Origin of the sequence: Faecalibacterium sp. Marseille-P9312 (assembly GCF_902497445.1) — a bacterium.
GTDB classification, from domain to species: Bacteria; Bacillota; Clostridia; order Oscillospirales; family Ruminococcaceae; genus Faecalibacterium; species Faecalibacterium longum.
The window spans coordinates 56,461-100,654 of sequence record NZ_CABVEW010000011.1 but is presented as its reverse complement, the minus strand read 5'-3'; the positions used below and the strand labels follow the sequence as shown (position 1 = coordinate 100,654).

Here is a 44,194-nt window from a genome sequence, read left to right as displayed (position 1 = left end):
CCTGCTGAAAAATGCCGGGAAGTATGGCCTGACCTTCTCCAAGCACATCGAGGGAAAGTATCGCGGCTTCCGGGGCGTATGCGTCCACCCCGCCTTTGCTGCGGCATAAAACACACGAAAAGTGAAATTCTCCCGCCCTACGCGCCCCAAATCAGTAGTTTTGACTTGTTATCGCTGTTTTCTCCGGGCGCGTATCTGCCCTTTTCGGGCGGATGTGGGGCGGCAACACGCCCTTCGGGGCGGGAGAGAAGGCAAGATGCGCCCCAAAAGGGCGCATACAATTCAGCCATGCGCCCTATAAAATCAACACAGGAAGGTACTTTTGTGCGGTTTGGGGCGCGTGGGGCGCGTAAATTCAAGTTCTCGCACTTTTTTGGGCTGCTGCTTCGGGTCAGGAGCGGCAGGCCCTTACATATTTACCGGCCCACAGGGTGCAGCTCAACCGGAACTGCGCCGGGTCTGGAGAAGTGCAAAGGAGACATGCCTATGACGAATGTCCGCAAAAATTCCACCAAACTGACCTGTGAGGACTTGAAAATCGCGCCCGAATCCCCTACAATGAAATTGTCCGAAACCCCTGCCGTAGAACCTTCTGACCAGACCAGCAAAACCGTCCGACATGCCCCGCTCGTTTACCGGGTGGAAGAGATCGCCCAACTGTTGGCGATCTCCAACCGTGCTGCGTACAATCTGTGCAACACCACGAAAGACTTCAAGGTGATCCGCCTCGGTACCAGCATCCGGGTAAGCAAGCAGAGCTTTGACGATTGGTTTGCTGCGGTCTGAGGGAGGGAACATCTATGGCATCTATTATGAAACGTGGCAACACGTATTCCGTCCGATACAACTACAAAGATCATGCTGGCAAGCCCTGCAAGGGCTGGGAAACCTTCAAGACCAAGGCCGAAGCGCAGGAGCGCAAGATCACGGTGGAGAAGGAACTGCTGGATGGTACCTTCCTCGTGCCCGACACCATGACGGTCGAGGAGATGCTGTACAAGTGGATCCCCATTCAGTCCAGCAAACACAAGTGGTCTCCCAAGACCTACACCCAATCTGTGGCGATGGTGCAGAACCTCATCGTGCCGTATATCGGAAAGCGGAAGGTGCAAGACCTCCGCACCTATGACATTGAGCAGTTCTACGCCACCCTGAGCCAGACCCCCTGCGGCCAGTACGTTCACGGCGAGAAGCAGGAGCTGACGGAAAATCAGAAGAAACGGCTGTTATCCAGCACGTCCATTCACGAAGTCCACACGCTCCTGAAAACTGCCTTTTCGTATGCCGTTGACTGGGATCTGATCCACAAATCGCCTACTCCCCGTGAAGCCCCCAAAATTAACACCGAAGAACGCACCATCTGGGATGAGCGCACCATGTTGGCGGCACTGCAGACCATCGAAAACCCCGCCCTGCATCTGGCGGTGCACATGAGCATGATCCTCTCCTTGCGAGAGGGTGAGATCCTCGGCTTGCAGCCGGGAGACCTCGACTTTGATGCAGCAGACGGACGGGGAACCATTTCAGTGAACAAAGCCCTGCAGCGTGCCGACAAGGTCGCCTTGTCCAAGATTGATCCTACCCAGATCTACCACACCTTCCCGGACAGACGGGAGGGGAGCAAGTCCTCGCTGATCCTCAAGCGGACTAAGACCAAAAAGTCCAACCGCATCCTGTACATGACCAAGCCCTTGAAAGAGGAGCTTCTGGCATGGCTGGAAAAGATGAAGCAGGACGAGCAGAGCGCCCCGGAAAAGTACAGCAACTGCGGTCAGCTGTTCCGCTTACCAGACGGCTTACCCATTGCCCCGGACGTTCTGACCAAGTGGTATCGTATGTGGCGGGCAGAGCACCCGGAGTTTGAGAAGATCGTGTTCCACGGTCTGCGCCACTCCAGTGCCACCTACCAGCTGCTGCAATCTGGCGGTGACTTCAAATCGGTGCAGGGTAATACCGGTCACGCAACCGCCACCGTCCTGATGGACACCTACGCCCACACGCAGGACAAACCCCGGTTGGAGTTAACCGAGAAGATCGAAGCCGACTTCTACACGCAGGACGTAGTAGATGCAAAGCCGCAGGAACCCCCGGAAAACAAAACGCCGGTGGCAACAAAAATCACGGGTAAAATGATCCTTGAAGCCATCCGGCAGATGGATGCAGAGGAACGCCGCGAGCTGACGCGGGTGCTCTTCGCGTAAAAGATTCTTTTTTATGCAGCGAAATACACGCTGTGCAAGCGATGCAAAGAGTTCATGGCTTTTTTGTAAAGTGTGCAGGAGATGTGCAAAAGTGTGCAGAACCTGCCAGGAAAACAAAAAAGCCATGAAATCTTTCGATTTCACGGCATTTTCTGGTGCGATGGAAGGGACTCGAACCCCCGGCCTACTGATTCGTAGTCAGTCACTCTATCCAGCTGAGCTACCAACGCATACGTTCCGTTCGGAACATGATGTATTTTATCATTCATCCGGGGTTTTGTCAACACTTTTTCGGAAATATTTTTGAGATTTCCGAGAAAGAACGTCTTTTCATCCACTTTTCTTTCATTTTCTATCCATCAGCCCTGCTCTGCGAGGGTCTGGGCGATGCGGACGCCGGTGGGCGTGGCGGCAAGACCGCCCTGACCGGTCTCCCGGAGGTCGGGGGAGAGGAGGCTGCCCACGCGGCCCATGGCGTCGATGACCTCATCACAGGGGATGGCGTAGTCCACCCCGGCAAGGGCCATATTCGCACAGGAGACGGCGTTCACGGCGCCGACGACATTCCGCTTGACGCAGGGAACTTCCACGAGGCCGGCCACGGGGTCACAGACGAGGCCCAGCAGGTTGCCCAGAGCCATTGCGGCGGCAGCGGCGCACTGCTCGGGTGCGCCGCCCTTGAGGTGGCAGAGAGCGGCGGCGGCCATCGCGCTGGCAGCGCCCACCTCGGCCTGACAGCCGCCCTCCGCGCCCGCGAGAGTGGCGCGGGCCGCGATGACCTGACCGAACCCGGCGGCGACATAGAGGGCGTCGCAGATGGACTCTTCGTCGGCCTCGCCGCTGCGGGCCAGCGGCAGCAGAACAGCGGGCAGGACGCCGCAGCTGCCCGCCGTGGGGGCAGCGACGATGCGCTTCATGCAGGCGTTGCACTCGGCGGTCTTGAGAGCTTCGGCAGTCACTGCGGCGAGGTAATCGCCGCCAAGGCTCTTTCCTTCTTGATGGGCCTGCTCCACCTTGGCCGCGTCGCCGCCCGAAAGGCCGCTTCGGCTGCGCTGGGCCGGGTCATAGTCCCGGCTGGTGGCCTGCATCACCTGCCAGAGGTGGTGCATCATCTCCCGGCTGTGGGCCTCGGTGAGGCGGCTCTCGGCTAAATCGCTGCGGAGGATGGCCTCCGAAAGGGAAATATTCTGGCTGCGGGCAGCGGCCAGCATCTCTTCACAGGATAAAAACGACACTTCTCAGCCCTCCTCGCATTCTTCCGGCTCGTCGATGTTCAGGCAGGTGACTTTGCGGATGCCCGGCATCACGGCCATCTGCTGTTCCAGCACGTGGGGGATATGGGAGTCGCATTCCAGCACCATAACGGCGTAGCCGCCCGTCGCGGCGCGGAACACCTGCATGGATGCGATGTTGATGCGGCGCTGGGCCAGCGACATCGTGACCTCGGCGATGCAGCCGGGGGTGTCCTCGTTATGGATGATAAGGGTGTTGCTGTCCCCGCCAAAGTCGGCAGGCACACCGTCGATCTCCGTCACGCGGATGCGTCCGCCGCCCACAGAGGCCGCCTTCAGGACGAGGGTCCGGCCCGCCTTACTCTTTAAGGTAAGCACCGCCGTATTCGGGTGGGCGGCACGGAGCTCCACCGGATGGATGGTGAACTTCATGCCGGCCTCCTCGGCCAGCGCGAAGCTGTCGGGCAGGCGGGGGTCGTCCGGGCGGAGACCCAGCAGGCCCGCCACCAGCGCACGGTCGGTGCCGTGGCCCCGGCCTGTGGTGGCAAAGCTGCCGTAGAGCCCAATGTCCGCCTCGGCGGGGACGTCGCCCAGCAGCTTCTGAGCCGTATATCCAATGCGGGCCGCACCCGCCGTATGGCTGGAGGAGGGGCCGATCATCACCGGCCCGAGAACGTCGAACAGACGCATGAGGTGTACACTTCCTTTCGTTTTGCAGCGCCCGGGACCCCATTCGCTGACAAAAGAACAGATTTTCTTTCTTTTTATTATACCGCTTTTGAGCTTATTGTGCTATAATAACTTCATAATGTTTTGAATCTTGCCCTTTCAGGGGGCAGCACGGAGGGTAGAACCTATGAAACTGGTAAGCGTGGAAACTCCCGAAAAGAGTGTCTGCAAAATGACTTTCAGCGCTTCGGCTGAGGAGCTGGAAGCTGCGTCCAACGCCGTGTACGAGCGCACCCGCGCAACGTACACCATCAAGGGCTTTGCCAAGGGCGAGGCTGACCGCGCCCAGATCGAGGCCGACCGCGGCGAGCACACCTTCTGGTACGACGCCATCAACGATTTGATGGACAAGGACGTCCCGGCCCTGTACAACGCAGCGATGGCAGAACACGGCTTCCACGCTGTGGACGAGCCGGTCTACGACCTGGTCAGCGTGAAGAAGGACGAGGGCTTTGTGGCCACTGCCACCACCGCCCTGCAGCCTGAGCTGAACCTGACCCAGACCACCGGCTTCAAGACCGAGTGCGTCACCCCGGAAGTCACCGACAAGGAGATCGACGCTGTGCTGGAGCGCCGCCGCGCCATGGCCGCTGAGCTGGTGCCTCACAAGGGTCCGGCCGTCAAGGGCAACATCGTCCACATCGACTACGAGGGCCTGCTGGAAGGCAAGCCCTTCAACGGCGGCACCGCCCAGAACCAGACCCTGCAGCTGGGCAGCGGCCGGATGATCCCCGGCTTCGAGGAAGGCATCCTCGGTCACAAGGGCGGCGAGGAGTTCGACATCTTCGTCACCTTCCCGGCCCGCTACCACGCCAAGGACCTGGCCGGCAAGCCCGTGGTCTTCAAAATCAAGCTGCACGACGTCTGTGTCCGCCAGCTGCCCGCTCTGAACAGCGATTTTGCCAAGAAGGCTGCCAATGTGGACACCATGGACGAGTTCCGCGCCCAGATCCGTCAGCAGCTCCACGACAACAAACACGCCGCCGCGCTCAACCGCGCCAAGGACGCCATCCTCACCCAGCTGGCCGCAGCCGCTGAGGGCGAGCTGCCCAGCGTTCTCGTCGAGAGCGCCTATCAGCAGGAGATGGAGCAGATCCAGCAGCAGCTGCAGATGCAGCGCCTGAGCCTCGACCGCTACCTGAGCCAGATCCATCAGACCCGCGAGAGCTTCACTGCCGCTGTCCACACTGCTGCGGAGAAGAACACCCGCGCCCGGATGGCCCTGCTGCAGATCGCTCAGAACGAGAACCTCGTCCCCACTGAGGAGGACATCGACAAGACCCTGTCCGAGCGCGCTGAGCGCACCAAGAAGACCCTCGAGGAAGTCAAGGCTGCATCCAACGTGGAGGCCATCCGCCGCAACGAGGGCATCCGCCGCGCTGCCGACTATGTCATCGAGCACTCCACCATCGAAGAAAAATAATTTATCCTGCTTTTGCGCCTGCACCACTGTGCAGGCGTTTTTTATTGTTCATTTTTTCTCTCTTGACTTTTTTTCTCTGCTGCGGTATTTTTAGGGTGAGAAATTCTATCCGGGCTGCAGCTGCGGCCCGGACGGATAAAGTAAAATCTTCTGCGGGACATTCCGCTTATCTATTTTATTGCGACAGGAGGTTTTCCTTATGAAAAAGTTTCTTCTCGCTCTTCTGACAGCTGTCACGGCGGCTGCGCTCTTCTGCGGCGCGGCGGCATCTGTGGCCACTTACAGCGCCAGCTATGACGCACCGGCCGGCATCAACGCCATCGTGGTGCAGGACAACAGCGCTGCGGTCATTCTGCAGGCCGCCGACATCGACCACGTCCGCGCCAATTACACCTACACCTCGAGCTACGCCTTTGAAAGCTCCAAGCTCTACGACTTCACGGTGGCGGGCAGCACCCTCACCGTGACCAAGACCCGGGAGCCCAACGCTTCCCTCATCATCCAGAGTGAGGACACCCGCAGCTGCACCCTGACGCTGCAGGTACCCCGCCAGACGCTGGCAAACATCACCGTCAGCACCACCAACGACAGCATCACGCTGGACGGCGTTTCGGCACAGACCGCCAGCCTCACCACCGACAATGGCCGCATCGAGGTGTCGAACTTCAACGGCTCCACCCTGAGCGGCACCACCCGCAACGGCAAGATCACCATGAGCGGCGTCACCTCCCAGAATGTGGCCGCCACCATCCAGAACAGCGGCACCCTCAAGCTGGAAAACATCTCTGCCAACATCTGCAACGCCAAGGTGCAGAACGGCAGCATCACCGGCTCTGTGATCGGCAGCGGCAGCTCTTACGGCTTTGATCTGGCCGCAGGCGGCGGCAAGATCCGCGTCTCCGACGCCAGCGACAAGAACTTCCTCTTCTTCGGCAAGGACACCCTGCAGCAGAATGCAGATGCCCCCAACAAGCTGAACCTCGCCACCAAGAACGGCGACGTTGAGGTCGAGTTCGTCCGTTAAAAGAACATTCAAAATGCCTGTGCAGCATCTGCCGCACAGGCATTTCTTTTTGTCCGGATACGGTCAGCTGAGCCAGTTGAATCCCATGACCACCACGCCGAGGATAAAACGTTCATGCTTCTCCTTCCAGAATGGCGTCCAGATTCTCATTTATAATGTCCATCGTCTCGAAGAACGCCTTTCGCTGTGCTTCATTGGTGTGTTCCAGCAGACGTGCGCCAAATTCCTCCTGCAAGGCCCGGCCCTGCTCGATGATGGGGCAGGCTTTTTCGGTGCAGCGCAGCAGGGTGCGGCGGCGGTCGCCGGGGTCAGCCTCGCGGACGAGGTAGCCCTCCTGCACCAGACGGTCTACGTTCACCGAGACGAGGTTTGCTTTCAGTTTGCGCACCTCTACCACGTCGCTGGCGGTCTGGTAGCCGGGGTTGTTGGCGAGGAACATCAGGATGTCAAAAGCCGTCTGGGGCAGATGGAGCTTCTGGCACAGGGGCTTGCAGAGGGCGGCGTAAGCCGCCGAGGTCTTTCGCCCAAATTCGATGCCCGGGGTATTCATGGGACGCCTCCTTGTGATTCAAAATTGTATCATTCAAATTTGAAGTAATAATAGCACAAAAACGCAGCGATTGTCAAGAGAAAAGGAGCGGCCCGCATCTTGCAGGCCGCTCCCTGTTTCCGTTTTCTTTACAGCATCATGATGAGCCGCGTGCCGAAGGCCGCCAGCCATGCTACGATGCACTGATTTGCCACCATGATAAGCGCCCACTTGCCGCCCAGCTCCCGCTTGACCGAGGCCACCGCCGCGATGCAGGGCGTATAGAGCAGGCAGAACACCAGCAGGGGTGCAGCCGCCGCCGGGGACAGCGCGGCGGCAAAGGCCGCAGAGGAGCCATAGAGGATGGTGAGGGTCGAAACGACGCTCTCCTTGGCCATAAAGCCGGTGATCAGGGCCGTAGACACCCGCCAGTCGGCAAAGCCCAGTGGCGCAAACAGCGGCGCGATACCGCTGGCCAGCCATGCAAGGATGCTCTGCTGCGGGTCAGCGGTGAGGCTGAGCCGCAGGTCGAAGCTCTGCAGGAACCAGATGATGATGGTCGCCACAAAGATGACCGTAAAGGCGCGCTGGAGGAAATCGCGGGCCTTTTCCCAGAGCAGCTGGACCACATTCTTGAGGCCGGGCAGGCGGTAGTTGGGCAGCTCCATCACAAAGGGGACGGCCTCGCCCTTAAAGACACTGCTCTTCAGCAGGATGGCCATCAGAATGCCCACCGCAATGCCGAGGAAATAGAGGCTGACCATCACCAGAGCCGCGTGCTCCGGGAAGAAGGCCGCCGCAAACAGGCTGTAGATGGGCAGCTTGGCCGAGCAGCTCATAAAGGGGGTGAGCAGGATGGTCATTTTGCGGTCGCGCTCCGAGGGCAGGGTGCGGCTGGCCATGACGCCGGGGACGGTGCAGCCGAAGCCGATGAGCATTGGCACGATGCTGCGCCCCGAGAGGCCGATGCGGCGGAGAAGCTTATCCATCACGAATGCCACGCGGGCCATGTATCCGGTATCCTCCAGCAGAGAGAGGAAGAAAAACAGGGTCACGATGATGGGCAGGAAGCTCAACACGCTGCCCACACCGGTGAAGATGCCGTCGATGACCAGCGAGTGGACGGCTGCGTTGACGTTCCACGCCGTGAGGGTGGAGTCCACCGCGGCGGTCAGGGCATCAATGCCCATTTCCAGCAGGTTCTGGAGCGCCAGACCGATGACGCCGAAGGTGAGGTAGAACACCAGCGCCATGATGCCCACAAAGGCCGGGATGGCGGTATAGCGGCCCGTGAGGAACCGGTCGATCCGGGCCGAGCGGAGCTGTTCCTTGCTCTGGCGGGGCTTCACGACGGTCTGATCCACCAGCTGGTGGATGAAGTGGAACCGCATATCCGCGATGGCGGCGGCGCGGTCCAGACCCCGCTCCTGCTCCATCTGGACGATGATGTGCTCGATCATCTCTTTTTCGTTCTGGTCGAGCTTCAGGGCCGCCTCGATGCGCTGGTCGCCCTCCACGAGCTTTGTGGCCGCAAAGCGCACCGGGATGCCTGCGGCCTTGGCATGATCCTCGATCAGGTGGATGATGCCGTGGATGCAGCGGTGGACTGCGCCGCCGTGATCCTCCTCGCCGCAGAAATCCATCCGGCCCGGCCGCTCCTGATACTTTGCGACATGGAGCGCATGATCCACCAGCTCGTCCACGCCCTCGTTCTTTGCCGCAGAGATGGGCACGACCGGGATGCCCAGCATGGCCTCCATCTTATTGATGCGGACAGTGCCGCCGTTGCCGCGCATCTCGTCCATCATGTTCAGCGCCAGCACCATCGGCGTATCCAGCTCCATGAGCTGCATGGTGAGGTACAGATTCCTCTCGATGTTGGTGGCGTCCACGATATTGATGATGCCCGTGGGCTTCTCGCCGATGATGAACTGCCGGGTCACGATCTCCTCGCTGGTATAGGGCGACATGGAGTAGATGCCGGGCAGGTCTGTGACCTCCGTATTCGGGTTGTTCCGGATCGCACCGCTCTTGCGGTCCACCGTCACACCCGGGAAATTGCCGACGTGCTGGTTGGAGCCGGTGAGCTGGTTGAAGAGGGTCGTCTTGCCGCAGTTCTGGTTGCCCGCCAGCGCAAAGGTAAGGGTCGTGCCGTCGGGCAGAGGGTTCTCGCCCTTTTTGGTGTGGTATCGTCCGCCTTCGCCGAGGCCCGGGTGCTCCACCGGCTTTTCACTTTCTGCCGCCGCCTTTTTTACCGCCGGGGCTTTGGCCAGAGTGACCCCGATGCGGGCGGCATCGTCCAGCCGGAGGGTCAGCTCGTAGCCGTGGATGCTCAGCTCCATCGGGTCGCCCATCGGGGCAAATTTGACCAGCGTGACCTCCTCACCGGGGATCAGCCCCATATCCAGAAAATGCTGCCGCAGAGCGCCTTCGCCGCCCACGGTCCCGACCACGGCAGTCTCGCCGATGTTCAAATCTTTCAACGTCATATGGAATGTTCCTCTCGAGCGCGTTTGTTAGTTTGCATTAACAACAGTAATATAGGCTAACTTTCCGGCGTTGTCAAGAGAAACAGGGCTGTTCTGAACTGTTCTCTGAAAAAAATCATGCCGCCATCCTCGAATATCCGAAAAAGTGCAAAAAATAAGAGCCTGTACCCGGGAAGTACCCGCCGTACAGGCTCTTATCGTTTTTTTATTCAGTTCGCGGTGTGGTAGCCGTCAGGGTTCTTCTTCTGCCAGTTCCAGCTGTCGGCGCACATCTCCTCGATGCCGTACTCAGCCACCCAGCCAAGCTCATTCCTGGCCTTGGTGGGGTCAGCATAGCACTCGGCGATGTCGCCGGGGCGGCGGGCATCGATGACGTAGGGGATGGGCTTGCCGCAGGCCTTCTCGAAGGCGTGGATGACATCCAGCACGCTGTAACCCTTGCCGGTGCCGAGGTTGCAGATGAAGAGGCCGCAGTTCGTTTCCAGCTTCTTGATGGCGCAGACATGGCCGCGGGCCAGGTCCACGACATGGATGTAGTCGCGGACGCCGGTGCCGTCGGGGGTGGGGTAGTCATTGCCGAAGACATGGACCTTTTCCAGCTTGCCCACAGCCACCTTGGCGATGTAGGGCATGAGGTTGTTGGGGATGCCGTTGGGGTCCTCGCCGATGAGGCCGGACTTGTGGGCGCCGATGGGGTTGAAGTAGCGCAGCAGAGCCACGTTCAGGGTGGGGTCAGCCTTGCAGACATCGGTGAGGATGCGCTCGGTCATGGCCTTGGTGGTGCCGTAGGGGTTGGTGGTGGCACCCACGGGGAAGTCCTCGGTGATCGGCACACTGGCGGGGTCGCCGTAGACGGTGGCGGAAGAGCTGAACACGAAGTTGTGGCAGTTGTGCCTGCGCATCACATCCAGGATGACCAGCGTGCAGTTGAGGTTATTGTAGTAGTATTCGATGGGCTTGGACACGCTCTCGCCGACGGCCTTATAGGCTGCGAACTGGATGACCGCCGTGATGTCGGGACACTCGGCGAAGATCTTCTCCACATCCTCGTGTTTGGTCATATCGGCCTGATAGAAGCGGAAGTCCTTGCCGGTGATCTGCTTGACGCGGTCGAGGACCACAGGGGATGCATTATAGTAATTGTCCGCCACGACGACGTCGTAGCCGGCATTCAGAAGCTCGATGCAGGTGTGGCTGCCGATGTAGCCTGCGCCGCCGGAAACCAAAATAGCCATGTCCAGTACCTCTCTTGTTCCAAATGTTGCTTCGCACAGAGCCCTTGTGCTCTGCCTGCCTAAAGGATACCGCTTTTTGCACAGAGAATCAAGTACCGGCTTTTTTATGAAAATGTATTTTTGTTGCATCTTTTCAGCCAGTCTGATGAACTGCAAAGATTTTTAGTCCGCAAGGCATGGAGAGGACACGCAAAAAACAGCAAAGGGCAGCTCCTGCAAGAGAGCTGCCCTTTGCTGTGGCTGATATTTGCTTACAAACGGCCGCACTGACGGCCGGTGAAGAAGCGGAGCGTAGTGTTGGCGCGGAAGACTTTGCCCGCCCGCAGCACCGTCGTCGGGAACTCCGGGTGAGAGGGGCTGCAGGGGAAGTGCTGGGTCTCAAGGGCAAAGCCGCCGTACTTTTCCAGCGGGACGCCGCCCTTGCCGGGGGAGGGGCAGTTCTGCAGGAAGTTGCCGGTGTAGAGCTGGATGCCCGGCTGGGTGGTGTACATCTTCATGCTGATGCCGGTCTTGTCGCTGGACGCCCAGGCGCAGAGGCTCTGGCTGGCACCCCGGGGCCGGTCGAGGACATAGCAGTGGTCGAAGCCGCCGCCCGCCATGGTGGTCTGGTAGAAGCCGGTGTCGAGGTCGCGTCCCAGAGGCTTTCCGGTGCGGAAGTCCATCGGCGTACCGTCCACGGGCAGGATCTTGCCCGTGGGGCAGGTCTCGTTGTTGCCCTCGAGGTAGTTGGAAGCGTAAATGCGGAGCTTCTGGCCCAGCACATTGCCGCCGCCGTCGAGGTTGAAGTAGGTGTGGTTGGTCAGGTTGATGATGGTGTCCTCGTCGGTGGACACACGGTAGTCCATCCGCAGGGTGTTGTCCGGCGTGAGGATATACCGCACACTGACCTTCAGATTTCCGGGGAAACCGTCTTCGCCCGCCGGGCTTTCGGTCTCCATCAAAAGGGTGTCGCCGAACATCTTCACATCGTAAATTTTGCGGGGGAAGGTGCCGTGCAGGTGATTTTTGCCATTGTTGGCTTCCAGCTTGTAGGTCTTGCCGCTGAGAGAAAATTCCGCATTTTCAATGCGGTTGGCGTACCGGCCCACGAACGCACCGCAGCAGGTGCTGCCGGATGAGTTGAAATCCGCCTCATAGTCGGCGAGGGTGTCGTGTCCGACGACCACATCCACCGGACCCGTTTTTGTAGGGACGAAGAGATTTTTGATCACACAGCCATAGTTCAGCACGCTGATCTCAAGTCCACCGGGATTGGAGATGATATATTCATCCACCTTATCGCCGTTTTTGGTCACACCAAAGGGCTTGGAGCGGAACTGTGCCATAAGGCTCGCCTCCTTCTTCATTATTTTCGGTCAGGGCAGCGCAGCCCCAACCTCGTCCATAATTATGATTATAGCACAGTTTTCCAGACTTGTGTGAGAATGCTTTTAGATTTATCTTCCAAAATTTCGAGAGATTTTTTGGACATATTGCCTCCCTCTCCGTCACCTTCGGTGACACTGCCCGGGTTGCGGCTCCCAGCGTCTGCTTCGCTGCCGCTCGCATCCTGCTGGCCGCGGCCCCAACAGCTCCTCCCTGTTTCCGCCGCTGGCGGCGGTCGTCGCCGTTGCTCCCAAAGGGAGAGCCATTGGCATGACGGTCAGGTCTGAGCTGCCCGCTTGGGGACCACTGTGGCGCAAAAGAGCGGGCCCTGCTATCCCCGATAGGCGGTGCTTGCCCGGCGCGCCCCGGACGCTGCTGCTATCAGGGAACAAAAGAAACCGCCGCACGGTGACCGTGCAGCGGTTTCGGGGCAGATACTTATTCTATGGGGGCTCAGAAAGCCCAGACCACGGTAGGCGGCTTATTTTTCGTAGATGACGATTATGTAGCAGTAGGTATCACCGCCGTCCTGCACACGGTGGACGGCCACCCTTACGCTCTTCCAATTCGGGTCATAGTTGGAGTAAACACTCACGCCGTTCATGCAGTTATGGATCACATAGGCAGCCTGGGTGGTGGCATTGCCCGCCGACTCGGGCATTTTTGCCGCATAAAACCGCACGTTGACGCTGGTGCTGTAATCATTCAGCGCATTTTTCAGCATGGCAACACCGTCAGCGCTGGAGTCGTAGAAATACTCGCTCGCAACTCTGTTGGCCAGATAACCGGTAGAGTTGAACCATTTTGCCTTGTTTGCCCGGAAGTCTGCATCGATCTTCTCAAAGACAGCCGGGGAGACATCGTAGGTCACCTTCATGTCAGGTTTTCCCATCTGGCCCCGGAGATAATCTCCGTAGGCCTTTTCCATGGCACGCTCGGTCACCTTGCCGCCGCAGCCGGTAAGCAGGGTCAGTGCCATCATGGCCGCAAGAGCCAGAGACAGGATACGGTTGAGTCGTTTCATAGTATGATTCCTCCCTATAATATAGCGGTGTTCAAACGAAACATCGACACCTTTTTCCTATTGTACCCCCCCCCCCCCTGCCTTGTCAATAGGTTATCGCTGAATGTTCCCGCCACTGACATGATTCTACCCAGAACGGCGCCGGGCTGGGCCTTCCGGGCGCCCCCCGGCAGGCCCAGCCCAAAAAAGAAACCGCCGCACGGTGACCGTGCAGCGGTTTCGGGGCAGATACTTATTCTATATAGATAGGAGATAGCCTCAGGTCTCCGGCTGGGCCGCGGCGGCGTTCGACTGCGCGATATACTCGGCGGCATCGTCGGGGATGTCGTCCATCCCGTCGTCACCCACATCGACCACCAGCGGCGGCTTCTTGAAGAGGATGTCGTAGAGGATGGGGACGATGTACAGGGTCATCAGGGTGGCATAGCTCAGGCCGCAGATGATGACGATGGCCATGCCGCTCATGAGCTGGCTCGCCATATCGTTGCTGAACACCATCTGCAGCATGGCCAGAACGGTGGTCAGGGTGGTCATGAGGATAGGACGCATACGGGTCTTGCCGGTGGCGACAAGGGCCGCACGGCGCTCCAGACCGCCCAGACGCAGCTGGTTGGCGTAGTCCACGAAAACGATGCCGTTGTTGACGACGGTACCCATCAGGACGATGAAGCCCATCAGGGAGATCATGGTCAGCTGCTGGCCGGTGACCAGCATACCCAGCAGGCCGCCGGTGAAGGCCAGCGGCACCGTGAACAGGACGATGAAGGGGGACAGCAGGCTCTGGAACTGAGCCACCATGACCAGATAGACGAAGGGCAGGGCCAGAGCCATCCACTGCACCATCTCGTCGACCATCAGGTTGACGGTGGAGGACTCGCCGCCCAGCGAGAAGGAGCAGCCCTCGGGCATCTCATCGGTGAGGGCGAAGGCGTCCAGCGTCTTCTGCAGCACGCGGGACTGGACCGTGGTGTTGTAGCCGTCCAGCGTGTCTGCCGTCACCGTGATGTAGCGGGTCTGGTTCTCGCTGGTGATGGAGTCGGGGGCAGTACCCGTCGTCCAGGAAGCAATATCGCCCAGCGTGCAGGTGCCGGTGGTGGTGGTGCCGGTGGCGTCCATGACGCTGGTGGTGAAGGTCATGTCCATCATGTTTTCCTTGGTCATAGGATCAAGATTATCGCTGATCTGGACTTTCATGGTGGAGCCGTCTACCGTGACGGGCGTCTCCGCCGTCGTGGTGGTGGTGAGCTTGGCGGCGATCTGCTGGTAGACCTGCGCAACCGTCAGGCCATAGGCGCGGACCTTGTCGCGGTCGATGTCCAGATTGATGGTCGCATCGCCCTGACCGAGGCCGGTGGCGGCATTGGCGAAGCCCTCGGTGTCGTTGACCATCTGGACGACCTTATCGCCCAGTGCGGTAATGGTATCGGCGTCGGGGCCGTAGATCTTGACAGAGAGGCCGCTGCTCAGCTGGCTGGTCAGGTCCTGCATGCCGCTGATCTCGACGGTGCCGGTGCAGTTCCCGACGCCGGAAACGGCATCTTTCAGGGCCTGCTCCACGGCGGCGATCCGGGTGGAGGACAGGGACTGGTCCAGCATGACGTTGAACCGATAGCTGCCGTAGCTGTTGGCGGCGCTCAGCAGGTCGGTGATGGCGCTGGGCAGGCCCAGCTGGCCGATGTCGATGCCGGCCACAGTGGTATCGGTGGTGACGCCCACCTCTTCCACGCCGTCCACGGCCATGACGGCCTCGACGACCTGTCCGGCCACACCGTAGGATTCCTCTTTGGTCAGGCCGTCGTCGGTGGAGAGGGCGATGGTGGCCTCATTGCTGGAAATTTCGGGCAGAAGGACGACGCCCATGGAGAAGACCTTCCAGCCGCAGAAGGCCAGCAGGACGACTGCAGCCAGCAGCGGCAGAGCGCGGTGCTGCAGGCACCACTCGAGGCTGTGGGCATACTTATCCTGGATCTTTTCGAACCAGACCAGACGCTTCGGCTCAGCCTTTTTCAGGACGGTGGAAGCAGCGGCAGGCACGACAGTGATGGCCACGATGAGAGAGGCCATCAGGCAGTAGCCGATGCACATGGACATGGGCTGCAGCAGGCTGCGCACCGTGCCGGAGGCGAACACCACCGGCAGGAAGACACAGACCGAAGTAAGGGTAGAGGCTACCACCGACATGCCTACCTGACGAGCACCCTGCACGGCGGCGCGGGCCGCCGGTACGCCCCGGCCCCGCAGACGGTAGATGTTCTCGATGACGACCACCGAGTTGTCCACCAGCATACCGACGCCCAGCGACAGGCCCGCCAGCGTCATGATGTTCATGTCGAGGCCGGTGAAGTACATCAGAACGACGGCGAACAGGACGGACAGCGGGATGCTGACGCCGACCACGAGGGTGGGCTTGATGTCCTTCAGGAAGATGGCCAGCACGATGATGGCCAGCGCAGCGCCCACCAGCATACTGCTGATGATGCTGTTGACGATGATGGTGATGTAGTTGCCCTGATTGGACAGGACGACGACGTGAAGGTCAGAATACTGAGCCTGCAGCTCTTTGAAGGCATTCAGGCAGCCGTCCGAGACGCTGCTGGCGCTGGAATTGGCGTTGCGGAAAATTTTCAGCACCACGGCCCGCTCCCCGTTCAGGCGGGTATAGCTGGCCTCGGCGTTGTCGATGACGGCCACGTCGGCCACATCGGAGAGGCGGACATCGCCGAAGCCATCGACGTGGAGCAGAAGTGCGCCCTCGATGTCCGAAACGCTGTCGTACTCTTCGCCGACCTTCAGCAGCCAGGACTCGCCGCTCTTATCGGCGACGTAGCCGGCAGGCATCGAGAAGTTCTGAGCGTAGATGAGCTGGGCGAGGGTCTTGATGTCCAGCTGCTTGGCCACATCGGCGCTGGCAAGGGCCTTTTCCTTGGTCTCCTCGTAGAGCTGCTTGGCGTCTTCCAGCTGGTTCTCGTAGTCCTTCAGCTTCTCCCGGGCCTCGGTGAACTGCATATAGGCACTGAGCTGCTGGCTGGAATAGTTGCCCAGAGCGACGGAGAACTGGTTCATCAGGCCGGGGACATTGTCCATGGCTTTGATGACCTCGTCCAGAGTCTTATAAATGGTGCTCAAGCTGTTGGAGACTTCCAGCTCGTCGGCAAGGTCGGAGACGGTGCCGTCGCTGGTTCCCAGACGGCCCTGCAGCTCCTGCAGAGCGGCGGTGAGCTTATCGGTGATGTCGCGCAGCTCGCCGACGATCTCGATGAGGGAGTCGATGTCCCGCATACCGGTCTGGTTGAACTGGTCCACGACCCGCTGCAGGCCGTCGCGGACGTCGATGAGGGCCTGCTGGATCTCCGGCTCATTGACCACGCCGATGAGCTGGTTGATGCTGCTCAGCAAAGCCTGCGCCTGGTCGCGCACGACGGTGACGGCGTCGGCCACCTCCGTACCCATCTGGGCCATGACCGTATCGGAGACCGTGTCGCCAAAGTTTTTCAGCTGTTTTTCGTACTCGGCACGGCCTGCGGCGATCTGGGCCTCGGCGTCATCGAGCTGGGCGCGGGCGTCGGCCAGCTGGGTGTCGATGAGCTCCAGCAGGCGGGCGTTCACTTCGTCTATCTTATCCTGATTCAGCTGCACCTGCACCATCTTTTCGATGAGGCCGTTGGCCGACACGCTGGAAACGCCGCCGGTGCGGCCCACATAAGGCACGAGGGTGTTATCCACGAAGTCCGACAGATCGTAGACATCGCTGCCCTCCCGGCTGACAGCCGCCGTCATAAAGGCGTTCATGTTCAGGCTGTACTCGATGATGGAGGGGGTCAGACAGGTGCCGGGCAGGCTGGACGCGGTCTGGTCCACCTTGTTGGAGGTCTTGACCATCGCGCTGTTCATGTCGGTGCCTTCGGCGAATTTCATGAGCAGAAGGCTGTAGTTTTCTGCCGAGGTCGCCGTGATGCTCTCGACGCCGGACACTGTACCCAGCGCGTTCTCCATCACATCGGAGACTTCTGACTCCACACGCTCCGGGCTGGCACCGGGGTAGACGGTGACCACCATGAGGTATGGCGTGCTGATGTCGGGCAGAAGGTTCGTCTGCAGGTTCGTGATGGACACGAAGCCCAGCAGCAGGACCATGATGACCGCAACAAGGATGGTGAACGGCTTTTTGACACTGAATTTTTCCATGATTTCCTATCCATTTCTTTTTTATGCCGCCGCGCGGCAAAAGGTACGCCGCAACCACGGCAGCACCCTCTGAACGCTTCTTATCGTTCCTATTATACACGAGGGAATCTCCCTTGCAATAGTCCTGAAGTTAATATTTAACAAAACTTTCCTTAATCCACCTTCGTTTAGGAAGTCAATGGGAAGATCCCGGCTACTTTCTTGCCATATTTCGTGGAAATACGGGCCGGATTATGCTATACTAGAATGCAGAATGGAATTTTATCGCAATTTCAGGCACAGCGCCTATCCAGACTGCTCAAGGCCCATGTTCCGGGCTTATATACGTTCGATACGACCCCAAAGAGGAATGCTATGAAGAAAGTTATATCCGTCCGTTTCAAGGACAACGGCAAGACCTATTATTTTGACCCCGCAGACACCCCCATCAAGACCGGCGACTATGTTATCGTCGAGACGGCCCGGGGCGTGGAGTGCGGCGAAGTGGTGCAGGGCGTGAAGGAGATCGCCGACTCTGCTGTCCCCAAGGCCCTCAAGCCCATCACCCGGATGGCCGACAGCGTGGACGTGCGCCGGATGCGCCAGAACCGTGAGGACGAGAAGCGCGCCTACCACACCTGCCAGGAGTGCATCGCCCGCCACGGGCTGGAAATGAAGCTGGTGGAGGCCGAATACACCCTCGACCGCTCCAAGATCATGTTCTATTTCACCGCCGATGGCCGTGTGGACTTCCGTGAGCTGGTCAAGGATCTGGCCGGCATCTTCCACACCCGCATCGAGCTGCGCCAGATCGGTGTGCGCGACGAGAGCAAGATGATAGGCGGTCTGGGCATCTGCGGCCAGCCCTTCTGCTGCAGCCGCTTCCTGAAAGACTTTCAGCCCGTCTCCATCAAGATGGCAAAAGAGCAGGGTCTTTCCCTCAACCCGACCAAGATCAGTGGTGCCTGCGGCCGCCTGATGTGCTGCCTGGCCTACGAGGAGAGCGCCTACGAGTACCTGAACAGCATCATGCCCATGGTGGGCAGCACTGTCCGCACGCCGGACGGCCTCGGCACTGTGCTCGAGGTCAACCCCATCTCCGGCTATCTGCGGGTGCGCTGCGGCACCGAGGCTTTCGCGCCCCGGTACTATAAGGTGAGCGTCTGCGAGTATATCTCCGGCGGCAAGCGCGCACCCCGCCGCCCCGACCCGGACGACGATTATTCCGGCGTGCGCGACCCTGCCCCGGTGGTGGCTTCGGCCAACGCCGACGGCACCTCGTCCTGCCCCGGCTGCGGCAGAAAAGATAAAAAATAAGAGGCTGGAAATGGCGGGGTCTTTGAGTGGTTAGTCTGTTAAAACTAACTTTGCTTCGTGATTTTCGCCAAAAATCCTCTTCAAATTTCTCCAAAAGTTAGCCTGTGCTTTTGTGCAACCCACCAAAAAACGAAAAATTGCTTTTGGGCGGGTACGGTTAGTCTTGCCTTTTTGAAACGGCTTTGTTAGAATGCAGTCAAGGATACGATTTCCGAGGGGTCTGCCAGAGCCGTGCAGGGGCAGATTTCTTCATAAATACTGAGCACGGGGAGATAAAGGAGAGTTCTATTATGGCACACAAGGTTTCTGACGCATGTGTTGGCTGCGGCGCTTGCGAGGGCGCTTGCCCCGTTGGTGCAGTCGCTGTTGAGGGCGGCGTTGCAGTTGTGAACGCAGACGCTTGCATCGATTGCGGCGCTTGCGAGGGCGCTTGCCCCACCGGTGCTATCACCGCTGAATAATTTTTAGCAGATAGCGCGCGAATAACGCATCAAAAGCAGCAGACCTGCCAGGCGGGTCTGCTGCTTTTCTTTCTTGCATAATTTTTTCATCTTTCGGGACACAATATTTTGTCGGAGGATTTCGGCTGGGCGTATGGAACATTCTACCGAGATTTTGTATAATAAAACAGAAGTATACTGCTCCGCCGTCCACCGGTTCGGCTCGGACGCGCTTTTGCTGGCCCGCTTCTGCGAGCCGCGGCGCAGCCAGAAGGCGGCAGACCTGTGCTCCGGCTGCGGCATCGTGAGCCTTGAGTGGCACGACAGGGGCCATCGCGGCCTCTGCGCCGCCGTGGAATTGCAGCCCGAGGCCAGTGCGCTCTTACAGGAGGCTGTGGCCGCGCAGGGCATCGGGCACATCACCCCTTATCTCACCGACCTGCGCACCTTCCGGGAAGGGGAGGGCCAGTTCGATGTCTGCGCCTGCAACCCGCCCTATTTTACCGCCGGGCCGCAGAGCACCGACGCAGGCCGTGCCACGGCCCGCCACGAGACGGACTGCACCCTCGAGGATGTCTGCGCCTGTGGTTTCCGCCTGCTGAAGGACGGCGGAAAGCTTTCCCTCTGCCATCGGCCCGAGCGTCTGGCCGAGGTGCTGGCTGTGCTGCGGGCGCACCGCCTCGAGCCGAAGCGTCTGGCCTTTGTGAAGAATAAGCCCGGCGCCGCGCCGTGGCTTTTTCTTGTGGAAGCCCAGAAAAACCGCCGCACCGGCCTGCGCATCGAACCGGATGTGCTCATCACCGCCGGGGCAGCGATGTACGGAGAAGTAAAATAACAACATCAGGGAGGTCAATCATGGCCGGTATTCTTTATATCGTGGCAACCCCCATCGGCAATCTGGACGACATGCCGCCCCGCGTGGCCGCCACCTTCGGCGCGGCAGACTTCGTGGCCGCCGAGGACACCCGCGTGACCATGCGGCTGCTGAACTATCTGGGCCTGAAAAAGCCGATGGTCAGCTACTACGAGCACGCATTGCAGAAGGGCGAGGGTATCCTGCGCCGCATTGAGGCGGGCGAGAACTGCGCCCTCTGCTCTGACGCCGGAATGCCCTGCGTCTCTGACCCGGGCGAGGTCATCGTGCGGGACGCGCTGGCCCGGGGCATCAAAGTCGTGCCTGTCCCGGCGGCGTCCGCCTGCGTGACGGCGCTGGCCGTCTCGGGCCAGGACACCTCCCGCTGGGTGTTCGAGGGCTTCCTGCCCGTGAACCGGAAGCAGAAAAAAGAGCGTCTTGCTGAGCTTCTGGGTGAAAAGCGGACCGTCATCTTCTACGAAGCGCCCCACAAGCTGCGCACGACGCTGGACGACCTCGTGAACGCCTTCGGCCCGGAGCGGAGCATCACTCTCTGCCGTGAGCTGACCAAGCTCCACGAAGAGATCTGGAAGACCACCCTCGGGGAGGCGCAGGCCCACTACGCCGCCAACGAGCCGAGAGGCGAGTATGTTCTGGTCATGGCCGGTGCGCCGGCTTCCACAGAGCCGGAAGCAGAGATGACCCTCGAGCAGGCCGCACAGCGCGCCCTCGAGCTGACCGGACAGGGCTTCGGCCCCACTGCCGCCGCCAAGGCCGCAGCCCAGGGGACGCCCTACTCCAAGAGCGAAGTATATAAGGCACTGCTGACCATCCAGCAGCGCGACCCGGAATAAAATTTGAGGAGGATCCTTTTCCCGTGACGAAACTTCTGATTTTGAGCGACAGCCACAACAGCCGTCTGGCCATCGAAAACATTCTGGCCGCCGAGGCGGACAGCATCGACGCGCTCATCTTTCTGGGCGACGGCCTGCGCGACCTCGAGCAGGCGCTCACCTTTTACCCCTCTCTGCGGGCCTATGCTGTAGCCGGAAACTGCGATTTCGGTGCGCTGGAGCCGCTGGACGGGCTTGCCGCCTTTGACGGGGTGGTCGTCTTCTACACCCACGGCCATATGTACGGGGTGAAATACGACCTCGACACGCTGGCTGACGCAGCCGCAGCCCGGGGCGCGAACGTCGCCCTCTTCGGCCACACCCACATCCCGGTGGCAGAAGAGCGGGGCGGGGTGTTCCTGTTCAACCCCGGCTCCTGCGGTCGGTGCTACACCGGCCCCAACACCTACGGCATCCTGACCCTTGCCGACGGCAAGGTGGTCAGCCACGAGCACAAAGAGGTACCCAAAGCATGAGCATCAACGAGGTGCGCTGGCTGTCCGAGTGCGGCAGCACCAACGCTTACGCAAAAGAGCATTTTGAAGAGTTCGGCCCGGTGGGCGCGGTATACACCACCAATCAGACCGCAGGCCGGGGCCGTCTTGGCCGCAGCTGGGTGAACGCCGAGGGCCGCGCCCTCTATTATACGGCGGTCATCCGGGAGCCGCTGGCCCAGCCTGCCACCCTGCCGCTGCTGGCAAGCCTTGCCGTCCGCGATCAGCTGGCCCAGCGCTACGGCGTGGACTGCCAGATAAAATGGCCCAATGACCTGCTGCTGAACGGCAAGAAGGTCGTGGGCATCCTCTGCGAGAGCGTCAGCTACGGCTACCAGATGCAGGGCCGGGGCATCGTCTGCGGCATCGGCATCAATCTGGCACAGCCCCAGAGCTATTTCGACGCCGCAAACCTGCCCAACGGCACCTCCCTCGAGCTGCAGGGCGCGAAAGTGGACCTTGCCGCCGACCCCCAGTGGCTGGCCGAGGCGCTGACGGACTTCGGCTTTGACCGTCCGCTCTACACCTTCGCGCGGGAGGGCTTCGCTCCCTTCCGGGACGAGTACAAGGCGGCCTGCGTCAATCTGGGCCGCCACGTCACCTTCGATTTGCCGGGCGGCGGCACAGGCAGCGGCACAGCCATCGACGTGGACGCCGACGGCCAGCTCATCGTCCGCACCGACAGCGGCGAGGAAAAGGTCTTCACCGGCGAAGTCTCCGTCCACGGCATCTACGGGGCCGTATAAATTCTCCAGCATTCCAGCGCCTCTGCGGGCCGTCCGGCCCCGGGGGCGCTTTTCTTTTCTCCCTGCAAAGTTTGTGGAAAACTCGGGTTTTCCCACGGTTTTCCACACATGGTTTTTGCCGGGCAGCGTTTGTGGAAAACTCCTGCGCCAAAAATTCCAGAGGGGAGAGGCGCTTTTGTCCCAGGCGCGAAACGCCGCAGAAAATAAATTTTTGGCCTCGACTTTCTTTTCAAAAAAAGGCTCTGTGACCTCTTTTCTCCCCAGATTTTTCCTCTTTTCCCGTTTTAGAATACATCGTGTATAACCCAAAACTCAATTTTCTGTGGAAAACTCGGTGGAAAAAGTGGAAAACACTGTGGGAAACCCCACTTCTTTTTCACAAAATCGGTGGAAAACCCAGTGGAAAAAGTTAAAAAATCATTCCAGATGGGATACTCTTCCGATAACGCGCCAAAATGGAGTCCCGCACTTCCCACGGATTTTCTTGAATGGGCCGGGCAAACATGATACAATGAAAGACAGAAAATGGCCCCGGACATGGGCCGCAAAAATTTCTTTTCACGGAGGCGTCTGCCTATGAACTGGATCTCCCGCCTTGAGCGGAAATACGGCCGCTTTTGCATCCCCAATCTCATCTCCATCATCGTAGGCGGACAGATTTTAGTCTACGCCATCGAGCTGTTCGTCAACCAATTCATCTCAGTCTATCTCGGCCTGAGCCGGAGCCTGCTGCTGATGGGGCAGGTGTGGCGGCTCATCTCCTTCGTCTTTATCCCGTTTTCGGGGGGCGGGCCGCTGAGCGTCATCCTCGGCATCTACTTCACATGGTTCATCGGCACGGCGCTGGAAAAGGAATGGGGCGATTTCCGCTTCAACCTCTACTTCCTGCTGGGGATGATCGGCACCGCGCTGGGCTGTCTCGTCACCGGCATCCCCGCCGACACCTACTGCCTGTCGCTGTCGCTGCTGCTGGCTTTCGCCATGCTCTACCCCGAGGTGCAGGTGCTGCTGTTCTTCGTCATCCCGGTAAGGGTGAAGTATTTCGGTCTCTTCGCCGCTGCCATGTGGCTGTTCAGCTTCCTGACTGCCGGGTGGCTGTATAAGGTGAGCTATCTGCTGAGTATGCTGGGGTTTGTGCTCTTCTTCGGGCCGCAGGCACTGCGCAGCGTCCGGGCGTGGATACGCCGGGAGCAGTGGAAGCGGAAAAACCGGAGGTGAGCCGCACATGATGATAGACCGCCTTGCGGGCAATGCGGCCCTGAAAGACAGCGTCCGCCTGATGCTGGGCAGCTGCCGTCTGACCCACAGCGTGTTATTGGTGGGCGAGACGGGCCTGGGCGCGGGCTACGCGGCCCGGTGCGTGGCGGCAGACTATCTTTACCCGGCAGGCGGCGCACCTGCTGAGGCCCTTCTGCGGGGCGAATGCTGCCGTGCCGTGGGCAAAGCCGGTGACCGCGACAGCGGCCGCATCGAGACCGGCGTGGTGCGGGAGGCCATCTCCGTCACCGGCATGGGCTCGGGCGGGCGGTATCTCGTCAGTCAGGTCAAGGCCATGCGCACCGAAATTTTCAATACCAGCCTCTCCGCCGAGGGCCGCGCCGTCCTGCTCTACCATGTGGAGCGGATGAACGAGGAATCCGCCAACGCCCTGCTGAAGGTGATGGAGGAGCCGCCGGAAGGCGTGCTCTTCCTGCTGACGGCAGATTCGCTGGCCGGTGTGCTGCCCACCATCCGCAGCCGCTGCATCAGCTTCGCCGTGGCCCCGGTCAGCCCCGAGGAATGCGCCCGGTGGTGCATCGGGCAGGGCGTGGACAAAAAGCAGGCCCGGCTCTACAGTGAGCTGTTCGACGGCCACATCGGCACAGTGCTTGCCGCCGCCCGGGACGACGCCCGCCGGGAACAGGTGGAAAAGGCCCTGACGCTGGCCAAGGCCGCTGCGGCTCACGACAGCTATGCCGCCGCCATCCTGCTGGCCGGGTACGAGAAGGACAAGGCCGCAGCAGCGGCCCTGCTGGGCGATTTCCGGGCCGTAGCCGCCGCCGGGCTCCGGGGGTGCGCCAGCACCCCTCTGACGGGTGACGCCGCCCGCCGCGCCCTCTCGCTGGCCGATGCGGCCATTCAACGGCTCGCCGCACAGGTGAACCCCAAAATCACACTTTCCGTTCTTGCAGCGAAGCTTGGATAAAGCAAAAGCTCCCCTTCCGGGGAGCTTTTCCTATTGCGATTTGATTCGATTATCTTCTGCGGGACCAACTCCGCCGCCGCAGGTTCAGCGAACCGCCGCCGGCCACCATCGTCAGGAAGCCCAGCACGATGAGGATGCCGATGAGCGCAGCCATGAGAAGAAGGGTCGTTTTGGCGTCGGTGCGAAAGTCAGACACATATTCTTTGTGGGTCACGAGGTCCACCGTTCCCATCTCGTAGCCGTCGAGGTAGACGGTGGCCGTACCAAGCACAGCACCCTCCTTGACGGTGGCCGAAGTGCTCTCCGGCACCGAGAACTCGAAGGTCACTTCATCGTCGGCGTGGCCGTAGCCGCTGAGGCCGCTGGCGGCGTAGAGCTCCACGGCTTCCTCCGTGCGGCACTTGGTCAGCGGGATGGTGGTCAGCACCGTCTCCGTGTCCACGAGCTGACGGTCAGAAAAGCTCGAGAAGGCCCAATCCAAAATCTCCGCACACTCGCGGTAGATGTTGTTCATATCACTGCCCAGCACCACGAGGCCGTAGGTGTGGCCGTCCTGCTGGGCAAAGGTAACGAAGCACCGGCCTGCGAGGGTGGTGAAGCCGGTCTTCATGCCCCGGACATAGTCGCGGTGATAGGCATACTCCGGGTCCAGCATGAGGTTGGTGGCCTTGATGGTCCGCTCGTTCTGGTGCAGGTTCGTGGCGGGCAGCGTATAGGTGAGGGGGTTCGCGGCCTGCATATAGGTCTCGTTGGCGTAGCAGGCAGCGGCAATTTTTGCAAGGTCCTCTGCCGTGGAGACGTTGCCGTAGTCGTACAGACCGTGGACGCAGGAGAAGGTGGTATCCGTGCAGCCCAGCTCCTTGGCGCGGGCGTTCATCTGGGCCACGAAGGCCGTCAGGTCGCCGCCCGAGACGTCGCTGGCGATGACGCTGGCCGCGTCGTTGGCGCTGGCCACCAGCAGACCGTAGAGCAGATCGATGCGGCGCACCGTCTCGCCGATGCGGAGGTTCATGGTGGAGCCGTTGGCGTTCTGGATGTCCTTGAACTCCTGGGTCAGGCTGGTGGGGATGGTGATCTCAGCGTTCATGTCCTTGCCGCTCTCGAGGAAGAGCAGAGCCGTCATCATCTTGGTGAGGCTGGCGATGTAGCGCTGCTGGTCGGAGTTCTGCCTGAGGATGGGCTTGCCGGTATCCAGATTGAAGAGATAGACCGACTCGGTGTCGCTGGCCGTCTGGATGGGCATCTGATAAGCGGCAAACCCGGGCAGGGCGGCGCAGATCATCAGCACCAGCGTGAGCAGCAGCGCCGTGCTCCGGCGCAGGAAGGTGGGTCGATTCATAGGCTTGTCCTCCTTAACATTCAAACATCAGCCAAACACTTTGTGCCAGAATGCACTCAGCCCGTGCTTCTCGGGTTCGGCCTCGGGCTCTGCCGGGGCGGGGTGCAGTTCGGGGCTGGTAAAGGCCCAGTCGAACAGCTCTGCCGCCTCCCGGAAGATATTCTGGGAGTTCGAGCCCAGAATGACCAGCCCATAAGTATGGCCGTCCTGCCGGGCAAAGGTGACGAAGCACCGCCCGGCCTGGGTGGTGAAGCCGGTCTTCATGCCGTGGGCATCGCTGCGGTAAAAGCCGCTGCCGGGCTGCAAAAGCTTGTTGGTGGTCGTGACCGTCCGGGCCGGATGCACATTGGTGGCGGGCAGTTCATAGGACACCGTGTCCGCTATCTGGCGGTAGGTCGGGTCCGCATAGCAGGCCAGCGCGATCTTCGCCATATCGCGGGCCGTGGAGTAGTTGCCGCCGTCGTAGAGGCCGTGGGGGCAGGTGAAATGAGTGGCCGTACAGCCCAGCTGACTGGCCCGGACGTTCATCTGGGCCGCGAAGGCGGCCAGACTGCCGGAGGTATCGACGGCCAGTACGCTGGCCGCGTCGTTGGCGCTGGGCAGGAGCATGGCGTACATCATATCGATGCGGCGCACCGTCTCGCCGGCCTGCAGGCCGATGGTGTGGCCACGGTTGGCCCGGATGGACTGAAGTTCCGGCGTGAGGCTGGCCGGGATGGTGATGCCGGCGCTGAGGTCGGTGCCGCTTTCCAGCACGAGAAGGGCCGTCATCATCTTGGTCAGGCTGGCAACGCAGCGGGGAAGGTCGGGGTTCTGCTCCACGAGAGCTTCGCCGGTGTCGGCATCGAAGAGGTAGATGGATTCCTGCGGGTAGGCGGCCTGAATGGGCATCGCGTAGACGGCAAAACCGGACAGTGCCGCTGTAGTCATGAATGCAGCGGTCAGGACCAGAGCCAGAAGCCGCCGCGCAAAGGGATGAAACTGCATAAATTGATACTCCTTCGGAAGCCTGGGGGCTTCCTTGCTCCGACAATAAGAGCTATAATAAAGAATACCATAAATGAAGCAAAAGAGAAAGGTGGTTTTTCAACAATGATGCTCTCCTTTGGTGGAAAAATGCCCCGGGATGAGGGCGCTGTCTTTGTGGCGGCGAATGCGACGGTACTGGGCGACGTGACGCTGGGCAGGGGCGTGAACATCTGGTACGGGGCTGTACTGCGGGCCGACGAGGGCGCACTGATACTGGGCGAGAACAGCAATGTGCAGGACAACGCCGTGCTCCACTGCGACCCCGGCGGGCAGGTCGTTCTGGGCAAAAACGTCACGGTAGGCCACAGCGCCCTTGTCCATGGCTGCACGGTGGGGGACAACAGCCTCATCGGGATGCATGCTACCATCCTCAACCACGCCGTCGTGGGCAAAAACTGCATCATCGGGGCCGGGGCGCTGGTGCCTGAGGGGATGGTCATCCCCGACAACTCGGTGGCGGTAGGCGTGCCGGCCCGTGTCATCAAGACCATCCGGGACGACCAGCTGGCCCACAACATCGAGAACGCAAAAGCTTATGTGGAGATGGGCCGTCAGCACGCGGCGCTGTGAGATACTTTGTTGTATATTACACCGAATCGCTTGTACCGCTGGCTTTTCTATGCTATCATCGAGTCAAAACAGGGCGCGTCCCGCCCGCACGGAGGTATGAAGAATGTCTGAGATGTTTTCCCGCCGAGTATTCATGAGGGGTCTGGGCGTTGTGGCCGCTGCCGCTGCCCTGACGGCCTGCTCTTCCACCAATGAAGCTGTCAATCAGGCTTTGATTGAGGGCGCAGTCGGCGGCATCGTGGCTGCGGATTGCAAAATTGGCAGAAGCAGATATTGGGCCGCAAATGCCACTGTTCCCGTCAACGAGATCTCTTTCAGAATCGTCATGACTAATGTCAGCTCGAAGCCCGTGACGCTCAGCGGTGATAACTTTGTCACTACGCTGGATGGTACCCCCATCACCCCGTTCCGCTTCAGCGCACGGGATGTGGGAGATGCAGACATCTGGCGCACCTATGACAGTCTCACCATCAGACCCGGCGAGGAGCGCAGTGTTGCCTTGGAGTATGAAATCAACCAGTCGACCTATGACAGCTGGTACCGTTCCAGCCGCACCGTCGCCGTTAGCTTTACCTGCGGCAATCAGCGCGTGACCTACACCAAAAATTCCCGCTCTGACGAAATCACCGTGAGCGACATCGAGACGCTGTAAGCAAAGCGCTGCATTTCCGCTCCAAAAATTTCACAGGCCGATTAACAAATCTTTCACAGGAAAGACATGATTTTGGCCGGTAATTCGGGTATACTATAGCTCACAAGGGTGCGGGGCCGCAACCGCCCCTTGCACATGATTCCTCCTCACACCAAAGCAATACCCCAAACAGCAAGACCCCCTCTGGCGTCGCCGCAAGCGCCAGACAGGGGTCTTGTTGTATCTGGGAAACAGAACGCCCCCGCTCAGCACTTCCTGAGCAGGGGCGTTTTTGTGTATTTACATCATGCCGCGGAAGACAGCCTGTGCGATCTGGAAGTAGAGGATCAAGCTGCAGGCGTCCACGATGGTGGTGATGAAGGGGGTCGCCATGATGGCCGGGTCGGCGCCCAGCTTCTTGGCGGCCAGGGGCAGCATACCGCCCACCAGCTTTGCGAGGATGACGCTGAAGAACAGCGACACGCTGACGACCACTGCGTAGCCGATGACATTGTCATACTGGCCGGCGTAGAGGTAGGTGTACATCAGGTAGATGCGCAGACCATTGACGAGGCCCAGCACCGCGCCGACGATGGCGGAGACCCGCAGCTCCTTGCCCAGAACTTTGAGGAAGTCGCTGGGCTCCACCTCTCCCAGAGCGAGGCCGCGGACCATCAGAGTGCTGATCTGGTTGCCGCAGTTGCCGGCGGTATCCATCAGCATGGGCATGAAGGAAACCAGCAGGGGCAGGCTGACGAAAGCCTCTTCGTAGTGGGTCGTGACCATGCCGGTGAAGGTAGCAGAGAGCATCAGGATGAGCAGCCAGGGGATACGCTGCTTGGCGTGGGTCCAGACGCTGGTGCCGAAGTAGGTGGTGGCATCGTCGTCGGGCAGAATAGCTGCCATCTTCTGCATATCCTCGGTGCTCTCATCGGTCAGGACGTCGATGGCGTCGTCGATGGTGATGATACCGACGAACATGCCCTCGTTGTCCAGAACAGGCATCGCGGTGAAGTCGTAGCGCTGCATCTCGCGGGCCACATACTCCTGGTCATCCGTGACCTTCACGGTGACGACATTGTCGTCCATGATGTCCACGATGGGGGTAGAGGGGTCAGACAGCAGCAGGCTGCGGGCCGACACGACGCCCAGCAGGCGGTTGCGCTCCACCACATAGCAGGTGTAGACCGTCTCGGCGTTCTCACCCTGCTTGCGGATAGCGGCGAAGGCGTCACCGACGGTCATCTCCTGCCGCAGACGGACGTATTCGGGGGTCATCAGGCTGCCGGCAGAGCTCTCGGGGTAGTTCAGCAGCTTGTTCAGGCTCTCACGGGTCTGGCGGGACGACTTTTCCAGCACCCGCTTGACCACGCCTGCGGGCATATCTTCCAGCAGGTCGGCGGCATCGTCAAGGCTCATATCTTCGATGGCGCTTACCAGCTCGACGTCGGAGAACGCATTCACGAGGTCGTCGCGGGCCTCATCGGACATATAGGCGAATGCTTCCGTTGCAACGTCCTTTTTCAGCAGACGGAACACCACGAGGCGGTTGTTCTCGTCCAGCTCCTCCAGCAGCTCGGCCAGATCGGCGGGCTGCTCTTCCTCGGTCACTTCGCGCAGCTTGACGTACTGCTTTTTGACGAGCAGCTTGAGCAGACGGCTCTTGGTCAGCATCTCGGGGTTGGCCTTGACTTCTTCGTCGTTGGCCTCCTCTTTTTCGGCCTCGCGGACGTCCTGCTTGAGGTCTTCGGTGGCCTGCTCGTTCAGGTCTTCGGCCAGTTTCTGGCGCACCTCAGCGGGAATATCCGTGGGCAGCTCCTGCACCGGAAGAGCCTGTTCCTCTTCGCGCTCCGGGGTCTTCTTTTCTTCTTCCATTTGTGTTCCTCCTCTTTTCTGTCTCAGGAGGACACAGCCGCATCAACGCAAAAAGCGCCGCTCCTGCGCCGCAGACCCCGGGCCGCACTGCCCATCTGCACGCACAAAGCTGCGCCTCTTTTGTACGGCAGCCGGACAGCGGATACTCCGCTGTTCAGCGTACAAAAAAGGCGAACGCAGCACCTTTCGCGGTCGTTCCGGCCGCATCATTCCATCGTCTTCGACTATGATCCGGGTCCATTGTCCTGCGTTCACCTCCACAAATTCGTTTTACTAAGTTTCTTAGCCTACAGGTTTATTATATCTCCACTCAAATGCCCGGTCAACCCTGTAAGGCGTCCATTTCCGGAATATTGACGCAGAAAAAACGCACAGCGCCCTCTCCGGTGCTTGCGGCTTCACCGGAAAGGGCGCTGTGTTTGGATATTGCTTTGGTGTGAGGAGGAATCATGTACAAGGAATCGGTTGCGGCCCCGAATCCTCATGGCTGTAGTATAGCAGATTCCGCACCGGATTTCATGAAAAACCTATGAAGAAAGTGTAAAAGACACAAAAATACGCCCCGGACACTGTTTCCAGTGAGCGGGGCGCTAAAAACGGGATCCGTTTTTGACTGCGGCAAGATCCCTGCAAGCAGGTCTTATGCAGCAGGCGGGGCAAGGTATCTGCGAACAGACCTTATGCTCCTGACACACGCGAAGTATGCTTTCAAGGACCCTCGCGGGCGCTTTGGTATTTCAGGCTCTGCCCGCCCCGACGCGTTCGGACGCGGGCAGAGAGTTGAAATCAGTTTGGAGTACAAAGCTCCAGTCTCTGCGTAGAAATAAGCCTGTTATTTCTTCTCTGGCCGGGGCCACAGTTTCGTACTGCTGCGTTGCGCAGTAATCGCCAGCACGGAGCAGCCGCCCTTTCGGGACTAAGGTGCCGCTGCGGCAAAATTCCAGCCAGAGTCAAAAGAACTTTGGTTTACTTGTACAGCTCGACCAGGCGGGTCAGATGCTCGTAACGGTCGTTTGCGACCTGCTCGTTGCGAGCGAACAGCTGCTTTGCACGATCCGGGAATGCACGAGTCAGGCGGCTGTAACGGGTCTCGTTTGCCAGCAGTGCCTGATACTTCTCGGCATCCACAGCCTTGGAGGTCAGGGTGAAGGGGTTCTTGCCCTGAGCCTTGTTGGCCGGATTGAAGGTGAACAGGTTCCAGTAACCAGCCTCAACTGCCTTCTTCATCTCGTTCTGGCAGTTGGTCATGCCGCCCTTAACACCGTGCAGCTCGCAGGGAGCGTAGCCGATGATGAGGGAGGGGCCGGGATATGCCTCAGCCTCTGCGATAGCCTTGACAGCCTGGTTCATGTTAGCGCCCAGAGCGATCTGAGCAACATAGATGTAACCGTAGGTCATAGCGATCTCAGACAGGCTCTTCTTGCTGATCTCCTTACCAGCAGCAGCGAACTGGCAGACCTCGCCGATGTTGGAGGCCTTGGATGCCTGTCCGCCGGTGTTGGAGTACATCTCAGTATCGAAGACCATGACGTTGACATCCTCGCCGGAAGCCAGGACGTGGTCCAGACCGCCGAAGCCGATGTCGTATGCCCAGCCGTCACCACCGAAGATCCAGACGGACTTCTTGGCGATGAACTCCTTGCTCTTCAGGATCTCAGCGGACTCGGTGCAGCCAGCGGCAGCAGCCTTCTCCAGCTCAGCGATCAGAGCCTTAGCGGGGGCATCATTAGCCTTGGTGTTGTTCTTGGTTGCCATGAACTCGTCAAAGGCAGCCTTCAGCTCAGCAGAAGCCTTGTCAGAACCAGCGACCTCAGCGATGCGCTTGATCAGGTTCTCACGGACGGTCTTCTGGCCCAGATACAGGCCCAAGCCGTGCTCTGCGTTATCCTCGAACAGGGAGTTGCACCATGCAGGACCGTGGCCGCTGTCCTTGTTGACAGTGTACGGAGAGATGGAAGCAGTACCGCCCCAGATAGAGGAGCAGCCGGTGGCGTTGGAGATGTACATCTTCTCGCCGAACAGCTGGGTGATCAGACGTGCGTAAGAGGTCTCAGCACAGCCTGCGCAGGAGCCAGAGAACTCCAGCAGCGGCTGGTTGAACTGAGAGCCGATGACGGTGTCGTCTGCGAACTTAGAGGGCTTCTTGGAGATGTTGGCGACGCAGTAGTCGAAGACTGCCTGCTGATCGGCCTGAGACTCCTGAGGAACCATCTGGATAGCCTTGGTGGGGCAGACGGTGACACACTCGCCGCAGCCCATGCAGTCCAGAGGAGACACAGCCATAACGAACTTGTACTCGTTAGCGGGCTTGTTGTCGCGGCTCTTGGTCTGTGCGGGAGCTGCTGCCAGCTCGTCAGCGGTCAGCTGGAAGGGACGGATGGTTGCGTGAGAGCACACGAATGCGCACTGGTTGCAGCCAACACACTTGGAAGCATCCCACTCGGGGACGTTCACAGCGGTGCCGCGCTTCTCGTAAGCGGAAGCACCCTGCTCCCACTCGCCGTTTGCGTTAGCAACGAAAGCAGAGACAGGCAGGCTGTCGCCGTCCATACGAGCGATGGGCTCCATGACGTCGCGGATCTGCTTGACCAGCTCGGGACGGCCAGCCAGCTCCTTCGGAGCGGGATCGGCCTCGGGGTTGGACCAGGAAGCGGGGACGTCCACCTTGTGGATGGCGTCAACACCGGCATCGATGGCCTTCCAGTTCATCTCAACGACGTCCTGACCCTTCTTGCCGTAGCTCTTCTGAGCTGCCTGCTTCATGAAGTTGACGGCGTCCTCGATGGGCATAACGTCAGCCAGCTTGAAGAAAGCGGACTGCAGGATGGTATTGGTGCGCTTGCCCATACCGATCTCGATAGCCTTATCGATAGCGTTGATGGTGTACAGCTGGATGTTGTTGTCAGCGATGTACTTCTTGGCCTCAGCGTTCAGGTGATGGCCCAGCTCCTCATCGTTCCACTGGCAGTTGATCATGAACACGCCGCCGGGCTTGACATCCTGGACCATCTTCATGCCCATGTGGATGTAAGCGGGGTTGTGGCAGGCCACGAAGTCAGCCTGGTTGATGTAGTAGGGGCTGCGGATGGGCTTGTCGCCGAAACGCAGGTGGCTGATGGTCACGCCGCCGGTCTTCTTGGAGTCATACTGGAAGTATGCCTGAACATACTTATCAGTGTGGTCGCCGATGATCTTGACGGAGTTCTTGTTAGCACCGACGGTACCGTCGCCGCCCAGACCCCAGAACTTGCACTCCTTGGTGCCAGCTGCTGCGGTGATGGGAGCGGGCTTGACCTCAGGCAGAGACAGGCCGGTGACATCATCGGTGATGCCGAGGGTGAAGCGCTCCTTCGGCTGATCCTTCTCCAGCTCCTTGAACAGAGCGAAGATGGAGGACGGGGGAGTGTCCTTGCTGCCCAGACCGTAACGGCCGCCGGTCAGGATGACATCATTCTTGCCAGCCTCACGCAGGGTAGCTGCGACATCCAGGTACAGGGGCTCGCCCAGAGAGCCGGGCTCCTTGGTGCGGTCCAGAACTGCGACCTTCTTAGCGGTAGCAGGCAGGACCTTCAGCAGAGCGGAGGACACCCAGGGACGGTACAGGCGGACCTTGATGATACCGACCTTCTCGCCCTTAGCGTTCAGGTAATCGATGACCTCGTCAGCAACGTCGCAGACAGAGCCCATAGCAATCATGACGCGATCGGCATCGGGTGCGCCGTAGTAGTTGAACAGGTCGTAGTTGGTGCCCAGCTTCTCGTTGATCTTGGCCATGTACTTCTCGACGACTGCGGGCAGTGCGTCGTAGACAGAGTTGCAGGCCTCACGATGCTGGAAGAACACGTCGCCGTTCTCGTGGGAACCGCGCATCTTGGGGTGCTCGGGGTTCAGAGCCTTTGCACGGAACTCCTCGACAGCCTTCATGTTGCACATTTCCTTCAGATCGGCGTAGTCCCACTTCTCGATCTTCTGGTACTCGTGAGAAGTACGGAAGCCGTCGAAGAAGTTCAGGAAGGGAACCTTGCCCTCGATTGCTGCCAGATGGGCAACAGGGGACAGGTCCATGACTTCCTGCACGCTGCTCTCGACCAGCATTGCGAAGCCGGTCTGGCGGCATGCCATAACGTCGCTGTGATCACCGAAGATGTTCAGGGACTGGGTAGCAACGGTACGTGCAGAAACATCGAACACGCAGGGCAGCTGCTCAGCAGCGATCTTGTACATGTTGGGGATCATCAGCAGCAGGCCCTGAGAAGCGGTGAAGGTGGTGGTAACAGCACCTGCACCCAGAGAGCCGTGCACAGCGCCTGCAGCGCCTGCCTCAGACTCCATCTCGACGACCTTGACCTGGTTGCCGAAGATGTTCTTCTGGCCCTGAGCGGACCACTGGTCCACAGAGTCAGCCATCGGAGAAGAGGGGGTAATGGGGTAGATGGCAGCCACGTCCGTGTAGGCATATGCTACATGAGCGGCAGCGGTATTGCCATCCATGGTTTGCTTTGCTCTAGGCATTTTTCTTCCTCCATTCAGAATTTGGTACCTTCTGCGCGGGGCAAACGTCTTTTTACCGGAGCCGGAGAACTCCCTTAAAAAACGTATTGCTCAACTGATAAGCGCCGCACTTCGCCGGAGCCGGAGAACTCCACAAAAGCACACGCTCATCAAGGGCAATAGCCCTGCCCGGGGCCGGAGAACCCCATGAAGGCACTATTGCTCATCTAATATAATAGCAAATTCCGCCGGTAAAGGCAACGCAAACCGACTGTAAAAACACAACAAAAATTCAAGAAATTTTTTAGCGCTTTTTTACAGATGTGTTCTTTGCTGCATCCATGACGGTGTTATGCTCCAAAATCCAGTATCCATGAGGCTTTTTCTTACAAAATTCTAAATTTATAATTGACATTTGTACAGATTCTGCCGTAAACTTTATCTATAGTATCATGCGCCGCACAGCGCAGGGAAGGACAGGCACAAAACGATGGATGCTGCACATTTTGAAAAGACGCTCTCGAGCGAAGTTCTCTTTGAAGGCCGGGTGGTCACGCTGACCAAAGACGTGGCTCTGCTGGAAAACGGCGAGACTTCTATCCGGGAGGTGGTCCACCACCACGGCGGGGCCTGCATCGTACCGTATTTTGAGGACGGCACCCTCTGCATGGTGCGCCAGTTCCGCTACGCCATGCAGCAGGAGCTGTGGGAGCTGCCCGCCGGCAAGCTGGAAAAGGGCGAAGACCCCTTCGAAGCCGCCAAGCGGGAGCTGGGCGAAGAGTGCGGCCTGACCGCCGACCACTACACCCCGCTGGGCGAGTTCTACCCCACGGTGGGCTATGACACCGAGATCATCTATATGTGGGTGGCCACCGGCCTGCACACCACCCAGATGCATCTGGACGACGATGAGTTCCTGACGCCCGACCGCATCCCGCTGGCAAAAGCCTACGAGATGGTCATGAGCGGCGAGATCAAGGACGGCAAGACCATCGCGGGCGTGCTCAAGCTCAAGGCGCTGGTGGACGAGGGCAGACTGTGATACTCTACGAAGATACAGCCCTCGTGGTTCTGGACAAGCCCGCCGGGCTTTCCAGCGAGGACGGCGTACCCGCCGCCCTTCGGAAGCTCTGGGACAGGCCCGACGCCTATGTGGGCGTCATCCACCGGCTGGACACCGGCGTGTCGGGTCTGATGGTCTATGCGAAGACCCCGCAGGCAGCCGCCGCCCTCAGCCGGCAGGTGACGCAGAGCCAACAGGTTTATGCCGAACAGGATGGCCGGGCCGAGCCTGACGCCGGTACGCCGGCCGCGCCGCCTTTCGTGAAACAATACCGCGCCCTCATCGCAGGCGGGCCGGACGAAAAGCTGCCCGCCGAAGGCGTCCTGCGGGACTACTTATTCAAGGACAGCCGGAAAGGCCGTGTTTTTCCGGTGAGCCGTCCGCGCAAGGGCGTGAAGGAGGCTGTGCTGGAATATCGCATTTCTGCCTCCGCCCCGGACGGCAGCGCCAGCCTCGCGGACATCACCCTCCACACCGGGCGCACCCACCAGATACGGGTGCAGTTCGCGTCCCGCCGCCACCCGCTCTGGGGCGACGGCAAATACGGCAGCCGCATCAAGGGAGACATTGCGCTTCAGAGCGCACGGCTCCGCTTCATCCATCCCGACACCGGAAAGGAAATGGACTTCCGCCTCCCGGTCCCCGGGACATGGCCCGCTTGGGGCATCAGACAGGAAAACGACAATGGAACAACAGTATAAAACAGATTCTGAAATATACGCCGTCCTCGAGCGGGAGATCATCGATCTGACCCTCCGGCCCGGCTGTTCGCTGAGTGAAAACCCGCTCTGCACCCGCTTCGGCGCGCCCCGCTCCCTCATCCGGGTGGTGCTGCAGCGGTTGCAGGAGAACGGGCTGGTGAAGATCGTGCCGTACAAAGGCACCACCGTCACCCGGCTGAACCGGGACATCGTGGACGAGCTGATCTATGAGCGCATCGCGGTAGAGGCCCGGGTCCTGCGGGACTTTGCGCCCCACTGCACACCGGAGCACCGCGCCCTCATCCGCCAGCGTGCCGCCGCCTACGACGAGCTGGCCAAGGCCGAAACGCTGGACTTCAACCGTCTTTACGAGGCTGACACCCGGCTCCACGAGACGTGGTTCTCCGCCATGGGCAAGATGTACCTCTGGCGGACCCTGCAGAACGCCCACGCCGACTACAGCCGCTTCCGGATGCTGGACACCCTGACCACCGGCGGGCTCGCTGAGGTGGTGGCCGACCATCACAACCTCATCGACGCCATCGAGCGGTGCGACCTGGCGGCCTTTGAGCCGCTGGTGGAACGCCACCTTTACGGCGGCATCCGCCGTCTGGGCTCCAAGCTCACCGAGGAATACGCCGATTATTTTGAATGATGTTCCATGGGGAACAATAAATATCCCCCGGCGGAGCCGGGGGTTTTTCATAAGAAGTCTTTTACTGAACCACTCGCCTAGCGAGTGGTTTTTCATTATACAAAAAAGGGGCCGCCCCGGGTGGTTCCCCAAGGCGGCCCCTGTAAGGGGTCTGTATTTTTTTAGCGCATCTGGCACTTCAGGCTCTCAGCCTGAGCTGTGCTCAGCTGCCGGCTCACAAGGCCGTTGTGCTCCAGAGCAAACCAGCTGCCACCCTCTGCCAGCAGGTCTTCCACCGACAGGGTGGTCGTTTTGAAGCTGGTAACAAACTCGATCTGCTCCACTCCCTGCTCCTGCAGAGCCTCCAGCGCCTGCCGGGTGCCGTGGAGCCGGGCGGCCAGTGTGTTGGACGTCACCCGCAGGGTGCTGCCCTGCTGCTGGGCGTCAAAAGGCAGGAGGTCGCCCTCCAGCGTCTCCACATGGAGGCCGGGGGTACCCAGGCTCACCTCATTGCTCTCCCCCGCCGGGGCATTCGGGTCCTCCGGGTTGGGCTGAGGACTCTCCGGGTTGGGCTGGGGGCGCTCCGGCTCCCACCACTCCCGTTTTATGGTGGTGCCGTCCTGCTCGTAGATGATGTGGTGGATGTAGCCGGTGGTCACGCCGCGGATGTCCGCCTGGATCTCCTCGCCGTCGACAGGTTGACCACCCGTCTCATTGCCGCCGCTGCCGATGGTAGCACCGGCACCGTAGTAGCCATCGCTCTTGCCGGCGGTCGCCGTCACCTGAGCGGCTCCGCTCACGGTGACATTGCTGCCGCTGGCATTGACACCGCCGCCGATGCCTGCACCATAGATGCCGCCGGTAGCCGTCACCGTGCCGTCGGTGATGGTGATGTTTTCGCCGATGCCACTATCACCGCCGCCGATGCCCGCACCATGGATGCCGCCGGTAGCCGTCACCGTGCCGTCGGTGATGGTGATGTTTTTGCCGTTGCCGTAGCCGCCGTAGCCGCCGTCGCCGCCGCCGATGCCGGCACCACCCCAACCACCGGTAGCGTTCACCCTGCCGCCGGTGATGGTGATGTTTTCGCCGATGCCACCATTACCGCCGCCGATGCCGGCACCACAGTCGCCACCCTTAGCAGTCACCGTGCCGCCTTTGATGGTGATGGTTTTGCCGCTGCCGTAGTTGCCGCTGCCGTAGTTGCCGCCGCCGATGCCGGCACTACCCCAACCACCGGTAGCATTCACCCTGCCGCCGGTGATGGTGATGTTTTCGCCGCTGCCGTAGTTGCCGCCGCCGATGCCAGCACCATATTTGCCTCCGGTGGCCTTCAGGCTGCCGCTGCCGGCTTCTTTATCGTCCTTCAGGGTCAGCGTGCCTGTGGAGGTGGAGGTGTTTTTTTCAAGGCCCGCCCTCTGAACGCCGCTTTTCAGCTCGTTCTTGCCGTCCAGCTCGATCTCCACATTGCCCTTTCCCTGAACGCTCAGGGCGGCTTTTCCTTCTACCCAATAGCTTCCGGTGTCGCTCACATCGATCTTCACGTCTCTCAGGGTGAGGTTCAGCACCGTATTGGCAAAGTTGTTGATCACCGTAATGATGTTGCGGGCAGGGGCGGCAGCAGCAGCCGGGGCTGCCTGCTGGGGCTGGGCCTGCTGGTCTGCGCTCTCCTGCCGGGCGTCGGCAGCAGTCGGGGCTGCCTGCTGGGGCTGTTGCCCGGCGCTTTCCTGCCGGTCGGCGCTCTCCTGCCGGTCAGTGTTCTCCGGCTGGTCGGCATCTTTCGGTTCCTCAGCGTCCTCCGGCTGGTCTGCACCTTCCGGTTCCTCAGCGCTCTCCGGCTGGGCCGGCTGGTAGTTGTCCTCTACCACAGGGCCAAAGCCGGAATCCTCTGCTGCGGGGCCTTCCAGGTCGCTCTCCAGCGAGGTGATGGCCTGGCCATGGGTGGTGATGACGGTCTCATCCCCGACCTGGTCCGTACAGTCCTCTTTGCCCTGTTGTTTGATGGTCTGGCTGCCATCCGCATTTTTGGTGATGGTAATATCGCCGTCGTCGATATAGTAGGTCCCTGCAAAGGCCGGAGCCGCCAGAGACACCGTGATGCTCAACGCTGCCATCAGAGCTGCTGCCCGGCGGAATGCGTCGGTCTTCCTCATGGTAGAGGTCTCCTTTCTTTTTCTACGTTTTCGTTTTCTTGTGCTTTTTGTACTTCTTTGTTGAGAGTGTTTCTCATTTTCATTATACCCCCCCCCCCCCCACGTTGGCAATAGGGAAAGACAGCGAAATTTTGGGTTCAAAATCCTCATTTTTGTGGCAATATGCTACAAAATGCGGCAAACTTCCTCCCTGCCCCGGCGGGTGCTTCCCTCGGGCATAAAACAGCAGCGCCTCTGCACAAATGTGCAGGGGCGCTGCTGTTTTTCTCAGCCCATGATGCCGGAAATGAAGATCTCCAGACCGATGCCGATGAGGATGACGCCGCCGAGGACGGAGGCTTTGCCGGAGAGCTTGGTGCCGAACTTTTTGCCGATGGCAAGGCCGGCCTCACAGATGAAGAAGGTGACGATCGCCACAATGAGGGAGCAGACCAGAGCCATGAACCAGCCGTACTCCGAGATGGTGAAGCCCACCGACAGCGCGTCGATGCTGGTGGCCACGCCCTGCATGAAGAGTGCGCCCGCGCTCAGCTCAGCGGCTTCCTCGGTCTCTTCGCCCTTGATGCCCTCGATGAGCATCTTGCCGCCGATGTAGCCCAGCAGGATGAGGGCGATCCAGGGGATGAACTGTTCAAACGAAGAGAACAGCTCCACGATGGTGTGGACGCAGACCCAGCCCGTCATGGGCATGACAGCCTGAAAGATGCCGAAGGTGCCTGCGATCTGGACGCCCCGGCGGCGGGACATCTGCGGGTCATGCAGACCGTTTGCCATCGAGACGGAAAACGCATCCATGGCAAGGCCCACGCCCAGCAGGGCGCTGTTGAAGAAAAACAAAAAACTCCATTCCATAACGATGCCTCCTGATTTGACCGGAATTGGTGGGCAGACAAAAGACCCGGGATCGGCGCGGATTTCGCCAATTCCGGGTCGGATTTTTACAAACTGACTCCATGTGGAATGGGCGTGGTACTCGCACCAAAGCACATGAGTCTCGCAAATGAAAGCAAGCCAGACAGCCGCCCGGGCCGTCATTGTGTTGACTTGCTGCGCTGCCTGCAAAACAGCGCCTGCTACTCCCCCATGAGGATCTTTCTTGTTGTCCGGCTATCGTACCACACAAACAGCGGATTTGTCCAGTATAACCGTGATTTTTTGCAAAAACCTGCGGGAGAGCACCGCAGAAAGCGTGTACTCCCCCGCAGGGTCAGTCTATGTGTGGAAATGAGGTTTATTCCTCGTCGCCGGTGTCAGCCTCGGGAGCTTCGGCGGCCGATGCCTCATCGGCTGCTTCCATCTCCGCCAGCTGCTCGGCAGTGGGCTCGTCCTCGGTATCGGCCTCGATGCTCTCGGTCTGTGCCTCGTCGTCGTGGTCGGTGCGGGCCAGCACCATCACCTTATCGTTCTCGCCCAGACGCATGACCCGGACACCGGAGCCGTAGCGGCTCTGAACGGGGATCTCGTTGGCGTGCAGGCGGATGATGATGCCCTCCTGACTGCTCAGCAGCACATCGTCGATGTCATCCACGATCTTGACGGCTGCCACCTTGTCCTTGGAGGCGTCGTAGTTGCGGATGCCCTTGCCGCCGCGGGCAGTGATGCGGTAGGTGTCGATGTCAGAGCGCCGGCCCTTGCCGTTTTCGGTGACGGTGAGCACCGTGCCGCCCTCGCGGCAGATGCAGACGCCGACGACCTCGTCGCCCTCGGCCAGCTTGATGGCGCGGACGCCGTGGCCGCTGCGGCCCATCGGGCGGGCATCGGCCTCGTTGAAGCGGATGGCCTGACCGTTGCGGGTAGCCACGATGAGCATATCATTGCCGGTGGTCAGGCGGGTCCATGCCAGCGCGTCGCCCTCGTTGAGCGCAATGCCGATGAGGCCCGTCTTGCGGATGTTGGCGTACTGCTCCAGCGGGGTGCGCTTGATGAGGCCCTGCTTGGTGACCATGGTGACGAAGCCGCCCTTGTTGTCCTCGTCCTTGGGGTAGCAGAGCATATTGGTGACCTTTTCGCCCTCGGCCAGCTGCAGCAGGTTGACGATGTTGCTGCCCTTGCTGGTGCGGCTGCCCTCGGCGATGGTGTAGCCCTTGATGCGGAAGAGGCGGCCCTTGTCGGTGACGAACAGGACATAATCATGGGTAGAGCCCACGAACATCTCCTGCACGATGTCCTCTTCCTTTCGGGTCATGCCGGAGATGCCGCGGCCGCCGCGCTTCTGGGCCTGATAGGTGGCCTTGAGCTGGCGCTTGATATAGCCAGCCTCGGTGAGGGTGTAGACGCACTGCTCCTCGGCGATGAGGTCTTCGATGTCCACTTCGCCGGTGACGGACTGGATCTCGGTGCGGCGCTCGTCGCCGAAACGCTTCTTCATGTCCAGCAGCTCGTTCTTGACGATCTCCAGCACCCGGGCGTCGTTGGCGAGGATGTCCTCCCAATCCTCGATCTTTGCCTGTAAGCCGGACAGCTCTTCCTCGATCTTGAGGATCTCGAGACCAGCCAGACGGCCCAGCTGCAGCTTGACGATAGCGTCGGCCTGCGGGTCGTCGAAGCCGAACTGCTCCATGATAGCGGCCTTTGCCTCGGCCATGCCGCCCTTGCAGGCGCGGATGGTAGCGATGAGCTCATCCACGATGTCGGTGGCCTTCTTCAGACCCTCGAGGATGTGGGCGCGCTCCTTGGCCTTCTTCAAATCATACTGCGTGCGGCGGCGGACGACTTCATCCTGGAACTCGACGTACTTCTGTATCATCTGTTTCAGGGTCATGACCTTCGGCACCTTATGGTCGATGGCCAGCATGATGACGCCCACGGTATCCTGCAGCTGGGTGTACTGGTACAGCTGGTTCAGGATGACCTGCGCGTTGGCGTCCTTGCGGATGTCCACCACGATGCGCATACCCTTGCGGTTGGTCTCATCGTTCAGGCCGGTGATGCCCTCGATCCGCTTGTCCTTGACCAGCTCTGCCATGTTCTCGATGAGGCGGGCCTTGTTGACCATATACGGGATCTCCGTAATGATGATCTGGGTACGGCCATTCTTGGTCTCTTCGATGGTAGCACGGCCCCGCAGGGTGATTTTGCCGCGGCCGGTGGCGTAGGCGGCGCGGATGCCGCTGCGGCCCATGATGATACCGGCAGTGGGGAAGTCCGGTCCCTTGATGTGCTCCATCAGGCCGGGCAGATCGATGTCGGGGTCCTCGATATAGGCCACGCAGCCGTCGATGACCTCACTGAGGTTGTGGGGCGGGATGTTGGTGGCCATACCGACGGCGATGCCCTGACTGCCGTTGACCAGCAGGTTGGGGAAGCGGCAGGGCAGGACGCTGGGTTCTTTCTTCGTCTCGTCGAAGTTGGGGTCCCAGTTGATGGTGTCTTTGTCGATGTCGGTCAGCATCTCGACCGCCATGCGGCTCATGCGGGCCTCGGTGTAACGGTAAGCAGCCGGGGGGTCGCCATCGACCGAGCCGAAGTTACCCTGACCATCCACCAGCGGGTAGCGCAGGGAGAAATCCTGTGCCAGACGGACCATGGCGTCGTAAACGGAGGCGTCGCCATGGGGGTGGTAAGAGCCCAGCACCGCACCGACGGTATCCGCCGACTTGCGGTAGGGATGGCTGGGGTCGTTGCCGCGTTCGTGCATGGTGTAGAGGATGCGGCGGTGGACGGGCTTCAGGCCGTCACGCACATCCGGCAGGGCGCGGGCCACGATGACCGACATGGAGTAATCCAGAAACGCCGTTTCGATCTCCTTCTTGACGTCCCGGATGATCATCTTGGTACCGCTGCCCGGTATCATCACATAATCTTCTTCCATTGTTTCCTCCAATTACACGTCGAGCTTTGCGTACTGGGCGTTGGTCTCGATAAAGCGGCGGCGGGGCTCCACCTGATCGCCCATCAGGATGGTGAACGCCTCATCGGCCTTCTCGGCATCCTCGATGGTGATGCGGACGATAACGCGGTTCTCGGGGTTCATGGTGGTCTCCCAGAGCTGCTCCGGGTTCATCTCACCAAGGCCCTTATAGCGGTTGATCTTCGCGCCGGGCATCTCCTGCGAGAGCAAGGCCATTTCGGCGTCGTTGTAAGCGTATTTGATGGTGCTGCCCTTCTGCACCTTGAACAGCGGGGGCTGTGCCACATAGACATGGCCCTGCTCGATGAGGGGGCGCATATAGCGGAAGAAGAAGGTGAGCATCAGGGTGCAGATGTGAGAGCCATCGACATCGGCATCGGCCATGATGAACACTTTGTCATACCGCAGCTTGGAAATATCGAACTCGTCGCCGATGCCGCAGCCCAGTGCCAGCACGACAGGCATCAGCTTGTCGTTGCCGTAGATACGGTCGGCACGGGCCTTTTCGACGTTGAGCATCTTGCCCCACAGGGGGAGGATGGCCTGAATGGCCGAGTCACGGCCCATCTTGGCCGAGCCGCCTGCAGAATCACCCTCGACGATGAAGATCTCGGTGCGGGTGGGGTCTTTTTCGCGGCAGTCCGCCAGCTTGCCGGGCATCCGGCTGGTCTCGAGGGCGCTCTTGCGGCGCACCAGCTCACGGGCCTTCTTGGCGGCGGCGCGGGCGCGGGCGGCCTGGGTGGCCTTTTCGAAGATGGCCTTGGCCACGCCGGGGTTCTCCTCAAAGAACTCCATCAGCTTGGAGTAGACCATGTTGGAGACGAGGGTCCGAATTTCCGTATTGCCCAGTTTTGCCTTGGTCTGGCCCTCGAACTCGGCCTCCTGCAGCTTGACGGAGATGACGCAGATGAGGCCCTCACGGACGTCAGCGCCGGAAAGGTTCTCATCCTTATCCTTCAGCAGACCGTGGCTGCGGCCATAGTCATTGAACACGCGGGTGAGGCTGCTGCGGAAGCCCTCTTCGTGGGTGCCGCCGTCGGGGGTGTTGACGTTGTTGGCGAAGCTCAGCAGCAGCTCATTGTAGCTGGAATTATACTGCAAGGCGATCTCTGCCATGCCCCGGTCGGTCTGGCCCTTGAGATAGATGACGTTGGGGTGGAGCACCTCGAGGTCGCGCTTCTCGCCCAGATAGGTGACGAAACTCTTGATGCCGCCCTCGTAGCACATGACCTCGGTGCGGTAGGTGGGCTCGCCCTCCTTGCCGTCCTCTAGGACGGGGGTGTAGAGCTCGCGCTCATCGGTCAGGGTGATCTTGACACCGGCGTTCAGGAAGCTCTCTTCCCGCAGGCGCTTTTCCAGCGTTTCGAAGTTGTAGACGGTGGTGTCCTTGAACATCTCCGGGTCGGGCTTGAAGGTGACGCGGGTGCCGGTGACACTGGGGTCCACGGTGCCGATGCACTTCAGCGGGCCGTCCGGGTCGCCGCGGCGGAAGGTCTGCTCGTACTCGCGGCCGTC

At 60.1% G+C, this 44,194-nt stretch carries 33 protein-coding genes and 1 tRNA gene (1 of these 34 cut by a window edge); 17 read left to right on the top strand and 17 right to left on the bottom strand.

Going from position 1 to position 44,194, the window contains the following annotated elements:
• Positions 1-480 precede the first annotated feature (480 nt).
• Positions 481-786 carry a helix-turn-helix domain-containing protein gene (locus F3G95_RS09680; RefSeq protein ID WP_097774241.1) on the top strand — a complete coding sequence of 102 codons (306 nt, stop codon included), beginning with the start codon at positions 481-483 and terminating at the stop codon, positions 784-786.
• Between the two features lie 14 nt (positions 787-800).
• Positions 801-2,201 (top strand): site-specific integrase, encoded by a 1,401-nt coding sequence (locus F3G95_RS09675; RefSeq protein ID WP_149794768.1) that lies wholly within the window; start codon positions 801-803, stop codon positions 2,199-2,201.
• 153 nt (positions 2,202-2,354) lie between these two features.
• Here the strand turns inward: F3G95_RS09675 and F3G95_RS09670 are convergent.
• From F3G95_RS09670 to sdaAB, 3 genes are all read right to left on the bottom strand, one after another.
• A tRNA-Arg gene (locus F3G95_RS09670) sits at positions 2,355-2,431 on the bottom strand.
• A gap of 129 nt (positions 2,432-2,560) precedes the next feature.
• Positions 2,561-3,436 carry an L-serine ammonia-lyase, iron-sulfur-dependent, subunit alpha gene (gene sdaAA / locus F3G95_RS09665; protein ID WP_174235880.1) on the bottom strand — a complete coding sequence of 292 codons (876 nt, stop codon included), beginning with the start codon at positions 3,434-3,436 and terminating at the stop codon, positions 2,561-2,563.
• Positions 3,437-3,439: 3 nt separating this feature from the next.
• A complete protein-coding gene (gene sdaAB, locus F3G95_RS09660) occupies positions 3,440-4,123 on the bottom strand; it encodes an L-serine ammonia-lyase, iron-sulfur-dependent subunit beta (RefSeq protein WP_149794767.1) in 684 nt (227 codons plus the stop codon).
• Between the two features lie 166 nt (positions 4,124-4,289).
• Between sdaAB and tig the strand changes: the two genes are divergently transcribed.
• Together tig and F3G95_RS09650 are read left to right on the top strand one after the other, a co-directional pair.
• A complete protein-coding gene (gene tig, locus F3G95_RS09655; RefSeq protein ID WP_149794766.1) occupies positions 4,290-5,585 on the top strand; it encodes a trigger factor in 1,296 nt (431 codons plus the stop codon).
• Positions 5,586-5,784: 199 nt separating this feature from the next.
• Positions 5,785-6,609, top strand: coding sequence for a DUF4097 family beta strand repeat-containing protein (locus F3G95_RS09650; RefSeq protein ID WP_149794765.1), 825 nt, complete (start codon positions 5,785-5,787; stop codon positions 6,607-6,609).
• Between the two features lie 112 nt (positions 6,610-6,721).
• Here the strand turns inward: F3G95_RS09650 and F3G95_RS09645 are convergent, their stop codons facing one another.
• From F3G95_RS09645 to F3G95_RS09620, 6 genes are all read right to left on the bottom strand, one after another.
• On the bottom strand, positions 6,722-7,159 hold the full coding sequence (locus tag F3G95_RS09645) for a MarR family winged helix-turn-helix transcriptional regulator (protein ID WP_149794764.1): 438 nt from the start codon (positions 7,157-7,159) through the stop codon (positions 6,722-6,724).
• A 128-nt stretch (positions 7,160-7,287) separates the two neighbouring features.
• Complete coding sequence (feoB, locus tag F3G95_RS09640; RefSeq protein WP_149794763.1) at positions 7,288-9,627, bottom strand: ferrous iron transport protein B; 2,340 nt, start codon at positions 9,625-9,627, stop codon at positions 7,288-7,290.
• Between the two features lie 209 nt (positions 9,628-9,836).
• Positions 9,837-10,862, bottom strand: coding sequence for a UDP-glucose 4-epimerase GalE (gene galE / locus F3G95_RS09635; RefSeq protein WP_149794762.1), 1,026 nt, complete (start codon positions 10,860-10,862; stop codon positions 9,837-9,839).
• A gap of 251 nt (positions 10,863-11,113) precedes the next feature.
• Entirely contained in the window at positions 11,114-12,187 is a 1,074-nt protein-coding gene (locus F3G95_RS09630) for an aldose epimerase family protein (RefSeq protein ID WP_149794761.1), read from the bottom strand.
• Positions 12,188-12,708: 521 nt separating this feature from the next.
• Positions 12,709-13,251: a hypothetical protein gene (locus F3G95_RS09625; protein WP_149794760.1), complete on the bottom strand. Its 543-nt coding sequence runs from the start codon at positions 13,249-13,251 to the stop codon at positions 12,709-12,711.
• A gap of 258 nt (positions 13,252-13,509) precedes the next feature.
• Positions 13,510-17,436, bottom strand: a complete 3,927-nt coding sequence (locus F3G95_RS09620) for an efflux RND transporter permease subunit (protein WP_149794759.1) — start codon at positions 17,434-17,436, stop codon at positions 13,510-13,512.
• Positions 17,437-17,790: 354 nt separating this feature from the next.
• Between F3G95_RS09620 and F3G95_RS09615 the strand changes: the two genes are divergently transcribed.
• From F3G95_RS09615 to F3G95_RS09580, 8 genes are all read left to right on the top strand, one after another.
• Positions 17,791-18,732 carry a stage 0 sporulation family protein gene (locus F3G95_RS09615; protein ID WP_149794758.1) on the top strand — a complete coding sequence of 314 codons (942 nt, stop codon included), beginning with the start codon at positions 17,791-17,793 and terminating at the stop codon, positions 18,730-18,732.
• 290 nt (positions 18,733-19,022) lie between these two features.
• Positions 19,023-19,193, top strand: coding sequence for a 4Fe-4S binding protein (locus tag F3G95_RS09610; RefSeq protein WP_015565033.1), 171 nt, complete (start codon positions 19,023-19,025; stop codon positions 19,191-19,193).
• Positions 19,194-19,326: 133 nt separating this feature from the next.
• Entirely contained in the window at positions 19,327-20,007 is a 681-nt protein-coding gene (locus F3G95_RS09605) for a methyltransferase (protein ID WP_149794757.1), read from the top strand.
• A gap of 20 nt (positions 20,008-20,027) precedes the next feature.
• Entirely contained in the window at positions 20,028-20,879 is an 852-nt protein-coding gene (gene rsmI / locus F3G95_RS09600) for a 16S rRNA (cytidine(1402)-2'-O)-methyltransferase (RefSeq protein WP_149794756.1), read from the top strand.
• Positions 20,880-20,902: 23 nt separating this feature from the next.
• Complete coding sequence (locus F3G95_RS09595) at positions 20,903-21,394, top strand: YfcE family phosphodiesterase (RefSeq protein ID WP_149794755.1); 492 nt, start codon at positions 20,903-20,905, stop codon at positions 21,392-21,394.
• Entirely contained in the window at positions 21,391-22,158 is a 768-nt protein-coding gene (locus F3G95_RS09590) for a biotin--[acetyl-CoA-carboxylase] ligase (protein ID WP_149794754.1), read from the top strand. The genes F3G95_RS09595 and F3G95_RS09590 overlap by 4 nt, the downstream gene beginning before the upstream one ends.
• A 576-nt stretch (positions 22,159-22,734) precedes the next feature.
• Entirely contained in the window at positions 22,735-23,376 is a 642-nt protein-coding gene (locus tag F3G95_RS09585; RefSeq protein ID WP_149794753.1) for a rhomboid family intramembrane serine protease, read from the top strand.
• 7 nt (positions 23,377-23,383) lie between these two features.
• A complete protein-coding gene (locus tag F3G95_RS09580; protein WP_149794752.1) occupies positions 23,384-24,343 on the top strand; it encodes a hypothetical protein in 960 nt (319 codons plus the stop codon).
• Positions 24,344-24,392: 49 nt separating this feature from the next.
• Here F3G95_RS09580 and F3G95_RS09575 read toward each other — a convergent pair whose 3' ends face one another.
• The gene (locus F3G95_RS09575) at positions 24,393-25,682 is read right to left on the bottom strand and encodes a D-alanyl-D-alanine carboxypeptidase family protein (RefSeq protein ID WP_149794751.1); all 1,290 of its coding nucleotides are present in this window, start codon (positions 25,680-25,682) and stop codon (positions 24,393-24,395) included.
• Positions 25,683-25,709: 27 nt separating this feature from the next.
• Positions 25,710-26,669, bottom strand: coding sequence for a D-alanyl-D-alanine carboxypeptidase (locus F3G95_RS09570; protein ID WP_149794750.1), 960 nt, complete (start codon positions 26,667-26,669; stop codon positions 25,710-25,712).
• 105 nt (positions 26,670-26,774) lie between these two features.
• On the opposite strand from F3G95_RS09570, the gene F3G95_RS09565 reads away from it, so the two are divergent.
• Together F3G95_RS09565 and F3G95_RS09560 are read left to right on the top strand one after the other, a co-directional pair.
• Entirely contained in the window at positions 26,775-27,281 is a 507-nt protein-coding gene (locus F3G95_RS09565; protein WP_149794749.1) for a gamma carbonic anhydrase family protein, read from the top strand.
• Positions 27,282-27,384: 103 nt separating this feature from the next.
• Entirely contained in the window at positions 27,385-27,933 is a 549-nt protein-coding gene (locus F3G95_RS09560; RefSeq protein ID WP_149794748.1) for a hypothetical protein, read from the top strand.
• A gap of 279 nt (positions 27,934-28,212) precedes the next feature.
• Here the strand turns inward: F3G95_RS09560 and mgtE are convergent, their stop codons facing one another.
• Together mgtE and nifJ are read right to left on the bottom strand one after the other, a co-directional pair.
• Positions 28,213-29,787 (bottom strand): magnesium transporter, encoded by a 1,575-nt coding sequence (gene mgtE / locus F3G95_RS09555; RefSeq protein ID WP_149794747.1) that lies wholly within the window; start codon positions 29,785-29,787, stop codon positions 28,213-28,215.
• A 966-nt stretch (positions 29,788-30,753) separates the two neighbouring features.
• Positions 30,754-34,299: a pyruvate:ferredoxin (flavodoxin) oxidoreductase gene (nifJ, locus tag F3G95_RS09545; protein WP_149794745.1), complete on the bottom strand. Its 3,546-nt coding sequence runs from the start codon at positions 34,297-34,299 to the stop codon at positions 30,754-30,756.
• A gap of 469 nt (positions 34,300-34,768) precedes the next feature.
• Here nifJ and F3G95_RS09540 point away from each other — a divergent pair, with 469 nt between their 5' ends.
• The 3 genes from F3G95_RS09540 to F3G95_RS09530 are packed head-to-tail and all read left to right on the top strand — an operon-like array spanning position 34,769 to position 36,697.
• The gene (locus F3G95_RS09540) at positions 34,769-35,320 is read left to right on the top strand and encodes an NUDIX hydrolase (RefSeq protein ID WP_015565043.1); all 552 of its coding nucleotides are present in this window, start codon (positions 34,769-34,771) and stop codon (positions 35,318-35,320) included.
• A complete protein-coding gene (locus F3G95_RS09535; RefSeq protein ID WP_149794744.1) occupies positions 35,317-36,042 on the top strand; it encodes an RluA family pseudouridine synthase in 726 nt (241 codons plus the stop codon). Before F3G95_RS09540 ends, F3G95_RS09535 begins: the two co-directional genes overlap by 4 nt.
• Positions 36,026-36,697, top strand: a complete 672-nt coding sequence (locus F3G95_RS09530; protein WP_149794743.1) for a GntR family transcriptional regulator — start codon at positions 36,026-36,028, stop codon at positions 36,695-36,697. The genes F3G95_RS09535 and F3G95_RS09530 overlap by 17 nt, the downstream gene beginning before the upstream one ends.
• 161 nt (positions 36,698-36,858) lie before the next feature.
• On the opposite strand, the gene F3G95_RS09525 is transcribed toward F3G95_RS09530, so the two are convergent.
• The 4 genes from F3G95_RS09525 to gyrB all read right to left on the bottom strand — a co-directional run.
• On the bottom strand, positions 36,859-38,829 hold the full coding sequence (locus tag F3G95_RS09525; RefSeq protein WP_149794742.1) for a hypothetical protein: 1,971 nt from the start codon (positions 38,827-38,829) through the stop codon (positions 36,859-36,861).
• A 267-nt stretch (positions 38,830-39,096) separates the two neighbouring features.
• Complete coding sequence (locus F3G95_RS09520; RefSeq protein ID WP_149794741.1) at positions 39,097-39,681, bottom strand: manganese efflux pump MntP family protein; 585 nt, start codon at positions 39,679-39,681, stop codon at positions 39,097-39,099.
• A 379-nt stretch (positions 39,682-40,060) separates the two neighbouring features.
• Positions 40,061-42,640 carry a DNA gyrase subunit A gene (gene gyrA, locus F3G95_RS09515; RefSeq protein WP_149794740.1) on the bottom strand — a complete coding sequence of 860 codons (2,580 nt, stop codon included), beginning with the start codon at positions 42,638-42,640 and terminating at the stop codon, positions 40,061-40,063.
• 12 nt (positions 42,641-42,652) lie between these two features.
• Positions 42,653-44,194, bottom strand: partial view of a DNA topoisomerase (ATP-hydrolyzing) subunit B gene (gene gyrB / locus F3G95_RS09510; protein ID WP_149794739.1) — the 3' portion only. It continues 453 nt past the right edge of the window; 1,542 of the gene's 1,995 nt are visible here — the last part of the coding sequence; the start codon falls outside the window, past its right edge — the gene reads right to left on this strand; its stop codon occupies positions 42,653-42,655.

Bases quoted from the DNA above. Each gene is read 5' to 3' on its own strand.
- F3G95_RS09630 (WP_149794761.1), bottom strand. From the start codon at position 12,187: ATGGCACAGTTCCGCTCCAAGCCCTTTGGTGTGACCAAAAACGGCGAT.
- F3G95_RS09575 (WP_149794751.1), bottom strand. From the start codon at position 25,682: ATGAATCGACCCACCTTCCTGCGCCGGAGCACGGCGCTGCTGCTCACG.
- galE (WP_149794762.1), bottom strand. From the start codon at position 10,862: ATGGCTATTTTGGTTTCCGGCGGCGCAGGCTACATCGGCAGCCACACC.
- F3G95_RS09565 (WP_149794749.1), top strand. From the start codon at position 26,775: ATGATGCTCTCCTTTGGTGGAAAAATGCCCCGGGATGAGGGCGCTGTC.
- feoB (WP_149794763.1), bottom strand. From the start codon at position 9,627: ATGACGTTGAAAGATTTGAACATCGGCGAGACTGCCGTGGTCGGGACC.
- F3G95_RS09620 (WP_149794759.1), bottom strand. From the start codon at position 17,436: ATGGAAAAATTCAGTGTCAAAAAGCCGTTCACCATCCTTGTTGCGGTC.
- F3G95_RS09525 (WP_149794742.1), bottom strand. From the start codon at position 38,829: ATGAGGAAGACCGACGCATTCCGCCGGGCAGCAGCTCTGATGGCAGCG.
- tig (WP_149794766.1), top strand. From the start codon at position 4,290: ATGAAACTGGTAAGCGTGGAAACTCCCGAAAAGAGTGTCTGCAAAATG.
- F3G95_RS09615 (WP_149794758.1), top strand. From the start codon at position 17,791: ATGAAGAAAGTTATATCCGTCCGTTTCAAGGACAACGGCAAGACCTAT.
- F3G95_RS09590 (WP_149794754.1), top strand. From the start codon at position 21,391: ATGAGCATCAACGAGGTGCGCTGGCTGTCCGAGTGCGGCAGCACCAAC.
- F3G95_RS09605 (WP_149794757.1), top strand. From the start codon at position 19,327: ATGGAACATTCTACCGAGATTTTGTATAATAAAACAGAAGTATACTGC.
- nifJ (WP_149794745.1), bottom strand. From the start codon at position 34,299: ATGCCTAGAGCAAAGCAAACCATGGATGGCAATACCGCTGCCGCTCAT.
- F3G95_RS09580 (WP_149794752.1), top strand. From the start codon at position 23,384: ATGATGATAGACCGCCTTGCGGGCAATGCGGCCCTGAAAGACAGCGTC.
- F3G95_RS09570 (WP_149794750.1), bottom strand. From the start codon at position 26,669: ATGCAGTTTCATCCCTTTGCGCGGCGGCTTCTGGCTCTGGTCCTGACC.
- F3G95_RS09650 (WP_149794765.1), top strand. From the start codon at position 5,785: ATGAAAAAGTTTCTTCTCGCTCTTCTGACAGCTGTCACGGCGGCTGCG.
- F3G95_RS09675 (WP_149794768.1), top strand. From the start codon at position 801: ATGGCATCTATTATGAAACGTGGCAACACGTATTCCGTCCGATACAAC.
- F3G95_RS09530 (WP_149794743.1), top strand. From the start codon at position 36,026: ATGGAACAACAGTATAAAACAGATTCTGAAATATACGCCGTCCTCGAG.
- rsmI (WP_149794756.1), top strand. From the start codon at position 20,028: ATGGCCGGTATTCTTTATATCGTGGCAACCCCCATCGGCAATCTGGAC.
- gyrA (WP_149794740.1), bottom strand. From the start codon at position 42,640: ATGGAAGAAGATTATGTGATGATACCGGGCAGCGGTACCAAGATGATC.
- F3G95_RS09610 (WP_015565033.1), top strand. From the start codon at position 19,023: ATGGCACACAAGGTTTCTGACGCATGTGTTGGCTGCGGCGCTTGCGAG.
- F3G95_RS09585 (WP_149794753.1), top strand. From the start codon at position 22,735: ATGAACTGGATCTCCCGCCTTGAGCGGAAATACGGCCGCTTTTGCATC.
- sdaAB (WP_149794767.1), bottom strand. From the start codon at position 4,123: ATGCGTCTGTTCGACGTTCTCGGGCCGGTGATGATCGGCCCCTCCTCC.
- F3G95_RS09520 (WP_149794741.1), bottom strand. From the start codon at position 39,681: ATGGAATGGAGTTTTTTGTTTTTCTTCAACAGCGCCCTGCTGGGCGTG.
- F3G95_RS09645 (WP_149794764.1), bottom strand. From the start codon at position 7,159: ATGAATACCCCGGGCATCGAATTTGGGCGAAAGACCTCGGCGGCTTAC.
- F3G95_RS09680 (WP_097774241.1), top strand. From the start codon at position 481: ATGCCTATGACGAATGTCCGCAAAAATTCCACCAAACTGACCTGTGAG.
- mgtE (WP_149794747.1), bottom strand. From the start codon at position 29,787: ATGGAAGAAGAAAAGAAGACCCCGGAGCGCGAAGAGGAACAGGCTCTT.
- F3G95_RS09625 (WP_149794760.1), bottom strand. From the start codon at position 13,251: ATGAAACGACTCAACCGTATCCTGTCTCTGGCTCTTGCGGCCATGATG.
- F3G95_RS09560 (WP_149794748.1), top strand. From the start codon at position 27,385: ATGTCTGAGATGTTTTCCCGCCGAGTATTCATGAGGGGTCTGGGCGTT.
- F3G95_RS09540 (WP_015565043.1), top strand. From the start codon at position 34,769: ATGGATGCTGCACATTTTGAAAAGACGCTCTCGAGCGAAGTTCTCTTT.